At 61.7% G+C, this 57,438-nt stretch carries 50 protein-coding genes and 1 pseudogene; 23 read left to right on the forward strand and 28 right to left on the reverse strand.

The genetic code is table 11. The features are described from left to right. Positions 1-240: 240 nt before the first annotated feature. Positions 241-1,023: a pyruvate formate-lyase-activating protein gene (gene pflA, locus C8N35_RS22230; protein ID WP_210203650.1), complete on the forward strand. Its 783-nt coding sequence runs from the start codon at positions 241-243 to the stop codon at positions 1,021-1,023. 94 nt (positions 1,024-1,117) lie between these two features. On the opposite strand, the gene C8N35_RS22235 is transcribed toward pflA, so the two are convergent. Further along, entirely contained in the window at positions 1,118-2,488 is a 1,371-nt protein-coding gene (locus C8N35_RS22235) for an ATP-binding protein (RefSeq protein ID WP_107991947.1), read from the reverse strand. Next, positions 2,485-3,144 (reverse strand): response regulator transcription factor, encoded by a 660-nt coding sequence (locus tag C8N35_RS22240; RefSeq protein WP_107992010.1) that lies wholly within the window; start codon positions 3,142-3,144, stop codon positions 2,485-2,487. The genes C8N35_RS22235 and C8N35_RS22240 overlap by 4 nt, the downstream gene beginning before the upstream one ends. Positions 3,145-3,811: 667 nt before the next feature. On the opposite strand from C8N35_RS22240, the gene C8N35_RS22250 reads away from it, so the two are divergent. From C8N35_RS22250 to C8N35_RS22260, 3 genes are read left to right on the forward strand one after another with little or no spacing between them, the layout of a single operon-like run. Continuing rightward, positions 3,812-4,282, forward strand: coding sequence for a DUF2271 domain-containing protein (locus C8N35_RS22250; RefSeq protein ID WP_107991949.1), 471 nt, complete (start codon positions 3,812-3,814; stop codon positions 4,280-4,282). 10 nt (positions 4,283-4,292) lie between these two features. Then, positions 4,293-6,494 carry a PepSY domain-containing protein gene (locus tag C8N35_RS22255; protein WP_107991950.1) on the forward strand — a complete coding sequence of 734 codons (2,202 nt, stop codon included), beginning with the start codon at positions 4,293-4,295 and terminating at the stop codon, positions 6,492-6,494. Continuing rightward, positions 6,475-7,491 (forward strand): FAD:protein FMN transferase, encoded by a 1,017-nt coding sequence (locus tag C8N35_RS22260; RefSeq protein WP_107991951.1) that lies wholly within the window; start codon positions 6,475-6,477, stop codon positions 7,489-7,491. The genes C8N35_RS22255 and C8N35_RS22260 overlap by 20 nt, the downstream gene beginning before the upstream one ends. A gap of 42 nt (positions 7,492-7,533) precedes the next feature. On the opposite strand, the gene C8N35_RS22265 is transcribed toward C8N35_RS22260, so the two are convergent. Next, positions 7,534-7,944, reverse strand: a complete 411-nt coding sequence (locus tag C8N35_RS22265; RefSeq protein WP_107991952.1) for a DUF2177 family protein — start codon at positions 7,942-7,944, stop codon at positions 7,534-7,536. Between the two features lie 171 nt (positions 7,945-8,115). Between C8N35_RS22265 and C8N35_RS22270 the strand changes: the two genes are divergently transcribed. The 3 genes from C8N35_RS22270 to C8N35_RS22280 are packed head-to-tail and all read left to right on the forward strand — an operon-like array spanning position 8,116 to position 11,465. Further along, positions 8,116-9,444 (forward strand): NAD(P)/FAD-dependent oxidoreductase, encoded by a 1,329-nt coding sequence (locus C8N35_RS22270; RefSeq protein ID WP_107991953.1) that lies wholly within the window; start codon positions 8,116-8,118, stop codon positions 9,442-9,444. After that, positions 9,441-10,226 carry a DUF1365 domain-containing protein gene (locus C8N35_RS22275; RefSeq protein ID WP_210203651.1) on the forward strand — a complete coding sequence of 262 codons (786 nt, stop codon included), beginning with the start codon at positions 9,441-9,443 and terminating at the stop codon, positions 10,224-10,226. Before C8N35_RS22270 ends, C8N35_RS22275 begins: the two co-directional genes overlap by 4 nt. 3 nt (positions 10,227-10,229) lie before the next feature. Further along, on the forward strand, positions 10,230-11,465 hold the full coding sequence (locus C8N35_RS22280) for an SAM-dependent methyltransferase (RefSeq protein ID WP_107991955.1): 1,236 nt from the start codon (positions 10,230-10,232) through the stop codon (positions 11,463-11,465). Between the two features lie 15 nt (positions 11,466-11,480). Here C8N35_RS22280 and C8N35_RS22285 read toward each other — a convergent pair whose 3' ends face one another. From C8N35_RS22285 to C8N35_RS22295, 3 genes are read right to left on the reverse strand one after another with little or no spacing between them, the layout of a single operon-like run. Beyond that, the gene (locus C8N35_RS22285) at positions 11,481-12,245 is read right to left on the reverse strand and encodes an SDR family NAD(P)-dependent oxidoreductase (RefSeq protein WP_107991956.1); all 765 of its coding nucleotides are present in this window, start codon (positions 12,243-12,245) and stop codon (positions 11,481-11,483) included. A gap of 5 nt (positions 12,246-12,250) precedes the next feature. After that, the gene (locus C8N35_RS22290; protein ID WP_107991957.1) at positions 12,251-12,922 is read right to left on the reverse strand and encodes a ChrR family anti-sigma-E factor; all 672 of its coding nucleotides are present in this window, start codon (positions 12,920-12,922) and stop codon (positions 12,251-12,253) included. After that, positions 12,919-13,518: a sigma-70 family RNA polymerase sigma factor gene (locus C8N35_RS22295; RefSeq protein ID WP_210203652.1), complete on the reverse strand. Its 600-nt coding sequence runs from the start codon at positions 13,516-13,518 to the stop codon at positions 12,919-12,921. The genes C8N35_RS22290 and C8N35_RS22295 overlap by 4 nt, the downstream gene beginning before the upstream one ends. Positions 13,519-14,452: 934 nt before the next feature. Between C8N35_RS22295 and C8N35_RS22300 the strand changes: the two genes are divergently transcribed. From C8N35_RS22300 to C8N35_RS22310, 3 genes are read left to right on the forward strand one after another with little or no spacing between them, the layout of a single operon-like run. Then, positions 14,453-15,496 (forward strand): methionine ABC transporter ATP-binding protein, encoded by a 1,044-nt coding sequence (locus tag C8N35_RS22300; RefSeq protein WP_107992011.1) that lies wholly within the window; start codon positions 14,453-14,455, stop codon positions 15,494-15,496. Next, entirely contained in the window at positions 15,486-16,154 is a 669-nt protein-coding gene (locus tag C8N35_RS22305; protein ID WP_107991959.1) for a methionine ABC transporter permease, read from the forward strand. Before C8N35_RS22300 ends, C8N35_RS22305 begins: the two co-directional genes overlap by 11 nt. A gap of 25 nt (positions 16,155-16,179) precedes the next feature. Continuing rightward, a complete protein-coding gene (locus C8N35_RS22310) occupies positions 16,180-16,962 on the forward strand; it encodes a MetQ/NlpA family ABC transporter substrate-binding protein (protein ID WP_107991960.1) in 783 nt (260 codons plus the stop codon). Positions 16,963-17,141: 179 nt separating this feature from the next. Here C8N35_RS22310 and C8N35_RS22315 read toward each other — a convergent pair whose 3' ends face one another. Further along, positions 17,142-17,915, reverse strand: coding sequence for a phosphodiesterase (locus C8N35_RS22315; RefSeq protein ID WP_107991961.1), 774 nt, complete (start codon positions 17,913-17,915; stop codon positions 17,142-17,144). Positions 17,916-18,226: 311 nt separating this feature from the next. On the opposite strand from C8N35_RS22315, the gene C8N35_RS22320 reads away from it, so the two are divergent. The 5 genes from C8N35_RS22320 (at position 18,227) to C8N35_RS22340 (ending at position 23,295) form a co-directional block, all read left to right on the forward strand. Further along, positions 18,227-19,531, forward strand: a complete 1,305-nt coding sequence (locus tag C8N35_RS22320) for an ABC transporter substrate-binding protein (RefSeq protein ID WP_107991962.1) — start codon at positions 18,227-18,229, stop codon at positions 19,529-19,531. 80 nt (positions 19,532-19,611) lie between these two features. Continuing rightward, positions 19,612-20,514 carry a carbohydrate ABC transporter permease gene (locus tag C8N35_RS22325; protein ID WP_107991963.1) on the forward strand — a complete coding sequence of 301 codons (903 nt, stop codon included), beginning with the start codon at positions 19,612-19,614 and terminating at the stop codon, positions 20,512-20,514. Then, positions 20,511-21,410: a carbohydrate ABC transporter permease gene (locus C8N35_RS22330; protein WP_107991964.1), complete on the forward strand. Its 900-nt coding sequence runs from the start codon at positions 20,511-20,513 to the stop codon at positions 21,408-21,410. The genes C8N35_RS22325 and C8N35_RS22330 overlap by 4 nt, the downstream gene beginning before the upstream one ends. A 22-nt stretch (positions 21,411-21,432) precedes the next feature. After that, positions 21,433-22,506 carry an ABC transporter ATP-binding protein gene (locus tag C8N35_RS22335; RefSeq protein ID WP_107991965.1) on the forward strand — a complete coding sequence of 358 codons (1,074 nt, stop codon included), beginning with the start codon at positions 21,433-21,435 and terminating at the stop codon, positions 22,504-22,506. Positions 22,507-22,524: 18 nt separating this feature from the next. Continuing rightward, the gene (locus tag C8N35_RS22340) at positions 22,525-23,295 is read left to right on the forward strand and encodes a DeoR/GlpR family DNA-binding transcription regulator (RefSeq protein ID WP_107991966.1); all 771 of its coding nucleotides are present in this window, start codon (positions 22,525-22,527) and stop codon (positions 23,293-23,295) included. A gap of 523 nt (positions 23,296-23,818) precedes the next feature. On the opposite strand, the gene C8N35_RS24460 is transcribed toward C8N35_RS22340, so the two are convergent. Then, positions 23,819-23,995 (reverse strand): hypothetical protein, encoded by a 177-nt coding sequence (locus C8N35_RS24460; protein WP_210203653.1) that lies wholly within the window; start codon positions 23,993-23,995, stop codon positions 23,819-23,821. A 325-nt stretch (positions 23,996-24,320) separates the two neighbouring features. Here C8N35_RS24460 and dctP point away from each other — a divergent pair, with 325 nt between their 5' ends. From dctP to C8N35_RS22360, 3 genes are all read left to right on the forward strand, one after another. Then, positions 24,321-25,364, forward strand: a complete 1,044-nt coding sequence (gene dctP, locus C8N35_RS22350) for a TRAP transporter substrate-binding protein DctP (protein WP_107991967.1) — start codon at positions 24,321-24,323, stop codon at positions 25,362-25,364. A 125-nt stretch (positions 25,365-25,489) separates the two neighbouring features. Further along, positions 25,490-26,065 carry a TRAP transporter small permease subunit gene (locus tag C8N35_RS22355; RefSeq protein WP_107991968.1) on the forward strand — a complete coding sequence of 192 codons (576 nt, stop codon included), beginning with the start codon at positions 25,490-25,492 and terminating at the stop codon, positions 26,063-26,065. Continuing rightward, complete coding sequence (locus tag C8N35_RS22360) at positions 26,062-27,375, forward strand: TRAP transporter large permease (protein ID WP_107991969.1); 1,314 nt, start codon at positions 26,062-26,064, stop codon at positions 27,373-27,375. Before C8N35_RS22355 ends, C8N35_RS22360 begins: the two co-directional genes overlap by 4 nt. Positions 27,376-27,445: 70 nt before the next feature. Here C8N35_RS22360 and C8N35_RS22365 read toward each other — a convergent pair whose 3' ends face one another. The 10 genes and pseudogenes from C8N35_RS22365 to C8N35_RS22410 form a co-directional block, all read right to left on the reverse strand. Then, entirely contained in the window at positions 27,446-29,113 is a 1,668-nt protein-coding gene (locus C8N35_RS22365) for a long-chain-fatty-acid--CoA ligase (protein WP_107991970.1), read from the reverse strand. A 192-nt stretch (positions 29,114-29,305) separates the two neighbouring features. Next, on the reverse strand, positions 29,306-29,734 hold the full coding sequence (locus C8N35_RS22370; RefSeq protein ID WP_107991971.1) for a PaaI family thioesterase: 429 nt from the start codon (positions 29,732-29,734) through the stop codon (positions 29,306-29,308). Between the two features lie 41 nt (positions 29,735-29,775). Beyond that, entirely contained in the window at positions 29,776-30,849 is a 1,074-nt protein-coding gene (locus C8N35_RS22375) for an acyl-CoA dehydrogenase family protein (protein ID WP_107991972.1), read from the reverse strand. Between the two features lie 3 nt (positions 30,850-30,852). Beyond that, on the reverse strand, positions 30,853-32,040 hold the full coding sequence (locus C8N35_RS22380; RefSeq protein WP_107991973.1) for an acyl-CoA dehydrogenase family protein: 1,188 nt from the start codon (positions 32,038-32,040) through the stop codon (positions 30,853-30,855). Positions 32,041-32,106: 66 nt separating this feature from the next. Next, positions 32,107-33,309, reverse strand: a complete 1,203-nt coding sequence (locus C8N35_RS22385; protein ID WP_107991974.1) for an acetyl-CoA C-acyltransferase — start codon at positions 33,307-33,309, stop codon at positions 32,107-32,109. A gap of 44 nt (positions 33,310-33,353) precedes the next feature. After that, the gene (locus C8N35_RS22390) at positions 33,354-34,130 is read right to left on the reverse strand and encodes an SDR family NAD(P)-dependent oxidoreductase (RefSeq protein ID WP_107991975.1); all 777 of its coding nucleotides are present in this window, start codon (positions 34,128-34,130) and stop codon (positions 33,354-33,356) included. A 4-nt stretch (positions 34,131-34,134) separates the two neighbouring features. Continuing rightward, entirely contained in the window at positions 34,135-34,908 is a 774-nt protein-coding gene (locus C8N35_RS22395; RefSeq protein WP_107991976.1) for an SDR family NAD(P)-dependent oxidoreductase, read from the reverse strand. An 82-nt stretch (positions 34,909-34,990) separates the two neighbouring features. Then, a pseudogene (locus C8N35_RS22400) lies at positions 34,991-36,223 on the reverse strand (acyl-CoA dehydrogenase family protein); the annotation flags it as partial. Positions 36,224-36,314: 91 nt separating this feature from the next. Then, positions 36,315-37,091, reverse strand: a complete 777-nt coding sequence (locus C8N35_RS22405) for an enoyl-CoA hydratase-related protein (protein ID WP_107991977.1) — start codon at positions 37,089-37,091, stop codon at positions 36,315-36,317. Next, positions 37,091-38,401: a 3-hydroxyacyl-CoA dehydrogenase gene (locus C8N35_RS22410; RefSeq protein ID WP_107991978.1), complete on the reverse strand. Its 1,311-nt coding sequence runs from the start codon at positions 38,399-38,401 to the stop codon at positions 37,091-37,093. The genes C8N35_RS22405 and C8N35_RS22410 overlap by 1 nt, the downstream gene beginning before the upstream one ends. Positions 38,402-38,760: 359 nt before the next feature. On the opposite strand from C8N35_RS22410, the gene C8N35_RS22415 reads away from it, so the two are divergent. From C8N35_RS22415 to C8N35_RS22430, 4 genes are all read left to right on the forward strand, one after another. Then, complete coding sequence (locus C8N35_RS22415) at positions 38,761-39,603, forward strand: enoyl-CoA hydratase (protein ID WP_107991979.1); 843 nt, start codon at positions 38,761-38,763, stop codon at positions 39,601-39,603. Positions 39,604-39,620: 17 nt separating this feature from the next. Beyond that, positions 39,621-40,709 carry a phosphotransferase gene (locus tag C8N35_RS22420; protein ID WP_107991980.1) on the forward strand — a complete coding sequence of 363 codons (1,089 nt, stop codon included), beginning with the start codon at positions 39,621-39,623 and terminating at the stop codon, positions 40,707-40,709. Between the two features lie 199 nt (positions 40,710-40,908). After that, complete coding sequence (locus C8N35_RS22425) at positions 40,909-42,090, forward strand: TAXI family TRAP transporter solute-binding subunit (protein WP_107991981.1); 1,182 nt, start codon at positions 40,909-40,911, stop codon at positions 42,088-42,090. Between the two features lie 64 nt (positions 42,091-42,154). Then, positions 42,155-44,107 carry a TRAP transporter permease gene (locus C8N35_RS22430; RefSeq protein ID WP_107991982.1) on the forward strand — a complete coding sequence of 651 codons (1,953 nt, stop codon included), beginning with the start codon at positions 42,155-42,157 and terminating at the stop codon, positions 44,105-44,107. A 48-nt stretch (positions 44,108-44,155) separates the two neighbouring features. Here C8N35_RS22430 and C8N35_RS22435 read toward each other — a convergent pair whose 3' ends face one another. From C8N35_RS22435 to bcoG, 9 genes are all read right to left on the reverse strand, one after another. After that, positions 44,156-44,830: a TetR/AcrR family transcriptional regulator gene (locus C8N35_RS22435; RefSeq protein ID WP_107991983.1), complete on the reverse strand. Its 675-nt coding sequence runs from the start codon at positions 44,828-44,830 to the stop codon at positions 44,156-44,158. 272 nt (positions 44,831-45,102) lie between these two features. Then, positions 45,103-46,086 (reverse strand): NADPH:quinone reductase, encoded by a 984-nt coding sequence (locus tag C8N35_RS22440; RefSeq protein WP_107991984.1) that lies wholly within the window; start codon positions 46,084-46,086, stop codon positions 45,103-45,105. Between the two features lie 11 nt (positions 46,087-46,097). After that, the gene (locus tag C8N35_RS22445) at positions 46,098-46,895 is read right to left on the reverse strand and encodes an SDR family oxidoreductase (protein ID WP_107991985.1); all 798 of its coding nucleotides are present in this window, start codon (positions 46,893-46,895) and stop codon (positions 46,098-46,100) included. Between the two features lie 79 nt (positions 46,896-46,974). After that, positions 46,975-48,651 (reverse strand): ABC transporter ATP-binding protein, encoded by a 1,677-nt coding sequence (locus tag C8N35_RS22450; RefSeq protein ID WP_107991986.1) that lies wholly within the window; start codon positions 48,649-48,651, stop codon positions 46,975-46,977. Beyond that, positions 48,644-49,462, reverse strand: a complete 819-nt coding sequence (locus tag C8N35_RS22455) for an ABC transporter permease (protein WP_107991987.1) — start codon at positions 49,460-49,462, stop codon at positions 48,644-48,646. The genes C8N35_RS22450 and C8N35_RS22455 overlap by 8 nt, the downstream gene beginning before the upstream one ends. After that, positions 49,459-50,418, reverse strand: a complete 960-nt coding sequence (locus C8N35_RS22460; protein WP_107991988.1) for an ABC transporter permease — start codon at positions 50,416-50,418, stop codon at positions 49,459-49,461. The genes C8N35_RS22455 and C8N35_RS22460 overlap by 4 nt, the downstream gene beginning before the upstream one ends. Positions 50,419-50,427: 9 nt before the next feature. Beyond that, the gene (locus C8N35_RS22465) at positions 50,428-52,014 is read right to left on the reverse strand and encodes an ABC transporter substrate-binding protein (protein WP_107991989.1); all 1,587 of its coding nucleotides are present in this window, start codon (positions 52,012-52,014) and stop codon (positions 50,428-50,430) included. A gap of 113 nt (positions 52,015-52,127) precedes the next feature. After that, positions 52,128-53,612, reverse strand: a complete 1,485-nt coding sequence (locus C8N35_RS22470) for a carnitine 3-dehydrogenase (RefSeq protein ID WP_107991990.1) — start codon at positions 53,610-53,612, stop codon at positions 52,128-52,130. After that, positions 53,612-54,532, reverse strand: coding sequence for a 3-dehydrocarnitine:acetyl-CoA trimethylamine transferase BcoG (gene bcoG, locus C8N35_RS22475; protein ID WP_107992013.1), 921 nt, complete (start codon positions 54,530-54,532; stop codon positions 53,612-53,614). Before bcoG ends, C8N35_RS22470 begins: the two co-directional genes overlap by 1 nt. Before the next feature lie 548 nt (positions 54,533-55,080). On the opposite strand from bcoG, the gene C8N35_RS22480 reads away from it, so the two are divergent. Beyond that, positions 55,081-56,019, forward strand: coding sequence for a GlxA family transcriptional regulator (locus C8N35_RS22480; protein ID WP_170122220.1), 939 nt, complete (start codon positions 55,081-55,083; stop codon positions 56,017-56,019). A 33-nt stretch (positions 56,020-56,052) separates the two neighbouring features. On the opposite strand, the gene C8N35_RS22485 is transcribed toward C8N35_RS22480, so the two are convergent. Continuing rightward, positions 56,053-56,943: an alpha/beta hydrolase fold domain-containing protein gene (locus tag C8N35_RS22485; RefSeq protein ID WP_107992014.1), complete on the reverse strand. Its 891-nt coding sequence runs from the start codon at positions 56,941-56,943 to the stop codon at positions 56,053-56,055. Positions 56,944-57,438: the final 495 nt, after the last annotated feature.

The following is a 57,438-nucleotide window of genomic DNA, read 5'->3' on the forward strand; positions in this document are numbered from 1 at the left end:
CCGCGTCTCCGGTTATGCCGTGAACTTCGTCAAGCTGACACGAGAACAGCAACTCGACGTCGTAAACCGTACGTTCCACGCGTCCATGTAGACTGGCATCAGGGCAGCCGACCGGCTGCCCTGACCACCAACAGGAAAATACGCAAAGGCTGATCCTGGACGGACATAGAAGGCCCAGCCGGAGAGAACACCGGACGGGCCTTTTTTTGTCGTCCTTCCGTTGACGCAAGAGGGATAGACTTGACGACGAGCATTCACACGCCGCATCCCGTTGCCGGCGTCCATCGCGCCGCCGACCATGGATTCCTGCATTCGGTGGAGACCGGCGGCGCGGTCGACGGCCCAGGCATGCGCTTCGTCTTCTTCATGGCGGGCTGCCTGTTCCGCTGTCTGTATTGCCACAATCCGGATACCTGGAAACTGCACAACGGCCGCCGCGTCGATGTCGATGCCATGCTGAGCGAGTTGAAACCATATGTCGGTTTCTTGAAATTCGCCGGCGGCGTCACCTTTTCAGGCGGCGAACCGCTGATGCAGGCCACGTTCGTCGGCCGCGTGATGGAACGCATCAAGGCAGATCTCGATCTCCACATCGCGCTCGACACACAAGGTTTTCTGCATGCGAGCCTTGATGATGCCTGGTTCGACCCGGTCGATCTCGTGTTGCTCGACATCAAGCATATCGATCCGGTGCGTTACGAGCGGCTGACCGCGCAACCACTGCAACCGACCCTCGATTTCGCTGAACGCCTCGTCCAGTTGGGAAAACCGACCTGGATCCGTTACGTGCTCGTCCCCGGCCTTACCGACGATGCCGATGACGTTGCGAAAATGGCGGATTTTGTCTCCGGCCTTGGCAAGATCGTCGAGCGCGTGGAGGTGCTGCCCTTCCATCAGATGGGCGCTTCCAAGTGGAGTGAGCTGAACATGTCCTATGAACTGACCGACACGCCGACACCGACAAATGAAGATACGGAAGCCGCCCGCGACATCTTCCGTTCCCGTGGCCTCTTCACGGCCTGAGGTGAAAGATCGACGTTCTGGTGTGCCGGGTCCGGAAGACACATCACTCCCGGCGGTTTCCGGCCCCGGAACGCCGATGTCCAGTCGATCGAAATCAGTCCGACCTCGGAAACGACACCCGAACTTCAATCCCGTCGGTACGTCCCGGTGCCGGCGTATTGAACTCGAGCCGCGCGCCTGTGCGATCCGCAATGGTCTTCACGATGGCAAGGCCAAGTCCGCTGCCATCCGTCTTGTCGTTCGAGCGCGCGAAACGCGCTGTCAGCCGGTCGAGATCCTCGGGCAGGACCACGCACCCGGCATTCGCGACACTGAGCACGGCCGGTGCGCTTAGCTCCACTTTTACCGGTGTCTGCGCAGCACCGTGCTTGAGCGCGTTTTCGATAAGGTTCCGGCTGAGAATGCCAAAGGCATCAGGATCCAGATCGGAGAGGATCGGAGTTTCCGGCAAGCTCAGCTCGAGACGGCCGGCGCCACTGTAGCGCTCGAAATCTTCCACAACGATCCGCAAGATCGGGCGCAGGTCGGCGGAGGTTCCCGTACGCAGACGAGCGCCTTCGGCGCGCGCCAGTTGCATCAACTTCTCGCTCAGACGATTCAACCGCTTGAGCGTGTTTTCAATGTCGCGCGCACGGGCAATGACCCCGGCATCGTCCGTTTCCGCCTGAAGGCGTTGCGCCTGGGCGATGGCACCTGCCACAGGCGTACGCAGCTCATGTGCGGCATTCGCCGCAAAACTGCGTTCCGCCTCGAACGCTGCCCCAAGTCTCGCGAGCAACGCGTTGATGCTGCCAACGATCGGGGTCAATTCGCTGGGAAGGCCGTTATCGGCAAGCGGGGCAAGCTTGTGCGCGCCACGCTGACCAAGGTCGTCACGCAACTGTCTCATCGGCGCGAGACTGAAGCGCACGATAAGGAAGATCGCCGCGAACATCAGCGGGATCATCAGTAAAAGCGGCCGGCTCAGGCTCACAACAATCTCGCCAACCACCATGGCACGGCGTGAGCGCGGTTCGGCCACCACAATGGTCAGGACGCCATCATCGTTCTTCACCCGATCATAGAACAGAGTTCGGGTGTCGGTGCGCACGAAACCGGTGCTTTCAAAGGGCGGGAAATTACTGGCAACGGCATCCTCGGAAGCCAGAACCACATGCCCCTTATCATCGACGATCCTGTAGCTGTAGAAATCACCCAGAGCGTCCCGACGGCCCTCCTTCTTGCGACCTGAGCCGTGACCTTTGCGGCCGTGCCCGCGCAGCCGACCGGGGCGATCGGGGCGCTCCCCGCTATCGGCCAGATGCAGCAGCCTGTGAGCGGTATCGCGCAGCGCTCCATCAAATTCGATATCCAGCTCGTGGCGCAGCCGATACCCCGTCACTGACGCGGCAACCAGCCACAGCACGGTGACGGCGAGGCCGACCATCAACGCGATACGCAGCTGGAGCGAGCGCGGCCCCGTCATGGGTGCCCGAGGCGATAACCAAGCCCGCGCTCCGTCTCGATCGCCGAATGTCCGAGTTTCTTGCGCAGGCGGCTTACGTGCACTTCGATAGTGTTGCTCTCGATACTGTCGTCGAAGTTGTAGAGATGCTCCTCAAGCTGTCCCTTTGACAGGACCTGCCCGGGGGCCTGAACGAACGCTTCGAACAGGGCCCATTCGCGGGCGGTCAACGCAATGGATCGTCCGTCGCGCATGATCGTGCGGGCGGCAATGTCGATTTCAAGCGGGCCGATTTGAATTCGCGGGTTCGGATTGCCGGCATAGCGGCGAGCCACCGAGCCGATGCGCGCGGATAGTTCCGACAGATCGAACGGCTTGACCATGTAATCGTCGGCACCGGCGTTCAGCCCCTCGATCCTGTCGGAAACCTGATCAAGAGCTGTGAGAATGATCACCGGCGTCGCGTCGCCACGCGCGCGCATCGCCTTCAGGAAGGGAATGCCGCGCCCGTCCGGCAGCATAAGGTCGAGCAGAACGAGTTCGAAGGGACTTGTGGCGAGCGCTTCCTCAGCCATGTCCAGCCGCTTCACCCAGTCGGCGGAATGCCCGTCGCCCTTGAGCTGGTCATGCACCGCAATGCCCAGAACCGTGTCGTCCTCGATCAGCAGGATGCGCATCAGTTGCTCCGTCAATTGCCGACACCCTACTGCACCCCTTTCCTTACAGAAAGCTGAAGCGATTTCGTCATGTCCGTCAGGAAGCGATCAGGAGCAGGAGCGATGTCTTGGGTGTCGAATGCAAAAGGAGACACACATGCACATCCTCCCGAAACTGGTTCTGGCTGCGATTGTCGCGGCCGCTCTGATTGCGGCCGCCAAGGCGCAGTCTCCGATGACGGAGCCGGCGAAGGCCCCCGCGCAGAGCACGACCGGCAGTTCGGCCACGGATCTTCCTGCAAGACCGGACGCAGAGACCGTTCCCGTACGCCCCTGCCAGGCGACAGGCCAGAACAGACCTCAGAACTCTCGTGCACGACACGGACGATACGGTGAACAAGCGCGCGACATGCGGCGCGCTCACCATCGCCGAGACGGACATGACGGTCACGGCTGGTTTCATCGCTTCTGGGACAAGGATTCCGGCCGCGAGCGTGAACGGGGCGAAAGGCGCATGCGTCGCGGCCCCAGTGATCAGGGCCAGGGATGTGATCAGGGCCAGGGACCAGCTCCCGCCGGCATGGCACCCCCGCCCGCGAATGGCCTCTTCAAGGGCGGCTCCGCACCCAAGGTTCAGCAGAACTGACGGCTGCGCTGAGAATTTTCCAATCACAGGAGATATCGAAAGATGAAGAAATTTCTGACCGTCCTTGCCCTGACCACAGCGTTGACCGCCCCCGGCTTCGCACAGGCAAAGGACGTGACCTTTACCACCACACTGACCAACTACGGCGGCGACGGGGCCTATCTCGCCTACTATGTCACCGATGCCACAGGCGCCTATGTCGGCTCGCTCTGGATGGCCGGTCCGAAATCCAAATGGTACGACAACCTCACCGACTGGTATCGCGCGACCGGCGGCAACACGGCGGAGGTGAACGGCATCACCGGAGCCAGCGTCGGCGCAGGCAAGACCCTCAAGATCAGCTTCGATCTCGCTGATGCGCTGTTCGACGCAGGCTACGAACTCCATATCGACGCCTCCGCCGAAGACATGCGCAACAGCCCTTCCGAGATCGTGGTGCCGCTGACGAGCGAGGCCGCCGGCAAGCCGGTTCAGGGGCGGACCTATATCGCCAATTTCCAGTACGACATGTGAGGCCTGTCAGATGATCCGTCCACTGCATCGCTGGGTGGGATTGGCCGCCGCCCTGTTCGTCTGCGTAACGGCGTTGAGCGGGGGAGTCCTTGCGCTCTATCCCGCGGCCGAAGCAATCGGAACGATGGCGGCACCGCCCACCGATGTGGGAAGTTTCGCCGCGCTGGTCCAAGATACCGTACCGGGCCTGGAACAGATCAGGCGCGCACCGTCAGGCCAGATCACCGCCTTCGCCTATGACGGTGGCGTTGCGTCCAAATGGATCGTCGATCCGGAAACCGGCGTACCGACGTCCCCGGTCACCCAGTCACCGACGAAGATCTGGATCACCGACCTGCATCGCGCGTTTCTCGCCGGCGACGCAGGCCGTATCGCCACGGCCGTTGTCAGCCTCGCAATGCTGGTCCTGTCCGTGTCCGGGTTCATGCTCGCGGCCCGGCGGATCGGCGGTTGGCGTCGCCTGTTCGCTCCGCTCAAGGGCTCATTGCCACAACGCCTGCATCTGGAAGTGGCCCGTTTTGCCGGGATCGGACTTCTGTTGTCCTCTCTCACCGGCCTCTGGCTCTTCGCCGCCACTTTCGGGCTGTTGCCGGGTGGCGCGGCACTCCCAGCCTTGCCGCCTGTGAGCGGCAGCGGCAGCGCCTCGCCCGCAGCGCTCAGCGCACTGAAGGACATTCCGCTTTCGCACCTACGCGAGCTCAGCTTCCCGCGTATCGACAACCTGCGTGACGTCTACACGATCAAGACCGTTGACGGCATGGGCTATGTCGACCAGGGAACGGGGGCAATGCTTTCCTGGAGCGCACGCACACCTCTCCAACAACTGTCCGATTTCATCAAGATGCTGCACACTGGCAAGGGGGCGGCGGTATTGGGACTTATTCTCGGCTTGTGCGCGGCGTGCGTCCCCATCCTCGCGATGACGGGACTGCTGCAGCAATCCGGCCGCTTCTCTCCTTCCAGTTTCAACAAGCGCCGGACATCCCCCAAAGACGCCGATACGGTCATTCTGGTGGGATCGGAAGGCGGCACGACCTGGACGTTTGCCCAAACCCTCTCGAAGGCCCTGGCTCAAGCGGGCGGCAAGCCGGTTGTCGCTGCGATGTCGGACTTCACCCCCGAACGCTACGATCATGTCGCACGCTACCTGATCCTCGCCGCTACATCAGGCGACGGCGACGCTCCAAGCTCGGCGGACGGTTTCCTCGACCGGCTTGCAAGCATGCAGCACCCACCCACCGCTCCCTTTGCCGTCCTCGGCTTCGGCGACAGCACTTTCCCGCGCTATTGCGCCTATGCGGACAGCGTCGCGGCCGAAGCACGGAAGGCCGGCTGGCGGGAACTGATGCCGGCAGCCCACGTCGATCGCCAGTCGAGGCAGGATTTCACGAGCTGGGGGGAGGCTCTCGCGGAAAAGCTTGGTGTCGCGCTTTCGCTCGATAGCAAAAACACCGAGGCGCGCGCGGTCACATTGCCTCTCCTGTCCCGCCGGGACTACGGCGAGGAGGTGCAGGCACCGACCGCGATCCTGAGGTTCGCGCTTCCGCGCATTCCGCTGTGCTCGCGCCTCATGGGCCATGGCTTTGCGCGGTTCCAGGCCGGAGACCTGATTGGCATCATCCCCGAAGGCGACACGGTGCCGCGCTATTATTCGCTCGCTTCGGGCCGCCGCGACGGTTTCATCGAGATCTGTGTGCGCAAGCAGGCCGGCGGGCTCTGCTCCGGCCAATTGATGGAGCTCAGGCCGGGCGGGACCGTCAAGGCCTTCCTGCGCCGCAACCCGGGCTTTTACCCCGTCGACGATCGATCGCCGCTGATCCTGATCGGTGCAGGCACCGGGATCGGACCTCTGGCAGGCTTTGTCCGCGCCAACACCGCCCGCCGCCCGATGCACCTCTATTTCGGCGCGCGGTCGCAGACCAGTGATCTGCTCTATGGCGAGGATTTCGGACGCTGGCAGGCAGAGGGACGGCTGTCATCCCTTGTCACCGCCTTCTCCCGCAGCGCCGAGCATGCCTATGTGCAGGATCTCCTGCGCCGGGATGCCGACGTCATTCGCCAGCTGATCGGCACGGGCGCGCGCATCATGATCTGCGGCGGTCGGGGCATGGCGGCAGGCGTCGCCGCTGCCATGGAGGACATTCTCTCGCCCCTGTCGCTCAGCCCCATCACCCTGAAAGCAGAAGGCCGCTATGTCGAAGATGTCTACTGACCTTGTCCGCCATGCGCTGAACGGCCCGACGATGGGCACGCGTTGGTCGGCTATTGTCCATTGCGCTCCCGGCATCGATCCGCCCCCGATCCGAGCAGCGCTCGCCGCCGCGGTCGATGAGATCGACCGTCAGATGTCGCCCCGCAAGCCGGAAAGCGACCTGATGCGGGTGAACCGAGCCACGCCCGGCACCTGGGTCGATGTGCCTGCCCATATTCTGAATGTGCTGGAGGCGGGTCTGGAGATCGGGCGCGCATCGGATTGCGCATTCGACATCGGCATGGGCGACGCTGTCGCCGCGTGGGGCTTTTCGGCCGCAGACCCCGATCCGGATCAAATCCGCGCAGCCATTCGCGTCATACGGCACCCCGCGCACGAAGTGCTGGAGATCGACAGGGAGAGCGCCCGCGTGAGGAAGCACGCGCCCATCGCACTGGATCTTTGCGGCATTGCGAAGGGCTACGGTGTGGACCGCCTGGCCGAAACCGTACGTGACTTCGGGATCCGGCACGCCCTGCTTTCCATCGACGGCGAGGTCAGGGCTCTTGGCAGCCTTCCCGACGACAATCCTTGGGTCATCGGGGTGGAACGCCCCGATCCGGATTGCCGCGCAGCACATTCCATTCTCACCCTCACAGAGACGTCCGTGGCCACCTCGGGAGACTACAGGCACAGGGTGGAACTGGCGGGCAACCACTTCGCGCACATAATGGACCCGAACCGGGGCGCTCCGCTGGTGGCCTGCTCGGTATCCGCCACTGTCGTTGCCCCCAGTTGCATGCAGGCCGACGCCTGGGCCACGGCGATGATGGTGCTGGGACCAGACCGTGGCATGAGACTGGCGCGTGATCTCGGTCTGTCGGTCCTGTTCCTCGATCGCCGCGGAGGCACACTCGTCCCGTTAAAGACCGGCCCGGTCTTCGGGTGCGGGATGCGTCTGGATATGCAGGCGAAAGCACTCGGATCATCCATGCCGGAGGCAAAAGCGCAGAAATGACGACAAAAAGCCAGTTCCCGTACCCAAATGAGGCGATGTCTCCTAAGTGCCCTGCAAGACGGCGCGCGTCGCCCAGCAGCCGATCGCTGCCGATACGCCGGTAAGGCAGGCTCCCCAAGCAACGTCCACGATCACAACGGAGAAAGGCCAGCCCTTCAGCGTGGCATAGTTGGTCATGTCGTAGGTCGCGTAGGTGAACAAGCCGAACAGCGAGCCGTATAGCAATGCGGTGCCGACAGAGTCCGAGCGGAGTGCCGGAACGACCGCAAAGATAAGGATGCCGACGACATAGACCGCATAGAACGCGGCGGCCGCACCAAGACGCGGCGTATCAAGCAACATGTCTCCAAGGCGCGAGAAATAGAAGCTCTTGGCCACGCGCGTCAGCCACAGGAAGTCGATCGCCAGGAAAACAAACGCCGTCAGGACGTAAGCAGTGAAATATTGAAGCATGGTGATCCTGCCGTGATGAGACGGTCTGGATACGCGGCAACGAACGCTTCGGATCACTTGGCGGGCATAGCGCCACCGAGAGCGGCCCGTATTCGTCAGCGAAAATGATCGCGAAGTGATCCGTTTTCATCACGACTGCGTACCCCGTAAACATGCGAAGCGGGAAACGCCATGAGCACTCAGAAGATAGCCGTCATCGGATCGGGAATATCGGGGCTGTCCGCCGCCTGGCTCTTGTCCAAGCGCCATCAGGTGACGCTTTACGAGGCCGGGAGCCATCTTGGCGGCCACGCCAACACCGTCGATGTGGACACCCTTGACGGCAGGATCGCGGTCGATACGGGTTTCATCGTCTACAACGAACGCAACTATCCCAATCTTGTGGCGCTCTTCCGCCATCTCGGCGTCGCTTCCTGCGAGACGCAAATGAGCTTCGCCCTTTCATTGCAAGACGGGGCTTACGAATATGCCGGCGCCGGACTTGGCGGGTTTTTCGGTCAGCGCCGCAATCTAGCGCGCGCGTCGCACTGGCGCCTTTTGCGCGACATCTCCCGCTTTTTCGAAACCGCGCAGAAAAAAGTAGCCGCTTGCCCGCCCGACATGACGCTCGGCGCGTTCCTGACGCGCGAGGACTATTCGCAAACCTTTGTCGATGACCACATCGTGCCGATGGGCGCGGCCATATGGTCGACTTCGATGACAGAAATGCTCGATTTTCCGGCGCGCAGCTTTGTCGATTTCTACGCCAACCACGGAATGCTGCAGTTCAAGGACCGGCCCAACTGGCGAACGGTTACGGGGGGCAGCAGGAATTATGTCCATCGGCTGGTCCAGGACGGTGATTTCGAGATCTGTCACGACAATGCGATCAAACGGGTCGTGCGGCATCCAGGTTATGTGCATATCGTTGATGCGCAGGGGGCGATCCGGCCCTTCGATCATGTGGTGATGGCAACGCACGCTGATCAGGCACTGGCGATGATCGAGGCTCCGACACCTCGGGAGGAAAGGCTACTCGGCTCATTCTCCTATCAGGCCAATCGCGCCGTCCTGCACCGCGATCCCCGCTGGATGCCGCGCCGCAAGCGCCTGTGGTCGAGCTGGAACTACCTCAAACGCGACGAAGGCGCGGAAAGCGAGCTCTGCGTCACCTACTGGATGAACCGCTTGCAGGGGCTGCCGTCGCACACAAATCTGTTCGTGACGCTCAATCCCTATGATGAAATCCATCCCAAGGCGACGGAGCGCGAATTCCTCTACGAGCATCCGGTGTTCGACAGGTCCGCGATGGCAGCTCAAAAGGACCTGTGGGCCTTGCAGGGCGAGCGGCGAACGTGGTTTTGCGGCAGCTATTTCGGCTATGGTTTCCATGAAGACGGGATCCAGAGCGGACTGGCCGTGGCCGAGGAACTGGGCGGCGTGCGACGGCCCTGGCAGGTGGCTGACGCCTCCGCTCGCATCGCGGCGCTGCGCCCGGTCGCCATCGAAGCGGCGGAATGAGCATGATCACAGAAGCCCTCTACAGCGGAACGGTGGTCCACACCAGGCTGCGCCCGTGTTCGCACACGTTGCGATACAAGGTGTTCGCCCTGTTGTTCGATTGCGACGAGCTTGCGGGCCTCACCCGGCGACTCCGCCTGTTTTCTCACAACAGGTTCAACCTGTTCAGTTTTTACGATCGAGATCATGGCGACGGAACCCCGATCCGTTCCTACCTGCAGGGCCTCGCCGCGCAATCGGGGCATGGGCAGAACATCCGCCGCTTCGTGATGCTCTGCTACCCGCGCATTCTCGGGTACGCCTTCAATCCGCTGACGGTCTATTTCGGCCTCGATACCGAGGAACGCGCGCGCCTTGTCGTCTATGAGGTCAACAACACCTTCGGGCAACGAAAGACCTATGTGATCCCGGTCGCCGATGATGAGCGGGGCCTGATTTTCCAAAGCTGCCGGAAGGAATTCTATGTCTCTCCCTTCAACCCGGTCGAGGGCACCTACAGCTTCCGTGTCACGCCCCCCGGTGAGGCTCTGACCGTCGGCGTTGCGCTGAAGAACACATCGGGGCCGGTTCTCAAGACCCATTTCCGGGCCAAGCGGAACGCCTTGAGTGATCGCAATCTGCTGCGCGCCCTGGGGCGTACAGGCTGGATGACCGCAAAAGTGATGATCGCAATCCACTACGAAGCGGCCCGGCTCTGGCTCAAGGGTCTTCGCCTCGCTCCGCGCCCCCCGGCTCCCGACACTCCCGTGACCTTCGCCAAATCTCCAAGGGAAAGTTCCTGAGAAATGCTCGAAGACCTGACTGTCGACGCGGCGGTGCGCGCACGCGTACTGCGCAATCCGATCGAAAGCACCATCAAATGGGGAATCCGCAGGGTTCTGCGCTGGGTTCCAACCGGATCGATCGTTCTCGCATTTCCCTCGGGCGACACGATGAGGTTTGGCCGGCCGGGCAACGAGAGCGAGCCTTTCCTGAGGTTCCGCAATTATCGTTCGTTTGCGAAGATCATCCGTGGCGGCGCGATCGGCTTCGCCGAAGCCTACATGGATGGCGATATCGATTGCTCGGACCTCACCGGCCTGTTCCGGTTCTTTCTGCGCAACCGAGCCGATTTCGAACACAACATGCGCATGCTTTCCAGAGCGAGACGCATTGACCGTCTCGCGCATCAGATGCGGCGCAATTCGCGCCGCGGCAGCCGCCGCAACATTGCCGAGCACTACGACCTGGGCAATGCCTTCTATCGCTTGTGGCTTGATCCGACGATGCTCTATTCGAGCGGATTGTATGCCGATGGCATCGACACGCTGGAAGAAGCCCAAACCGCCAAGCTGCAACGTATTCTCGACCTGCTCGACCTCGCCGGCGGCGAGAAGATCCTGGAAGTGGGAAGCGGCTGGGGCGCATTTGCCATCGAGGCCGCCGCGACCCGCGCAGCGAGCGTGACGGGCCTTACCCTGTCGCACGAGCAACTCGCCCATGCGCGAGAGCGAACGCGCGACGCTGGTCTCGATGCGGCCTGCGACTTCCGGCTTCAGGATTATCGCGACGTCACCGGCACCTTCGACCGGATCGTCTCGATCGAGATGATCGAAGCCGTAGGCGAGGCCTACTGGCCACAATATTTCACCGTTCTGAGAGACCGTTTGAAGCCCGGCGGCACCGCCGTTATCCAGGCCATCACCATCAAGGAAGAGCGGTTCGGGCACTACCGCAATTCAACCGATTTCATTCAGCGCCACGTTTTCCCCGGCGGCATGTTGCCGACGCCCGGCATCATGGAAACACAGGCCAAAGCGGCCGGGCTGACACTCGATCTGAGCGAGCGGTTCGGGCTGTCCTATGCCAGGACGCTGCACGAATGGGCCCGACGTTTCGAAGCCGCATGGCCGGAAATTACGAAGCTCGGATTCGACGGCCATTTCCGCCGGCGCTGGCGCTACTATCTCGCCTATTGCGAGGCCGGCTTCCTGGAAGGCGCTGTCGACGTCGGCTTCTATCGATTGAGAAAGCCCTCGTGAACGCGACCGGACCTTTCAGCCTTTCAGGATGAAAGCCCCGATCGCCCGAAAATAGAGCCAGTTGGGCAGCAGGCGCAGCAGCTTCATCTGAGCGGCGAAGAAGCGCGGAAAGGCGATCTCGAACTTTCCGCGCTCAAGCCCCGACACAATGTATTCGGCGGCTTGCCTGGCTCCAATGAGACCCGGCATTGGAAACGGATTGTCACGCGTCATCGGCGTGTCGACAAAACCGGGATTGACCACCGAAACCATGATGCCGCGCGGGGCCAGTTCGGTATTCAACGTTTCCGCCAGATTGATCAACGCCGCCTTGGTCGGGCCATAGGCGAGCGAGCGCGGCAATCCGCGATACCCGGCGACGGACGCGACGATGGCGATATGGCCACGTCCACGCGCCAGCATGCGCGGCAGCAGTGCGTTCAAGGCGTTCATGACGCCCATGAAATTGACCTCCACGCCGGTGCGCACAGCCGCAAGATCGAATTCGTCGACACTCATCAGCGCCCAGGCGCCGGCATTCAGGACCGCCAGATCGATATTGCCGCCCCGGTCCTCGACCTCCGAAACGCAGGCGGAAACCGCCTCGGCGTCCGTCACATCCACCGCATAGCCATGGATGTTCGTCGCATTGGCCGCGAGATCAACCAGCTTGTCGCTCGAGCGGGCCGAGACCGCCACGTGATCCGCTCGGTCGTCGAACAGGCGCGCCAGCTCAAGGCCGATGCCGGAGCTCGCACCGGTGATCCACACGGTCTTCCACTGCGCTTGCGTCTGTTTCATCGCCCTCAGATCCCGACCAGCGGCTGCAACAACCGGCTGAAGATACCCTTGAACCGCGTCGGAGCTTCTGTCGCGACAAGACAGACACATGGCTCACCTGGCTCCACCCGCGGCTGGTGCTCGACATGTTCATCGAGGTCCGCAAGGTCGCCCGGTCCGAAGCGGCCCAAAGCATCGCGATAGGCGCCGGAGAGGATCAACGTCATTTCGGTGCCGCCGTGACCATGCTCCGGCACCGCTTTGCCTGGCTCGATCTTGAGCATGTAGAGCGCGGAGCGCGTCGGTGTGGAAAGCGCTATCTTGTGCCGGCGAACACCGGGCGCTACTGTTTTCCAGGAAATATCGGCAAGCCGCGTTCCGATGTAGCGCTGCAGCGTCGAGGGAACATCCTGTTTCCCGCCGCGGAGTGCAATGGGAGGCGCGGCAAGGATTGTCTCGCCCGATGCTTCCGCTTCATCGATGCGGCACATGATCCGGGAAAACGCGCCATCGGAAACGGTCGCCATCTCGCTTTCTTCCAGCAGCCGCCCGCCAATGTCCTCGGCAATGCGCAACTCGCGACGGCATTCATCGCACATGGCAAGATGCGCGGCGACGACAACCGAGAATGCCTCGTCAAGGTCGCCACTCGCGTAGCGAAGCAACGTCGTTTGATCAAGATGATGCAGGATGGTCATTTGAGGACCTCCAGCTTTCCCTTCAGCTTCGTGTAGGCAAGGCGCATGCGGGATTTCACCGTCCCAAGCGGCAGCTCGAGTTTCGCGGCGATCTCGCTTTGAGCCATGTCGTGGACATAGGCATATTCGATGATACGGCGTTGTTCGTCCGGTAGCTCATCAAGGGCCCTCGCGACGTGTTCGGCACGTTGACTGGCAAAGGCCCTATCCTCGCCATCAGCCATCCCGGAAGCCAGTTCGATCTCGTCCAGATCCAGATAAGGCTGGGACGAAGCACGGCGTAGACGGTCGATGCGGGCATTCCGCGCAATCGTGTAGATCCATGTGCTGACCGGCCCGCGCTCCGGCGCATAAAGCCGCGCCTTGCGCCACACCGTCATCATGACCTCCTGAACGAGGTCTTCCGCAAACTCATGGTCCGCACCGGCTCTCAACATGACGGACTTCACGCGCGGTCCGAAGTACTGAAACAGCGACTTGAACGCATCGCGGTCCTGCCGTAACGCGACCTGTGCGATGAGCATTTGGTGATCTTCCATCGTCAAGTCTGGCACCGCGCAGTCCGGATCATGAATTGCTCTTGAAGCCGCCTGCATGTCTGCACCTTTGTCTATTCGGCGCAAGTACGCAGTCGGTGGGGAATCGGATCACAAAAAACGAAGTTTTGTCATATCCAGGCAGCCGCGCCACCCGCCTGGAAGGACGTCAAGAACAAGCGGCTCTGGCTGACGCGTCGCCGCTCGAGCGGACCCCACACTGCAGATCGGAACCGGCAATATCGAAGACTTTGGGAGTTTCGTCTCGAAAATGAAGAGCCTCACCACCCAGTCGCCTTTTCACCAATCCACAACGGCACTTGAACATAACAAACGGCTATTCGCGACTCCGCGACCACGCGCCCCAGGTAATCTCCAGCTGGTTCGGAAAGTAATAAAGGCATTCTTGATCGCATCTTATTGCCTTCTCCCGACAACTTAATAGAAACACCCACTGCAAAGTTACGCATTATTTTCATTTAAAATTTCGAGTTTCACAAAATTTACATTCAATTCAACGAAGTATATACTTACGTAGCTTTCATTCTAATTTCATAGCCAAGAATAGAAAAACTATCCGCGGCTTGATTGGCGCCTTGAGATCGCTTATTCAACGACGTCAGAGCTTTTGAGAGCGGTTTCCGTTTCCTCCCACCTGCGGAACGGTTCTCAGGGCTGTCCGGGTCTGGAGCACGAAGCCGCGAGCCTCCTCTTGCAGCGCTTTTCCGTTCTGATCCGGAGCCAATTCCATATCGGGGCCGGGCTGATCCGTCCGGCACCATCACGACAGTCCGTTGTGCAGGACCGATTGCTGCAATGGGGGCAAAAGAGGACCGTCGTTCTCTTGCAGTCCCATCACCGCGCAGCGTCCGCGCTCAGGGGACGTGTGAGCGGAGTTGGCCATCGCCACCCATTCAAGTTCGGCGGGCCTCCACCGAACGTCACTGAAGAGTTCTTGATGGCAAACGAAAGCGCGTTGCCTGAAACCGACCCGATGCTCGTGTTCGAAGGTGTCACGAAGGAATTTCCTGCGACACACAAGGGCGAGAACGGCTTCAAGGCACTGAACGGCGTCGACTACACCGTGCCGCGCGGTACGATCACCGGCATTATCGGACGCTCTGGCGCCGGTAAATCCACGCTGGTGCGGCTGGTCAACGGACTGGAAAAGCCGACAAACGGCCGTGTGCTCGTTGACGGAACCGATGTCACGAAACTGAGCGGCGGCAGCCTCAGAACGCTGCGGCGCTCGGTCGGCATGATCTTCCAGCACTTCAACTTGTTGTCCTCGCGTACCGTGTTCGACAATGTCGCCATGCCGCTCGAAATCGCCGGCATGCCCGCAAAGGCGATCAAGGCCAAGATCGAGCCGCTGATCGATATGGTTGGCCTTTCCGACAAGCTGGACCGGTATCCCGCCGAGCTCTCCGGCGGTCAGAAACAGCGTGTCGGCATAGCGCGGGCGCTTGCCACCGATCCGAAGTTGCTTCTTTCCGACGAGGCGACCTCCGCCCTCGATCCCGAAACCACGCAGCACATTCTGGATCTGCTGAAGACGATCAACCGGGAACTCGGTCTGACCGTGCTCCTGATCACCCACGAGATGGAAGTGGTCAAGACGGCGACGTCCCGGGTTGCCGTCATGGACGGAGGCAAGATCGTCGAAAGCGGCCGTACCTTCGATGTCTTCCTCAGGCCGCAGCATGCCACGACGCAGACCCTGCTTGCCTCCATGCCCGGCACCGGACTTCCCGACTGGATCAAGCGCAAGGTGAAAGACAGCCCGGCACCGGGCGATGACGCCCTGGTGCGGCTCACATTCTTCGGCGATACGGCTGACCAGCCTCTGGTCGCACGGTTGACGAAGGAGCTCGGCCTCGATGTCCGCATCATGTCGGGCACCGTGGACGAGATCGCCGGCGATCCGTTCGGAAATCTCGTCATCGCCTATTCCGCCGAGCCCGGCGTCATGGAGCAGGCACGGGCGTTTTTTGCAAAGACCGGACTTGTGGCCGAGGAGGTTGGCTATGTCGATTGATATGCTTGTAAACCTGCTTGCCAAGGGCCTCTGGCAGACCGTCTACATGGTCTTCGTCTCCGGGCTGATAGGGACCGCCATCGGCCTGCCCATCGGCGTGTTTCTCGCGACCAGCGGCAAGGGGGAGCTGTTTGCGGCCCCCGGCTGGAACCGTGTCATCGGCCTGATCGTCAACGCGACGAGGTCCACGCCCTTCATCATTCTGGTGGTGGCAATCATCCCCTTCACCCGGATCATAGCCGGCACCTCCATCGGCACGCGCGCGGCGATCGTGCCGCTGACCATCGCCACCATCCCCTTTGTGGCCCGCCTGATCGAAGGCGCCATCCGTGAGGTCGACAAGGGCCTGGTGGAAGCTGCCAGGGCCATGGGCGCAACGCCGTTGCAGATCGTCACCAAGGTTCTGCTCGCCGAGGCCATGCCGTCGATCGCCCTCGGCATCACACTCACCATCGTCAGCCTCATCGGCTACTCGGCCATGGTCGGCGCCGTCGGCGGCGGCGGCCTTGGCGACCTCGGCATCCGCTACGGCTACCAGCGCTTCATGCCAGAGGTCATGCTGGCGGTGGTTGTCGTTCTCATCGTTCTCGTTCAGGCGGTGCAAAGCGCGGGCGATGCCCTGGCGCGTCGTTTCGACAAGCGCAACCGCAAGTCCTGACCCTCACCAATCAAGGGAGAAATTCATGAAAAGACTGACCACAGTCGTCTCCGTCGCCGCCGCGCTGCTAAGCGCGGGTTATGCCCATGCCGAAACCAAAAAGGTTGGCGTCACCACCGGGCCGCACGCTCAGATCGTGGAGAAGGTGAAGGAAGTGGCCGCCACCAAGGGGCTCGATCTCGACGTGATCGAGTTCACCGACTACGTCATGCCGAACCAGGCACTGGCCGACGGCGACCTGGACATCAACTCGTTCCAGCATCAGCCCTACCTGGACAATCAGGTTGCGGACCGCGGCTTCGATCTCGTCAGCGTTGCGAAATCGGTCAACTTCCCCATGGCCGGCTATTCCAACAAGGTGAAGTCCAAGGACGAAATCCCGGACGGCGCGACCTTCGCGCTGCCGAACGATCCGAGCAACGGCGGCCGCGCGCTTCTGATGCTGGAAGACCAGGGCCTGATCAAGCTGACCAAGGACATTGGCGTCAGGGCGACCGTCGCGAACGTGATCGACAATCCGCACGATTATCAGTTCATCGAGCTGGACGCCGCTCAGTTGCCGCGGTCTCTCGATGACGTCGACGTCGCGCTGATCAACACCAACTATGCGCTTGATGCCGGCCTGAACCCGGTCGAGGATTCTCTCTTCCGCGAAAGCACCAAGGCGCCGTATGTCGGCATCATTGCGGTTCGTTCAAAGGACAAGGACGCGGCGTGGGTGAAGACGTTCGTCGAAAGCTACCACAGCCCCGAGGTGAAAGCCTTCATCGAAAAGCAGTTCAAGGGCGCGATCACCCCGACGTGGTGATGTTTCCAGGTCCGGTTGTCGCACCGTGAAGCACCGCCGCAAGGGCTTGCAATGATGGATTGAGAAAACTCCCCGCCCGGGTTGGGCGGGGAGTTTTTTTTGTTGCCGACACCCGCATTGAAAACCGGACCAGGGGCGGTCGGCTTTTGAAAACCGCAAGCCGGACGCCTGCGCGCCCCTCACCCGTTAACGGGCACCACGTGGCTGACGAAACCCGAGCCCGGCTGCCAAAGATGCATCATGAATTGCGGCGGTTCATCGCTGAACCGATAGGGCTCGCCGTCCCGGATATCGAAGGCGATCTGATGGGAAACGGAGGGAGCCACACGAACGGGGACACCTCCAAGCTGTCCCTGGATAGCCCGGTGCATATGGCCACACAGAATTGCCTGCACACCCCCATGAGCACGGATAAAGCGTTCAAGCTCGGCGGCACCGCTGCGAAGTCCGATCCGGTCCATCGCCTCCAGCCCCGTTTGTAACGGCGGGTGGTGCATGAAGAGCAGAGCCGGCATCCCCCTCGCCTTCTCCAGTTGCGCTTCGAGCCACGCGAGCCGGGAGCGGCAGAGCTCTCCGTGAGGCTCACCCTCGACAAGAGTATCGAGACCGATCACGGCCATCGGAAACCGGTCATCGGAAACGCAAAGAAACCCGTCCTCCGTCCGTCCGAGCATATCGCCCAGTTCCGACCACATGGGCTCGCGCAGATCGTGGTTTCCCGGAACTGCCAGGACCGGAACCTCAAGGCGCCGCAACCCTTGCCCGATGGCAAAATACTCTTCGCGCGTCGCCAACTCGCCCAGATCCCCGGAAAACAGAATCAGATCAGGCCGCACAGCCAGATTGGCAAGGCTCCCCATCAGCCGCTCGAAAGCCGCCGCCGTTTCAAAGCGCCCGGCAAGACGCCCCGGTGGAACGAGGAAGTGGCTGTCACTGATCTGAGCAATCAACATCCTGGATGATCCCTTGCCTGCCGAATTGGATATCGGGCCGTACCGCCATACGCCACCGAAGTGGGCATTGTGGGAATATCACACCCAATGTCACAAAACTTTATTGTTGATGTGTCTTTTAGTGAACCAATTCATCAAAGCGGACAAGTCGGAAAGGGAGAGGCAGCTCAAACTGACAACATGAGATAGAGCCGACATCCGCCAGAATTATGCAGCTTTCCTGATTGATGAAGACCAGAAAGAAGCACGTCACCTGTTGAAACGGACCCGCCAAGTTTATTGAATTCCCACATGGAAACGGAGAGTCTGACATGAAATCCACAAAATCCAACATCTCGCGCAGGGCGCTTCTGAAGGTCGGCCTTGCCGCGCCGTTCGTCAGCGCGTTGCCGGGCGTCATCAGCATCGCCCGCGCGGCAGGCCCCACCAAGCTCCAGTTCATGTACCCGGTCGGTGTTTCCGGCGACATCAACAAGATCATTTCCGGAATGATCGCAGACTTCAATGCGCAGCACGAGGGCATTGAAGTCGAGGCCATCTATGCCGGCAGCTACGACAACACCGAACAGAAGGTCATCACCTCCATCGGCGTGGACACGCCGCCCGCGCTCTGGCTGCCGATCAATTCCGCGCTGCAGACGTTCCTGGGGCTCGATGCGTTGGAGGATATCACCGAGCAGGCCAAGGCGGACGACATATACGACGACTTCCTGCCGGGTTTCCTCAACACCTGCATCTCCGACGACCGCCTCTATGGCTTGCCCTACCAGCCGTCCACACCGGTGCTCTATTACAACAAGGACGCCTTTGCCCAGGCCGGCCTCGAGAAGGCCCCCGACACCTGGGACGAGCTGCTTGAAACCGCCAAGGCAACAACGCTTCGTGAAAATGGCGAGCTGAAGCGCTGGGGACTGACCATCGGCGGCGGCTGGCACGACTGGATGTTCGAAGGCTACTGCCGCCAGAACGGACTTGTGCCCTGGCAAAAGGACAAGGTCCTGTTTGATCGCCCGGAAGCCGTCGAGGCCCTGCAATTCTGGTTCAAGATGGTGCAGGAAGGCGTCATGCCGAAGGCCTCCACGTGGCAGGGTTCGGCCAACGACTTCATGGCTGGCTCCACGGCGATGCTCTATCACTCCACTGGCTCGCTGACCAACTTGCGCACCTCCTCTCCCTTTGAGGTCGGCGTCGCTTTCATGCCCAAGAAGAAGACCTATGGCGCGGCCCAGGGTGGAGGACCTCTGATGATCGCCAAGAAGCAGTCCGACGCCAAGAAAGAAGCGGCCTGGACCTTCGCCCGCTGGATGACCAACACCGAGAACCAGGCGAACTGGAGCCGTGCGACCGGTTACCTTGCGGTTCGCAAGTCCTCCTGGCAGTCGCCCGCGATGCAGAGCTATCTTGAGGACGTACCGCAGGCAAAGGTGGCGCTCGACCAGTCCGAGTTTGCGGGCGCGTTCCTCCAGGTTCCCGGCTACCACCGTGTACGTGAATTCCTCAAGAGCGCCCTCGACCGCACTCTGGCCGGTGAAATCGAAGCCGCCACAGCCCTTGGCGAAGCCAATTCCAACGCCAATCGCGAAATCGCGCGCGTCATGCGCCGCAGGAAGAGCTGACAAACGCAGACGCGGACCCGACACCGGGTCCGCGTCTTCCGTTCGAGCCCACGGCACATCCAGTCGAAGGTTGACCGATCATGTCTCAGCGCTTTGCAAGAGCGCGAAGGAAGGAAGCGCTCCTCGCCTATGCGTTCCTGTTTCCATCCTTCCTGTTCCTCGCCACCTTCACATACTGGCCGATCATCCGTTCCTTCTGGTTCAGCCTGCATGACGTCGTCCTCGGCGATCCGGAAATCTTCTGGATGGGGGCGGAAAACTACATGCGGGTGCTGGATGACGCCCTGTTCTGGAAAGTGCTCGCCAACACCGCCTTCTACACGCTGACGACCATCCCGATATCGATCTTGGCCGCACTGCTGCTTGCGGTCGCGCTCGACCGCAAGCTTCGCGGCATGGCCATCTATCGCTCCGCCTTCTTCTATCCGGTGATGATCCCGTCGGTCGCGGCGGGAATGGTCTGGGTATTCCTCTACGCGCCCGGTTACGGCCCGATCAACGCAGCCCTTGGCGCCATAGGCCTGCCCCACCTCGACTGGCTCTATGACAGCGACCTTGCCCTTTCCGCCATCGTCATCATGAGCGCCTGGAAATACTCCGGCTACTTCATGCTGATCCTGCTGGCCGCATTGAAGCTTGTCCCGTCGGACCTCTATGAAGCCGCCCGCCTTGATGGCGTCAGCGGAGTCCAGAGGCTGCTGCACATCACCATCCCGCTGATTTCGCCGACACTCTATTTCGTCGTCGTGATCGGAATTCTGCACAGCTACCAGGTCTTCGACTACGTCTATGTCATGACACAGGGCGGGCCTGCGGATTCCACAAACGTACTCACCTATTACATCTATCAGAACGGTTTCCAGTATCAGGACATCGGATACGCATCGACGGTGGCAAACACCTTGCTGGTCTTCATGCTCGGCCTGATCGGCCTCGTCGCGTTGACGCTCGGCCGCCGGGTTCACTATCTGGGAGAGAAATGATGGACGCCACCATCGCGGAGCGCCCGTCCGGGGCCGGCAGCCCGCCCGCAATCAAGCCGACAAGACGACGTTCACTGCGCAGCCGGATCGCCTCCTGCTGGCTTCACCTTGTGCTCATCCCCGTGGGGCTGCTCTGGATCAGCCCGCTCGCCTGGATCGTCCTGACCTCGCTGAAGACGAAGATCGAGGTGTTCGATCCCGAGGCGGGCTTCCTGCCCGCCGCCCTCAACTTCGCCAACTATCCCGCGACCCTGGCGGTCGCTCCCTTTGGCACCTACCTGATCAACTCGATCCTGGTGACAGGGTCCATTCTCATCGGCCAGCTCATCACGATCACCCTCGCCGCCTATGCCTTCGCGCGCATGGAATTTCCGTTCAAGAAGATCCTCTTCACGCTCTTCCTGCTTCAGGTGATGTTCCCGATCTACGCGATCTTTCTCACGAATTTCGTCACCCTGCACGAATTCGGCCTGATCAACACATTGCCCGCCATGATCGTCCCCTTCGTCGCCTCCGGCTACGGCACCTTCATGCTGCGCCAGTCGTTCCGGCAGGTCCCCGCGGAATTGTCAGATGCAGCGCGGCTCGATGGCTGCGGGCACCTTGAGATCCTGTGGCACGTCTTCCTGCCATTGGTGCAACCGACCCTGATCGCCTTCACCATCATCTCCGTCGTTACCCACTGGAACGATTACATGTGGCCGCTTCTCGTCACCAATTCCGACGACGTCCGCACTCTGCCGATCGGCCTCGGGCTTCTGGCGAAATCCGACAGCGGCGCGGACTGGACGCGCCTCATGGCCGGCACGACCATCGTGGTCTCCCCGCTGCTGTTGTTTTTCGTGATCTTTCAGCGCCGTTTCATCGACAGCTTCATGCATACCGGCGTCAAGTGACGTCAAACTCGGAACAGAGCCCATGGCCACAGTCACCCTGAGAGATATCTGCAAGTCCTACGGCAAGAGCGAGACGGTCACCAATGTCAACCTGACTGTCGAAGACCGGGAGTTCATGGTTCTCGTCGGTCCATCCGGCTGTGGCAAGTCAACCACGCTTCGCATGATCGCCGGCCTTGAGGAAATCACCTCGGGACAGCTTCTGATCGATGGCGTCGATGTGACGGACCTCCCGCCGCAAAGGCGGGACATCGCAATGGTCTTCCAGTCATATGCGCTCTATCCGCATATGACCGCTTATCACAACATGGCCTTCGGCCTTTTGAAGACCAGCAAACTCACAAAGACCCAGGTCGATGCGCGGATACGCGAAGCCGCCGAAATCCTGAATATTACCGACCTGCTCGGCCGGCGCCCCAAGGAACTGTCCGGCGGCGAAAGGCAACGTGTTGCCATCGGCCGCGCATTGGTGCGCCAGCCAAAGGTCTTTCTGTTCGATGAGCCGCTGTCCAATCTCGATGCCAAGCTGCGCAACCATATGCGGGGCGAACTGAAACGGCTGCACCGCGATCTTGGCCTGTCGATCATCTATGTGACACACGACCAGATCGAGGCAATGACACTGGGAACCCGGGTCGCCATGATGTCGAAAGGGCGCTTGCAGCAGGTGGACCGACCGATGGATATCTATCTCAATCCGGCCAACACCTTCGTCGCCGGTTTCATCGGATCTCCTGAAATGGCGCTGATCGCCTGTCGCTCCGATCAAAGGGGCACAATCCGCCACAACGCCTTCCGCTCCGCGGTTGAGTTGAAGGCGGACAACCTGCCAAACGACGTCCTGTTCGGTGTCAGACCGGAAGAAGTGAGCTTCTCGAGGACAGCCGGCATGGCACAGGGCAAGGTGGAGCAAAGCGAACTGATTGGCGCGGAGGCGCTCGTTCAGGTGAGACTGGGCGACGAGCTGATGATGGTCCGCTGCCAGGTGTCCGATGCCCCGCAACCGGGGAGCGATGTGGGACTTGATTTCGACCTTTCCCGGGCCCGGCTCTTTCACGCGGGTACCGGGCAGGCTATCAACTTGGTCAGAGAATAGATCTGGAACGAACCAACAGTGGCCCCGACACTTCGCCAACAGCAGATACTTTCGCATCTCCAGGTTCATGGGAAGGCGGCGATTTCCGAGCTTGCCGCGCATCTTGAAGTTTCCGACGAAACGATCCGGCGGGATATCAGGGGGCTTTCGGCAAACGGCCTGGTGGAGAAGTTCCACGGCGGCGTCCGCTTTTCGACACCACGCACTGAACCGCCCTTCGAACGCAGGCTGCGGGAGGCTGTCGAGGTCAAGACCGCGATTGCCCGACGAGCCGCTTCATATATCCGCGAGGGCGCGGCTGTCCTGCTGGACAACAGTTCCAGCGCCTGCTTTCTTGCGCGCGAGCTGGTCCACCGCGAGCCCATGACGATACTGACGATCTCACTGGAGATCGCGCAGATATTCTGGAGCGACGACAACAGGCACAGGGTCATCCTCCCCGGCGGCGAGATGCGGCCTTCCGACCGGACACTTTGCGGTGCTGGAACGATCGAGTTCCTCAAGCAATTCACACCCAGCTATTTCGTCATGTCCGTGGTCGCCGGATCCCCAAGAGGATGCTTCGACTTCGACCTGTTCGAAGCGGAATTCAAACGGGAAATGATCCCGCGCGCCGACGAGACGATCTTGCTGCTGGATTCGAGCAAGTTCGAGAAATCCGGCCTGGTCCATGTCTGCGACTGGTCGCAGATCGACGTCCTCGTTTCCGATCAGGTTCCTGCGGAAATCGTCTCTGAGGCCGAGCATTGCCATCTCCTGCTTGTGCCGCAAGAACCGGACAAGTCCTAGGACATGGCCGTTGCGTGAAAGGCTCCGACATACGAATAGCGGACACGAGAGGCGCCCTGGCCTCGAGAGACACTCTGGCCTGACGACATGGATCTGAACGCCAGACCCGTCCGGTCTTGAGGAGAGTTCCGGAGCTGTTGCTCATCGATCGCGAGACGCGAGGAAGCGCGCTGTTTCCGGAGATCCGGATAACGCTGTCGCCAATCGATATGGTCGAATCGAACGCGATCGCGCGAGCCGCGCCATCCCGCAATCTTCGGCCATCCAAGACTGTGATACGGATATTGAGGAGAACTGAGGTGGCCCCCGAAAATTGTCCAACCGATGGGGACTAGCTCACCCTTCAGCTTCGGACCGAACATCACGTTCCGCGCACTGTCAGCCAGGGAAACAGCGTGTAGCTTTGAAACACCATTCCGCGATCTTCGGAAGGACCGGAGATCGGCTCGCCATCGAGCATGAGCCTTCATTTCGTCGGCGTATCGAGACCGGAAACCAGACGAAGCAGCGTCGACTTCCCGCATCAGGATGGGCCGACGATCATTGAGAACGTGTTGTGGGCAACTGAAAGCGAAACGTCGTCAAGAGCCGGTACCGGTGACTTTCCCTTCGGCTCGAAACGCACGGGGATATCGCTGAGGGTGCAAAGGCTCATGAATGGGAAACTTAGAATCCGGCCGATCAGCGCATTGTCGCGCATTGGCGAGATTTTCCGAAGCTGCCTGCTGGAAATGCGCTGAACGTCGAGCACCCCGCCTCAATGGATACGGAACGTTGCTTTAGTCCCGCTCCGCCATGCGGTAACGGCTTCACCTCCGGGCGAAACCAGATCCTTCAACGAGCAACGTCGTGAAGCGCGCTCTTAGATATTGCCAGTCATCCTGACATGTGTCAGCTTTCAGCTGGTCGGCATCGTGCGAAGATCCGCAGACCGAAAAGGCGTGCCCGGAGAAGAAAACGGAACACGCAGAAGCGGCCAAAGACCAAGACAACAGGCCGACGATACAACGGAGGGAGGACGCGACATGACGGGAACCGGTAAGGGGATGAACAGGCGATCGGTGCTGCGCGGCGCTGGTATTGCCGCTTTGGCGGCACCGGCGCTGGTGGGAAAAGGCATGGCGAAAGGCGCCGTCACCTGGCGGGTGCAGTCCCATTGGCCGAAAGCCTCAAGCTCGTTCGAAGCCAGCCTCGGCGTGCTGGCTGCGGAGGTCAGCGAGCGCACGGACGGCGCTTTCAAGCTCGAACTTTACGGCGCCGGCGAGTTCGCCAAGGGCTCCGGGATCTACAATCTCGTGCGCAAGGGTGTCGTTCCCATGGGGACGATCAGCCCTTCCTATATCCAGGACGACGCACAAGCGGCTTCGTTCCTTTACGGGATCCCCGGCACATTGCGTGAAAGCTGGGAGATGCAGCATGTAGTGAAGAACCTTGGCATCGAGGATCTTGTGAACGAGGACCTTGAACCGAAGGGCGTGCGGATCCTCGCCGAGAAAGTGCTGCCGACCGAACTCACCGTCTCCAGAAAGATCGAGAGCGCGGCCGACTTCAAGGGTATGAAGCTGCGTTCGTCGGGCACGATGCTCGACTACCTCGCCAAGGCGGGTGCCGCGCCGCAATACATCCCCGGATCCGAGCTTTATCAGGCGCTCAGCTCCGGAACTGTGGACGGCGCCCACTGGGGGGCCGCGGTCGGGGCGAAGTCAATGTCGCTCTGGGAAGTCTGCAAGTACCACGTCAAGCCGCCGTTGGCACAGACGACCGACGCCCACATCATCAACCTCGATGCTCTCGAAAAGCTCGACGACGACATGCGCACCGCGCTACTCGACGCGATTGAGGTGCGCTTCTACGCACGCTCGGTGGAATACGTTCACGCCGAAGCCGTTGCCCTGTCGCAAGGCATCGCCGAAAACGGCATCGAAGTAATCCACCTGCCTCAGGATGTGCTGGACATTCTGGCTCAGGCCTCGACGTCGATCCTCGATGCGGAGGCAGAGAAGGGCGAACGCGCCAACAAGGCTGCAGGCATCTACAAGGGCCTGATGGCGGATCTGGGTTACGCGTGATCTGATCCCCCGCCAAGCCGGGCGGTGCGAAAACCACGACGCCCGGCGACTTTCCTCCCAACCGGATATGCCCGTGAGGAACCGGCACACCGGTTCCTCACGGTCGTGAAAAGGGGTGTCCTTGCATGCTGCCTGTCGCCAGGGCTGTCACACAACTGAATCTCTGGATCGGGAAATGGGCCTCCCTGGCCATTTTCGCCGTTTTCGCTTTGCTGCTGACCGATGTCGTGCTGCGCTATCTCGTGGGCCGGCCGGCCATATGGACAGCGGAACTCGCGGTGCTGATTTTCGGCGTCTATGCGGTGATTTCCGGCGGCAGCCTTCTGGCGCGGCGCGGACATGTCAACGTCGACATCATCTATGGCAGCCTGTCGCGCCGCCGCAAGGCACTCCTCGACATCCTCACATGGCCGCTCTTCTTTCTCTTCGTGACCATTCTGCTGTGGCAGGGATGGGAGATCGCGGCGGATTCCGTCGCGGATTTCGAACGCTCGAATTCGGTCTGGAAAGCGCCGCTGTGGCCAACCAAGATCTTCATTCCCGTGGCTGCTCTCTTGCTGCTGCTGCAAGGCGTCGTGCGGCTTTGGGGGGATGTCCGCATTCTCCTCGGCCTTCCCGTGGACGAGGATACATTCGGCAGACAGGAACCTGCCGCGCACGTCCCCGAAGCCCACGATAACGGGACGGGGGCCACGCAATGAGCGTTGAACTGCTAACCCTGCTCTTCTTCGGCTCGCTTCTCTTTTTCGTCCTTCTCGGCACCCCGCTCGCCTTTGTTCTCGGCGGCGTGTCGGTCGTCTTCCTGTGGTTCGAGATGGGGCCGATCGGCTTCTACCTCCTGTCTTCGAAGATGTGGGAGACCATGTCGAACCCCACACTGATGGCGATCCCGCTCTTCGTCTACATGGCGACGTTGCTGGAAAAATCCGGGGTGGCCGGCGACCTCTACGACATGATGCACCAGTGGTGGGGGGGCGTGCGCGGCGGCCTTGCCATCGGCACCGTGATGATCTGCGTCATCTTCGCGGCCATGTCGGGCATATCGGGCGCAGCGGTGGTGACGATGGGAACCATCGCCTTGCCCAAGATGCTGGAACGCGGTTACGACAAGAAGCTCGCGCTCGGAGCAATCAACGCCGGTGGCGGTTGGGGCATCCTCATTCCGCCGTCGATCCTGATGGTGCTCTATTCGCTTCTGACCGAGGTCTCGGTAGGCAGGTTGTTCGCCGCCGGTATCGGGCCGGGCGTTCTGCTCTTCGTGCTGGTGTGCGTCTATATTCTCGCGCGCTGCCTTGTTCAACCCGAACTCGCCCCGGCGCTGCCGCGCGAGCTTCGGTCCGATTGGGGCTCAAAACTGCGATCACTCAGGGCCGTGATCCTGCCGATCCTGATCGTTCTTTCCGTTTTGGGAGCTATCTTCGGCGGGTTTGCCACGCCGACCGAGGCGGCTGCGATCGGCGTCTTCGGGGCGATGGTCGCTACCGCCGTCAACCGGCAGCTCTCCCGCGCAGTTCTGATGGATTCGGCGGTTTCAACCCTTCAGTTGACGACGCTCATCATGTGGATCCTGTTCGCCGCGCACGCCTTCTCCACCGCCTATACCGCACTCGGCGCGCAGAGCCTGATCCAGGACCTGATGAGCAATCTTCCAGGCGGGAAATGGGGCGCGCTGCTGATGATGCTGGGCACCCTCTTCATCCTGGGCATGGTGCTCGATCCGGTGGGGATCATGCTGATCACGCTTCCGGTCTTCCTGCCCATCGTCAGGCTTCACGGCTTCGATCCGGTCTGGTTCGGAATCCTCTTCATCATCATGATGGAGGTCGGCTACATGACGCCGCCCTTCGGATTCAACCTGTTCTACCTGCGCGGCGTCGCACCTCCCGGCGTGACGATGGGAGACATCTACAGCTCGGTCGTGCCCTATGTCCTGGTCACGCTTCTGGGTGTGGCGTTGATTATCGTCTTCCCGGCGATCGCACTCTACCTGCCGGGGCTGTTCTTCCCCTGAGGCCCATCGGGCTGTGGCAAGCGAGCACTCTTGCTTGCCGCAGCCCTCCAAGGGAGCGCGGCGAGGCGGTTTAACCGACCTCGCCAAACGTCTCCTGCGCCTGTTCGGCAAGCTGCTTCCACTGCAGCTTGCCGCTGGCGTTGCGCGGTAGCGTGTCAACGAAGACCACTTTGCGCGGCACCTTGTAGACCGCCATTTCCTTGCGGCACCAGGCGATCAGGTCTTCTTCGCTCACCTCTTCGCGCAGCACCACATAGGCCATCACGCTTTCGCCCCGACGTATGTCGCGATAGCCGACGACGCAGATTTCGGCGATGGCGGGATGATCGTGGAGGATCGCTTCGACCTCAGTCGGCCAGACCTTGAAGCCGGACGCATTGATCATCCGCTTCATGCGATCCACGATATAGAAATAGCCCTCTTCGTCGTAACGGCCGATATCGCCGGTACGCAGAAACGGCTTGCCATCCAGCTCGATGAACGCGGCCTTTGTCGCCTCCGGCTTGTTCCAGTATCCCAGAAAGACCTGGGGAGCGGAGACGATGATCTCGCCGACGTCTCCAACCCCGAGTTCATCGCCCGTCTCGGGATCGATGATGCGGCTATCAACGTCGAAAACCGGAATTCCAAGGCACTGCCGGCGGGGCCGGTCGACCGGATTGATATGCGTGGCGGCGATTGTTTCCGACATGCCGTACCCCTCGATATAGTCGAGGCCCGTCAGTTCCTTGAGCCGCTTTGCGATCGGCGCGGGCATGGCTGCACCGCCACCACCGACGACACGCAGGCTGGAGAGATCCGAGGCATCTATCTCGGGATCGTTGAGAAGATCGATCACCATCGTAGTGATGCAGCGCCAGCGCGCAATACCGTGACGTTTAATCAGCTTCGCCGCTACCCGCCGGTCCCAGCGTGTCATCAGCACGATCGTATCGCCGGTAAGGATCGGGCAATTCATCGACGCCTGCATGCCAGTGACATGAAAGAGCGGCAGCACCGAAAGAGACGGAAATCCGGTCCCCTGCGGGTTCCATACAATCCCCCCGACACAGGTCGTCATGACCGTGCGATGGCTGTGCATGCACCCCTTCTGCTGTCCGGTCGTGCCTGACGAATAGGGTATGACGGCCAGATCGTCTGCCCCGGTCGCAAGCGGCCCCGGAGAAAGACGCATCGCTTCCGCAACCGGCCAGCCGATCGCCCCGGGCAGCCCGTAGTCGTCGCGGCCGCGGCATTCCAGTCCCGCAGGCAAGGGAATGTCCGGGGCCCGTCCCGCCTTGTCGGCATAAGCCGCGACCAGGACACGATCGAGCAGCTTTTCGCGGAGGAAATGCGCGATATGTTCCAGCAGCTCCTGCCCCGTCAGCGCGACTCTTGCCCCGGTATCGCGGATCAGGTGATCCAGCTCGTGCTCGCGGTTCATCGGGTTGACGGGAACGACCACCGCATTGGCGCGCAAGATGGCATAATAGCCAATGATGAAATGCGGGCTGTTCTGCATGAACAGCAGCACACGATCGCCCTTGGCGACGCCCGCCCCGTGTTGCAGCCAGCCCGCGATCCTCAATACGGCGGTGTGGAGTTCCGCAAAGGTGATGTCCACGCCATGGTAGTGGATCGCCACCTTGTCCGGTTGCGCCTCGGCCGTGAGGCGCAGGTTCTCGGATAGATTGCGTTCCGGCACCTCGATATGATGCGGGATGCCAGAGGGCCAGATCCCCATGTGGCGGTCAAACATCGGTATCCTCCCCTTTTTTTTATCTCGGCCTTTTTTATAAGCCGGCCTCCAGACGCCTCTCCGGCCAAGGCCGCACGCACCCCCACAAAAGGCTCCGTGCGGTTCGGGAAGGCGGCAACAGCCGCCCACCCCCACGCCATGTTGCCGCATCAGTCCTCCCCTGAAGCGGCCCGACGCCTTACACTGGAGGCCTCAACCTTGTGTGGCAGCTCCCTTGCGGTATCGGAAAACCGCATTTCCCTGAGCCAGAATCTCGCCCGTCTCATCGCTTATGCGGCCTTCGGCGAAATAGGTGGAGTTGCCACCTCCTGTCCGCCAGCCTTCGGCGATCAGGATGCTTCCCTTCGGACGAGACAGATAGTTCGTGGTCAGCGACAGCGTGATCGCAGTTCGCCGCTTCTCCAGATCGCCGGTGTAGCAACCGGCATACCCCATCACCGTATCCAGCATCGCCGCATAGATACCGCCATGCGGGATCCCGTGCCTGTTGTTGAAGGTTTCGCGCAAGGGCAACTCGAACCGTGCCCAGTTCTCTTTCCAGCCTGTCATCCCAAATCCCAGCAATTGCTGAAACGGATAGGCGGGTTCTTCGATAAGCGGGATATCCGTCAAACTGTCCATTACGTCTTGCAATCCATCATGTCTCGTTCTTCGTTTTTCTTTCAGGCGGCGGCATAGCGGCGGATGATTTCACCCTCGCACTGATCGGTGTCACCAAGCTGATGATCGATCATGACAAGACGCTTGGCATAATGCGAGGATGCATATTCCCAGGTCATGGCGATGCCACCCTGCATCTGGATCGTCTCCTCCGCGACCAGGCGCGCAACCCGGCCGATCAGGCCTTTGGCCATGGCCGAACGCGGCATCGCCTCGTCGGAGCCCAAAGCAGCGGCAAGGCTGATGGTGATCGAACGGGCCTGTTCTATTTCGGCCAGAAGATCCACCGCCCGATGCTGCAAGGCCTGAAACTTGCCGATCGCGGTGCCGAATTGCTTGCGCGTCCTGAGATAGTCCAGCAGCAGCGTATAGGCGACATCCATCGCCCCCACGGCTTCCGCGCAGAGCGCCAGCCGCCCGGCGGCGAACATGTCGTCGAGAGCCTTGCCCGCATCCTCGATCAGCAGCGTGGCCGGCGTCGCATCGAACACGACCTCCGCCGCGCCACCGCCGTCGATCATGCCATAGCTGGTGAGCGCCGCGCTCTTGGCCTCGACCGAGAATACGGCGGGCCGCCCATCCAACATGGCCGCCACGAGCAGGACGTCGGTGACATGCCCGCCATAGACCGCTGTCTTGCGGCCCTCCAGCGCATACCCCTCACCCGACCGCGTAGCAGATGCGATCATGAAGGCGGGGTCATAAGGCTCGTCCAGTTCCGATATAGCCACGGCATAACGCACCGAGCCATCGATGAGGTCCTGCTGGTCGGCGCCGGCGGCCAACAAAAGACGGCTGGCCAGCAGCGTGCCCAGGAACGGTTCCGGGCAAAGCGCCCGTCCCAGTTCCTCAAACACCACCGCGATATCGAAGCCAGTACCGCCGTAGCCACCATGTGCCTCGTCAACCAAAGCGCCGGGAATGCCGAGTTCAGCCATTTCCGACCAACATTGCGGGCTATGGAAGGGCGCTGAATAGGCGATCTCGTTGCGCTTCTCGATGACGCAATTGGCGGACAGATAGCGCCGCAGCGTATCCGACAGCATCTGCCGGTCTTCGGTCAGATCGAAATTCATGGCCTACAGCTCCAGCATCGTCTTGGTCAGAATGTTGCGTTGGATCTCGTTCGATCCGCCGAAGATCGAGGTCTTGCGATTGTTGAAATAGACAGCCGCGTTGGCGTCGGTATCCTTCGGCCCCATCACAAGATTGCCATCGATGACGTGACCGGGAAACGGAGCGGCCAACGGACCAAGCGCACGACGGGCGAGATCCCTGAGTTCCTGGTTGATCACAGTACCCTTGATCTTGAGGATCGAGGTTTCGGGGCCCGGCTGCCCGTGCTTCTGCGCCGTAAACAGCATACGCAGGTTGGTGATCTTCATCGCCTCCAGATCGCTCTCCACCCGGGCGATGCGGACCGCGAAGAGCGGATCCTCGATCAACGGCTTGCCGCGCCGCTTGAGGGAGCGCGCCAACGCCTTGACCTCTTCGAGCGCCTGCATCGAAATGCCGACGCCCGCGATGTTGGTGCGCTCGTGGGTCAGCAGGTACTTGGCGATGGTCCAGCCCTTGTTCTCCTCGCCGACGAGGTTCGACACGGGCACGCGCACATCCGAGAAGAAAACCTCGTTCACCTCGTGACCGCCCTCGATCAGCCGGATCGGACGGACCTCGATGCCGGGCGTGTCGATGTCCATCAGCAGGAAACTGATCCCCTCCTGCGGCTTGCCATCGAATTTCGTGCGCACGAGGCAGAAGATCCGGTTGGCGTGCTGGCCGAGCGTGGTCCACGTCTTCTGCCCGTTGACGACGTAATGATCTCCGTCGCGTTCGGCGCGGGTCTTGAGGCTGGCGAGGTCGGATCCCGCTCCGGGCTCCGAATAGCCCTGCGCCCACCAGTCCTCGCCCGACAGGATCCTCGGCAGGATGTCCTGCTTCTGTGCATCGCTACCGAATTTCTGAATGACAGGCCCGAGCATATGCGGACCAAAGGCGACGATGCGGGGCGCATAGGCGCGAGAACATTCGACATCGAAGATGTAGCGCTCCACCGGCGTCCATCCCGGCCCGCCATATTCCTTCGGCCAGGTGGTACCGAGCCATCCCTTGCGGCCCAGGATTTCATGCCATTCCTGGTAGATCTCGCGCGGCAGTTCCACCCCTGAGCGCACGGCGGCCGAGATGTGATCGGGCAGTTCGGCCTCGAGAAATGCCCGCACTTCCGCGCGAAACGTTTCCTCTTGCGGCGAATAGGTGAGATCCATGAACAGATCCTCGTGATTTCGTTTCTGAAGCGGCCACTTGCGGGCCGTTTGGCGACAATTTCCCGCTTAAAGGACCTCGAACAGGCCCGCAGCCCCCATGCCACCGCCCACACACATGGTCACGACGATGTATCTGGCGGCACGCCGCTTGCCCTCGATGAGCGCATGCCCGACCATCCGCGCGCCCGACATGCCATAGGGGTGGCCGATCGAGATCGCGCCGCCATTGACGTTGAGCCGATCATCGGGAATGCCAAGCGTCTTTGCCGAGTAGAGAACCTGACAGGCGAACGCCTCGTTGAGTTCCCACAGGCCGACATCGTCCATCGTCAGCCCATGCACCTTGAGAAGCTTCGGCACGGCATGAACCGGGCCGATGCCCATTTCGTCGGGATCGAGGCCAGCAGCCATGACTCCGACATAGCGGCCGAGCGGGGCGAGCCCGCGACGACTCGCTTCGCCGGCCTCCATGATCACGCACGCCGATGCGCCATCGGACAATTGCGAAGCATTGCCGGCAGTGACGAACCTTCCCTCCTGTATCCGGAGGCCGTCCTTGAACACCGGCTTCAGAGCAGCCAGATCCTCAAGCGTCGTCTGCGGGCGGTTTCCCTCGTCCTTTTCAAGCGTGACTTCGTGATAGGAGACGTCCTTCGTCGCCTTGTCGACCACCGCCTTGGTGACGGTCATCGGAACGATCTCGGCATCGAACCGGCGGGCCGCCTGCGCCTCGGCGGTACGCTGCTGAGAACGCAGGGCGTATTCGTCCTGCTCCGCACGGCTGACGCCATAGCGATCCGCGACGATCTCGGCGGTTTCCAGCATCGACATGTAGAGGTCCGGCCGGTGCGCCTCGATCCACGGATCGGCACGGTGATCGGTGCGATAATTCTGGTTCTGCACGAGCGAGATGGACTCGACACCGCCACCGACGGCGATCTGCATGCCGTCATGCACCACCTGCTTTGCGGCAGTGGCGATCGCCATCAGGCCACTTGCGCATTGCCGGTCGATCGACATTCCGGCGACGGACGTGGGCAAGCCCGCACGCACCGCCGCCTGACGGCCGATATTCCCCCCGGTCGAGCCCTGCTGGATCGCGCAGCCGATGATACAGTCCTCGATCTCAGGCCCTTCAAGCCCGGCCCGCGAAACCGCGTGGCCCACGGCGTGCCCGATCAGGGCCTGCGCCTGGGTGTTGTTGAAGGCGCCGCGATAGGCCTTGCCGATGGGCGTTCGTGCCGTCGATACGATCACTGAGTCGCGCAATTTCCGTTCTCCTCCCTGAAATCCTTCCCGGGCGTTCCTGATCTTCAGGCATCCGCCGGTGTGTTGTATGTCCGGTTGAGCTTCCGCATTCCGCCGATCCAGCGGTCGGTATCGTCAGCCCTGCGGCGCATGTAGTCGCGAACCTGCGGATGCGGCAGCACGAGAAAGCGGCCCTCCTCCACGGCGCGGATACCGGCTGCCGCGACCTCTTCCGCCGTCATCATGCCATCGACACTCGCCACGCTGTCCTCCCTGCCCGCGGTCATGTCGGTGCGCACGGCCTGCGGACACAGCAAACTCACCCTGATGCCATCGTCGCCATGGGTCAGTGCCATCCATTCGGCCACCGCAACCGCACCATGCTTGGTCACCGCATAGGGCGCAGAGCCGACCTGGCTCAACAATCCCGCGGCCGACGCCGTGATCAACACATGGCCTTCGCCGCGCGCCGCCATGCGGGGCACCAGATGCCGGGCCGTCCAGACATGAGCCATGACATTGATCTTCCAGATCCGCTCCCAGTCGGCATTGGCAATCTCGAAGCCGCCACGCAGGATGATCCCGGCATTGCCGCAAAAGAGGCCGATCGGCCCGATCTCGTCTTCGGTGCGGGCAATGAGCGCGGAGATCTCGTCCTCGCGAGCGACATCGACGCGCCAGCCCGTTCCGCCGACCTCGCTGGCCGTACGCCGTGCGCCTTCACCATCAATATCGGCGACGACGACATGGCTTGCCCCAGCCTCGGCTGCGGCGTGAGCCAGGGCGTGGCCGATACCGCCCGCACCTCCCGTCACCACAACGATGCGACCCGAAACCTCCATGGCGTCAGGTCCACATGGCCGTGCCGCCACAAACGGTCAGTGCCTGACCGGTCATGTAGCTGCTGGCGTCGGAGGCGAGATAGGTGGCAATGCCGGCGAAATCCTCAGGCTCGCCGAACCGGCGCAACGGGATCTGGCTTGTGGCGCGCTCGGCGGCTTCCGGATTGTCCCACAGCGCACGGGCGAAATCGGTGCGCACCACCCCCGGACAGATTGCGTTGGCGCGAATGCCGTGCGGGCCAAACTCCAGCGCGAGATTGCGCACGAGCCCCAGCAGGGTCAGTTTCGAAGTTCCATACCACCCGAGCGTCGGTGACGGCTTGAACGCGCCGATGGAAGACGTGAAGATCAGCGAGCCCCGGCCCTTCTCGATCATGTCCGGCACGACCAAGCGCGCGAGCCACAGATTGGCCTGCACATTGGTCGTCACGATCTTCTCAAACGCATCATCGGGAATTTCGGAGATCGGGCCGTAATGGGGGTTCACACCGGCATTGCCGATCACGATGTCGATCGGGCCGGCGAGGTCGTGCGTGCGTGCGATCAGGGTTTCAAGATCGCCCTTGCGACCCGCATTGGCGGCCACCGCGTGGACACGGCTGGCCCCGACCGCAGCATTGATATCGCTCGCAGCGGCATCAAGCTGGTCCTGCTTGCGCGACGAGATGACGACGGTCGCGCCATGGGCGGCCAGCGCATGCGCCATGACCTTGCCCATGCCCTTCGAGGCACCGGTCAAGACAGCCACCCGGCCCGTGAGATCGAACAGGTCTTTCATCTCAGGGTCCTTCGAAAACATGGTTCTGCGAGCGCTTGGCCACGATCTGCCGGCGGGTATTGGAAGCCTCGAAGGCCTTTCGCTCGGCACGCGCGACAACCGCGTGGTGCACCTCGTCCGGACCATCGGCCAGACGGATGGTACGCTGCTTCATGTACATGTCGGGCAGATCCGTCCATTGGCTGAGACCGGTCGCACCGTGCATCTGCATGGCCTCGTCGATGATCTTGCACGCCTTTTCGGGCACCATCGCCTTGATCATCGATACCCAGACGCGGGCTTCCTTGTTGCCGAGCACGTCCATCGCACGGGCTGCCTTCAAGACCATCAGCCGGCAGGCCTCGATCTCGATCCGCGCGCGGCTGATCGTTTCCATGTTCTTGCCGAGATCGATGATCTTGCGGCCGAAGGCCTCACGGGAAAGTCCGCGCGCGATCATCATGTCGAGCGCCTTTTCCGCCGAACCGATCGAGCGCATGCAATGATGGATGCGGCCGGGGCCCAGGCGCAGCTGACTGATCTCGAAACCGCGCCCCTCGCCCCACAGGATGTTCTCCTCCGGCACACGCACGTTGGTGAAGCGGATGTGCATGTGACCGTGCGGGGCGTGATCCTGACCGAAGACATGCATGGGACCGACGATCTCCACGCCCGGCGTGTCGATCGGCACCAGGATCTGGCTCTGCTGGCGGAAAGTCTCAGCCTCCGGCGACGTCTTGACCATGACGATCATGATCTTGCAACGCGGATCGCCGGCGCCTGAGATGTAATATTTCTCGCCGTTGATGACCCATTCGCCGCTTTCAAGAACGGCCGTGGTGGAGATATTGCGCGCATCCGAGGAGGCGACGTCCGGCTCGGTCATGGCGAAGGCAGAACGGATCTCGCCGTTGAGCAGGGGCTTCAGCCACCTCTCCTTCTGTTCCTGAGTGCCGACCCGTTCCAGTACCTCCATGTTGCCGGTGTCGGGCGCCGAGCAGTTGAGCGTTTCGGACGCCAGCGGGTTCTTGCCGAGCTCAAAGGCGATATAGGCATAATCCAGATTGGAAAGCCCCTCACCGGTGTCCGCGTTCGGCAGGAAGAAGTTCCACAAACCTTCCTTCTTCGCGCGCGCCTTGAGATCGCCCAGGATCTCGAGCTGTCCTGGAGCATAGGAAAACCGGTCGGTCCGGGTTTGGCCCAGCCTCTCGTATTCCTCATAGGCCGGATCGCAGAAATCGCGGACGTGGGCGATCACCTTGTCCAGCAGCGGGCGGGCCGCCTCAGACATGGCGAGATTGTTCAGTTCGGCGGGCAACTCTGCCGAGTTCATCATTGCTCCTCCCTCATGAACAGACCGAGAGGAATGGTAACCTTCCATCTCGACAAGTCTATCCATAGATTCAATGCATTAACTACCCGGCTTGCTACCGGTTCTTCCATTCCGGCGGGCGCTTCTCGACGAAGGCGCTGACACCCTCGCGAAAGTCCTCCGTCTCCCGCAAATCCGCCAGCACCTGCCGGCTGTAGAGCAGGCTGGTGCGCAGGTTTTCAATGTCATCCATATGCCGCAGCACACGCAGTGTGGCGCGGATCGAGGACGGCGAGACCGCCGCGATCTCGCGGGCCTTCTCCAGGGCGCGCTCCGTCACCGTGCCAGGCTCGGTGACCTCGTTCACGAAGCCCAGACGCAGGCCTTCCTCTGCCGAGACGCGGCGCCCGGTCAAAAGCATGTCGACCGCCGGTTTGCGGCCGATCTGGCGGGTAAGGCGCTGCACGCCACCCGTCGCGGCAAAGAAGCCGACCCTGGGCTCGGGCAACGCAAAGGTCGCGTCACGGGATGCAAGGATGATGTCACAGGCAAGCGCGGTCTCGAAGCCTCCCCCCATGGCCACGCCGTTGACGGCCGCAATGATCGGCTTTTCCAGATCGAGCCGCAAGGTCAGCCCGGCAAAACCACTGGCCGGCGGCTTCATCTTGCCGCCCTGGGCGGTGTATTTCAGATCGTTGCCGGCGGAAAAGGCCCGCTCCCCGGCGCCGGTCAATACCGCCACCCACAAATCCGGATCCGCTGCGAAATCGTCCCAGATCCGGGACATCTCGTGATGCATCGGCGCATGCACCGCGTTCATCACATCGGGCCGGTTCATAGTGACGATCAGGATGCGGCCGTCGCGCTCCACCTGACAGAATTCATATTCCATCACGCAGCCTTTCCCTGTTGGCCGATCGTCTTCAGACCGCCGAAATCGAGGTCGAGGAACGATCCGCCTTCATCCGAAAGCCGACGCAAACCCTCGGCAGGCGCGAACCCGGCATCTTCCGCGCCAAGCGCTTCCATCTTCGCCAGGATCGCCGCTGCTCCGACCTTATCGGCCCAGTACATCGGACCTCCCGTCTCGGCCGGCCAGCCATAGCCGTTGAGCCAGACGACGTCGATGTCGGAAGGCCGCTGTGCCTTGTTCTCCTGAAGGATCCTGACCCCCTCGTTGACCATTGGGTAAAGACAGGTCGTGACGATCTCATCCGCCGAAACCTGGCGCGGTCTAGCGCCCGTGATCTCGCGGATCACCCGGGCCGTGACCTCGGACGGCACGCCCTCGCGGCCCTCGTAGTCGTACCAGCCCGCCGCCGTTTTCTGGCCGCGACGCCCCATCTCGCAAAGTGCGTCGCGCACGGGATATTCGGTCGTCTTGCCCGGTGCCCAGCCGATGTCGAGCCCGGCCAGATCCGACATCTGGAACGGCCCCATGCGAAAGCCGAAATCGTTGATCGCCTTGTCGATGTCCCACGGCATCACGCCGGAGAACATCAGTTTTTCAGCCTGAAGGCGACGCGCCCTGAGCATTCGGTTGCCGACGAACCCCCAGCAGACGCCGACCAGAACGGCCACCTTGCCAATGGTTTTTGCCAGATCCATGCCGGTCGCGACCACATCGTCGGCCGTATGACGAGCGCGCACGATCTCCAGGAGCTTCATGACGTTGGCAGGAGAGAAGAAATGCAGTCCGATGACATCCTGCGGCCGAGACGTCACCGAGGCGATTTCGTCGATGTCGAGCGCAGAGGTATTCGTCGCCAGGATCGCGCCAGCCTTCGCGGCGGCGTCGAGATCGGCGAAGATCTTCTTCTTGAGGTCGATGTCCTCGAACACCGCCTCGATGATCAGGTCACACTCGGCCAGTGACGCCATGTCGAGAACGCCTTCGATCCGGCCCATGCGCGCCTCGAGTTCGTCTTGCGTGAACCGGCCCTTGTCGGCGCTGCGCTGATAGTTGCCGCGAATGATACCAAGTCCGCGATCAAGCGCTTGTTGCGTGGTCTCGAGGATCTTCACCGGGATGCCGGCCGTGGCGAAATTCATCGCGATGCCGCCGCCCATGGTGCCAGCTCCAAGAATGCCAACCGACCGCACGGGACGACGCGGCAGATCGCGCCCGATCCCCGGCACTTCCCATGCCCGCGCCCCGGCCCCGGCCACATAGTCGGCGGCGTTTTCGACTGTCTTCCTCATGGTGATCGCTCACTGAATTCGGGCAAAGACCGAAAACCGGCGAGCGCGCCGGCACATCGCCGAGCACAGGCGAAATCGCCCGCGGCTACGGCTGGACCGCAATGCAGCTCGCGCGGTTGGTTCCCTCCCGGGTTTCAACCTCCCGACTGAACAAATCGGCTGCGAACCTCCCGCTCGCCGTCCAGCCCTGACGCTTGTCAGGATTTGCAGATCACCCTTCGAAAGGCAAGCGGAAATTACGATCACTCTGTCATCACGCAACGTGAGACGCCGGATTGACCAATCGCCTGCGGACGTCTACGAATCTAATCCTGACATTTGTCAGGACAGTGCTAAGACCAGGACAAGAAGGGGAGATCATGGCCGGTTATCAGGAGATTCTCGTCGAAAAGGCGGCGCGCATCGCGACGATCACGCTCAATCGCCCCGACCGGTTGAACGCCTGGACGCCGCGTATGGCGGACGAGGTGCGTCACGCCACTGGTCAGGCGGGGCACGATCCCGACGTTCGCTGCATCATCGTGACCGGTGCCGGACGTGGCTTTTGCGCCGGCGCCGAAGTTCAGAACCTCGAGATCACCGCAAGCCGTGGCAAGAGCCGGGGCGAAGAGGTACTGCACCCGGACGACATTGCCTTCGAAAATGCTCCCGGGCCCGATCTCACAGGGCTGTTTCCCGGGCGCTTCGGCTATCTCTTTGACTGCCCCAAACCCGTCATTGCCGCCATCAACGGTGCCTGTGCCGGGATCGGGCTCGTTTTCACCCTCTATTGCGATTTCCGCTTTGCCGCCGAGGACGCCAAGTTAACCACCGCCTTCGCCGCCCGCGGCCTGATCGCCGAGCATGGCAGCGCCTGGCTCCTGCCGCGCCTTGTGGGCGAACAGACCGCGCTTGACCTGATGCTCACGTCTCGCAAGTTTCTCGGCGCCGAAGCCGCAGCCCTTGGCCTTGTGAATTCAGCGGTTCCAAGCGAGCGGCTGATGGAAACGGCACGCGAAGCCGCAGCCCACCTCGCAGTGATGTCCTCTCCACGCTCCATGGCCGTGATGAAGCGCCAGATCCGCGCGGCACGTCTGCAGGATTTCGGCACGGCCCTCGCAGTGGCTGATGCGGAAATGCATGAAAGCTTCGGCGCGGCGGATTTCCGGGAGGGCGTGACGAGCCTTGTCGAGCGCCGGACACCGGCCTTTCCAGACCTCTGACAACAGGCAGCTTCTGGATGACCGTATCCTTGTCCCACGACTTGCAGCCACCGCATCCCGCACACCGTTTCGACGCTCAGGCGTTACGCCGTTGGCTCGCGGACACATTTGGCGACGATCCCGGCCCTCTCGACGTGCGGCAATTCGAGGGTGGCATGTCGAACCCGACCTTCCTGATCACGACGGAAATCAGCGAGCGATGGGTGCTGCGCAAGAAGCCACCGGGCTCCTTGCTACCGAAAGCCCATGCCGTGGATCGCGAACATCGGATCATGTCCGCCCTCGCCGACACGCGTGTCCCGGTGCCACGGATGCGAGCCTATTGTGATGACAGGGAGGTAATCGGGGTTGAGTTCTTCCTGATGGAATATGTCGAAGGCCGAGTGGTATCCGATCCGGGAATGTCCGGCATCCAGCCCGCCCAGCGCCGCGAGATCGCCTTCGCTCTCGTCGATACGCTCGCCTGCCTGCACAATCTCGACTGGAGACACCTCGGTCTTGCCGACTACGGCCGACCGGAAGGCTTCATGGCCCGGCAGGTACGACGCTGGTCAGGACAGTACGATGCAGCCAAGACCGCGCTACCCGCATCGCTCGACCATTCCGACATGGACTGGCTGCGCGACTGGTTGGCTGAGCACGGCAGCGTCGCCGACAATGCCACCATCGTTCATGGCGACTTCCGGCTGGGAAACGTCATCCTTCATCCCCGCGACGCGCGCCCGCTGGCGGTACTCGACTGGGAGCTGTCTACGATAGGCCATCCACTGTCGGACCTCGCCTATCTGATGCTGCCCTACCACCTCCCGCGCAGGCTGCCTCAGTTCCCCGACCTGAGAGAAAACGGGCTGCCGACCGAACGGGAGATCCTCAACCGCTATGCTCAGGCGACGGGAAGAGCTGTCATGAACGATTGGCCGCTCTTCCTCGCCTTTTCGTGCTTTCGATACGCCGCCATCGTCCATGGCGTGGCCGCGCGAGCCGCACAGGGAAATGCGAGCAGCGCCCGTGCTGACCCTACGCGCGACGCGAACCGCGCTATGGCCGTAGCCTCGTTGGGACGGGAGATCGCTGCATCATGCAGGTTCGGCGGCACGGCGCATTAGCCCCACCGTACCGCCTGAGATCAAAGCGCGTGACAAGGTTGACGGCGATCGGGATTACACCAATCCTGATCATTGTCAGGCGGTCGGTTGGCAGCCCGCCACACCTGTGGAACTGGAACGCGCCGCACGGTTTCCGACCGCAGAAGTCGGTACCGGCACAAGCGTCGTAGAATGCCAACGGACCTGAGGGAGGACATTCATGAAAACGATCCGCATTCTTGCCGCAGCGCTTGTTACGACAATTTTCCAGATCTCGCCGTCAATTGCCCAGCAGACCTACGAATGGCCGCGACTTGTGGTGATCGGAACCCCGGGCACAACGACAGGCAGCTTCGCCTCGACCAACGGTTGGGCCCCGGTATTGCAGCGCGACAAGGGCATCTCCGTGCGCATCGTGCCGGAAGGCAACGAGATGGCCCGATACCAGCGCCTGACGACGAAGAAGACGATCCAGATCGCCTCGACTTCGGCGTCGGAAATTCGTAGCCAGATTGAGGGTATCGGCGCCTATGGCTCGGTTCCCGCCCATCCGATGCGGATCCTGTGGCACCACAACGACACACCCTGGGGTTATGTGACCTCGGCAACGTCCGACCTGAAAAGCCTCAAGGATCTCGCCAAGGGCGGCTACCGGGTATCCGTGGGCGTTTTCTCTCCTGCGCTGGTCACTGCGGTAAAGGAGGGGCTTCCCGCCTTCGCGGGCCTGAGCCCCGAAGAGGCGGAAGAACGATTTATCTTCGTGCCAGCCTCAAGCTACGCAGAAAACTGCCGCTCGGTCGTCGAAGGCAAGGCCGATGTCGCTTTATGCTCGCCGATCAGTTCGCTGCTGTCGGAAATGGAGGCAGCACCCGGCGGCATCAGATGGCTGGAGATGGACGAAGAAGACATCGAGGCCTGGAAGGGATATATCGCCGCCCGCCCGATGCTGATCCCGAACAAGATCTCGATGGGTGTCGAAAGCGCCAGAGGCGTGGAGGGCTCAACCTCGAACTTCCTGTATATGGTCGCCGCGGATGCCGATCCCGAGTTCGCCTACAACATGGCGAAATGGCTTGCGGGCTCCTATGACGGCTACAAGTCGACCCACCCGCTGGCCTCTCGCATGTCCGCAGACATATTCCGCGCCTATCTCGACCGGACGCCGCTTCCCGTCCACGAAGGCACTGTCCGCTATCTCAAGGAAGCAGGACTGTGGAGCCCGGCTGACGAGGCCCGGAACGCAGAAGCCATAACGAGAATGGATTCCTGGGTCGCCGCCCGTCAGGCGGCGCTGGTGGAAGCGCGTGAGGCAGGCATCGCCCCATCTCCCGACAATCCGGATTTCGTCACCATCCTGGATAAGCACACCTCGGAGCTATCGCGATTCCGTTCGCGCCTGTGACGCAACCGCTACGGCAGGCGCCTTAGCGCCCTGCGGCATCACCGCGAATTCAGGAGCATTCGAAATGGCTCACGACGAGACTATCGCGGCATTGACGACCCCCGGGCCATCCCGAGACGTTGATACCAGGCTTCCCACATCCGAGATTACCCGGCTCGGCACGCCATACTCCTTGTGGAGCATCGTTTTCACCGTCCTCTGCATCCTCGGCCTTGCGCTCGGCATCACCTATACTTTCGGCATCCGGATTTCCAGAACGGTAATGCTCGAAGGCCGGTATTACTGGATGTTCATCGGTCTCTTCACAGCGGCCGCCTTCATCGCCATTCCCGCCCATCGCGGCGCGATGCGGGTCCCCTTCTACGACATCGTGGCGGCGCTGACGGCACTCGGGCTTGCTTTCTGGATCTCGACGAACGCCTGGAACATCGCAATGTTCGGTTGGGCGAACGTTCCCGCCGGCATTGTCATGTGGCTTCTCTTGCTGGAGGTCGCGCGGCGATCCGGGGGGCCGGCCTTCTTCCTTGTCGTGTTGCTGCTTGGCCTGTTTCCGCTCGTGGCCGACAGGATGCCCGGGCTCCTGATGGGAATTCCCTACGATTTCCCGTCCATGATCGAGGCTCACGTGTTCCGGCCGGAAGGCCTCATGGGCATCACCACCAAGATCGTGGCGGAGATTGTCCTGGGCTTCCTTGTCTTCGCCGGCGTTCTCATCGCCACCGGCGCAGGTGAGTTCTTCATAGATCTCTCCAATGCCGGTTTCGGCAGATACCGTGGCGGGCCTGCCAAGGTCTCCGTCGTTGCCTCCGCATTCTTCGGCTCGCTATCCGGTTCGGTCTTTTCCAACATTGCCGGCACCGGCACCATCACCATCCAGACCATGAAGCGCGGCGGATACCCGGCTCACTATGCGGCCGCGATAGAGGCATGCGCGTCGATGGGGGGCGTGGTCATGCCGCCGGTCATGGGTGCGATCGCCTTTGTCATGGCCATTACCATCGGCGTTTCCTATTCCACCGTATTGCTCGCAGCGATCCTGCCGTCCTTTCTGTTCTATTTCGGGCTGCTGCTGCAGGTCGATGCCTACGCCGCCCGCAACGGACTGAAGGGACAGAAAGATCAGGGCGTCGCCGTCCGCAGCATTCTCTCACGCGGCTGGCCGTTTCTGCTCGTGCTCGGCTTTCTGATCTGGGGACTGCTGATCATGCGCTGGGAGTATTATACGCCGTGGTATGCCTCAGCCTTGATGCTGGGCCTGGGATTCTTCAGCGCGGCGACCCGCCCCTCCCCCGACCGCCTGTTCCGCATGGCGCGGCAGATCGGCGTGCTGGTCACCCAGACGTCCGCCATCATCCTGCCGATCGCCTTTGTCGTCAGCGGCCTCACCATAACGGGCGTGACCGGCTCGATGACATCGGGACTGATCGCGCTCGGCGGCGACAACCTGTTCCTCGTCATAGCGCTCGGCGTCCTCGCCTGCTTCATCATGGGGCTCGCAGGACTGGCGATCATCGCCTACATCTTCCTGGCGGTTACGCTCGCGCCCGCGATCATTCAGCTCGGCGGACTGAACGAAGTCGCCGTTCATTTCTTCATCGTCTACTACGCGATGCTGTCGGCGATTACCCCACCGGTTGGCGCTGCGGCGTTCCTTGCCGCAACCATTGCCGGAGCACCACCCATGAAGACATCCTTCACGGCGATGCGGCTCGGGGTCGTCATCTATTTCGTGCCATTGTTCTTCCTGTTTCAGCCGGCGCTGGTGCTGCAGGGCGATCTCCTGCCGCTGGTCCACATACTTCCCTCGATCATCATCGGAATCATGCTGATTTCAGCCGGGCTGGAGAGCTACCTGATCGGCATTGGCCGGGTCCGGCCTATCTTGCGCCTTCCGCTTGCCGCAGCCGGCTTCGCCGTGAGCTTTCCCGGCCTTTGGACAACGCTTGCGGGAGGAATGGCGTCAGCGCTGCTTGTGCTGCTGGTCTGGACGGACAATCGCAGGCCTGCAACGACATGACCCGGGCGGCCAGCCGAAGCTGGCTCCGGCCAAACACCGTGCCCGGCGTCAACCCTGCGGCTGATCCACCACCTGGCGGATCATCGCCGCGGCGGCCGCCGAGGTCGCGTGAACAATGACGTCTACGGGAAGTTCCGTTTGCAACCAGCTCCGCATCGGACCGAATGTTGCCAGGTAGACCAGAAGATTGGCCAGGATCTCGAAACGGGGGTCCCCCTCCCCAAGAGAAAAGCGTTTGCGCAATTCTCCCGCAGCATCCTCGATCAGCGTCCGTTCGCGCTCCCGCATCGCCTGGCGATCGACTTTCTGCATGTGCGGGACAGTGCGATAGACAAGCAGCGCGCCCATGCCCTTCTTGTCCCAGGTTTCGCGGTAATATTCACGAAGGACGTCCTCCAGATCGCGATCGGTCTGGCCCAGCAACGACGGCAAGGTCGGAACATCCGTGCGAAACCAGAGCTGGTTCAGCAAACGTCGCAGAATATCGTTCTTGTTGGCGATGTAGTCATAGATGCTGGCCTGGTTGACGCCCGAGCGCGCACAGATATCGCGGATGGTAGTGGACGCGAAACCTTTTTCCAGAAACAGTTCCAGCGCGGCATCGCAGATCTGCTCGCGCCGCCTCTGCTTCAGCGTCTCGTTCTGGACGACCCGGATATCGGCCTCGTTGAGGGCGGCGCTCTTCTCGTCGCCATTGATGCCTGGTTCGTCCTTGTCTGCCACGTCGTCGCTCCGATTGCTTCACCGGCAATGTCAGGTTGAATACCCGCTCGATGCTGGCCTTGCAATGAGGAGAAACCAGCGCGAACGCCTTCGTGGGCTCCATTCCTGCCACCCCTCGCAAACAACCGGCACAAGTATGATCTCCTGCACCCGAATGGCAGGAAGGAAGTTACCTGCAAGCCCCACCGCTAGAGCATGTTCCGGGACGTTCATTTGTCCCGTGAGGTTCCTTTACAGCGATGCAAGCCGGCAACCACGGGTAGTGGCGCCCCTCAAACCGTCAACACCACGGAGCCGCGAACCTTGCCTTCCTCTATGAGTCGGTGCGCTTCCGCGCATTCGTCCAGCAGCAATGTCCTGGCGACGCGGTGGGTCAGCCGCCCGGAGACGAGTGCGGCCTCGATATCGGCGATGGCCAACTCTCTCGCCTCCTCCGGCATGGCATACATGATGACCATGCGGATCGTCAGATCGAGATACATCATGCGAAAGAACGGGAGCGTCGGTGTCGGAACCTGGGTGGAGGAATAGGTGGCGATGACGCCGCCGGTGCGGACGACCTCGAGCACCTTTTCCAGATTGGCGCCGAATTCGACGTCGATCACTCGATCGACCTTTCCCCCGCCGGTTGCGGCAAGCAGCGTCTGTGGCCAATCCTGTTGCCGATGATTGACGACAAGCGCAGCCCCCGCCTCACGGCAGGCAGCCTCATCCTCGCCATTGCTGGCCGTGGCAATGATCCGCGCGCCTGCCTGGGAAGCCCACTGGATGGCATAAAAGCCCACCCGGCCCGCGCCGCCCGTGATGAGGATCGTCCTGCCCGCGACGCTGCCATCGGCAAAGACGCACCGATGCGCCGTCATCGCCGGAATCCCAAGGCATGCGCCGGCCTCGAAGCTCGTCTGGTCCGGCAAGCGCGGCGCATGTGCAGACGGCAGGGAAACATACTCCGCCGCCGTCCCGAAACGTCGCCCGTACTGGGCGTTGAACACCCACACGCGCTCACCGGTCCGATTCGGGGAAACGCCCTCGCCTACCGCTTCGATCACGCCCGCCCCGTCGCTGTGCGGGATCACGAAGCCCTCGTCCAGCAGGTTCGGGAAGGACGCCATCCGTTTCTTGACGTCGGACGGGTTGGGCGCGCTCGTGCGAAGGCGGACGAGCACCTCGCCCGCGGCAGGCTCCGGCTTTTCGCGCTCGCCATATCGCAGAACGTCACCCGCCTTGCCGAAGGTCTCGAACCAGACAGCTTTCATGATGCATTTCCTCAAAGGGGGACGGAAAGGGACTCGGTGTGCCCGTCGACGGCGACGATCTGACCGGAGACCAGTCGCGCCTCCTCGGAAGCGAGAAAGGCGCACATCCTGGCGATATCGTCGGCGCTCACGAAGCTGCGCATGGATACCTGGCTTTCATAGATATGCCGGACCGCTTCCGGCGTCGTGCCCCGTTTTGCCGCATCGCGCGCGATAACCCCCTCGATGCGCGGACCTTCGACGGAACCGGGGCAAATGGCGTTGACGCGGATGCCGAACGGACCGAGCTCCATGGCGAGCGTCTTCGTCAGTCCGACGATGGCCCATTTCGACGCCGCGTAGGGTGTGCGGTTCGGGTAGCCGAAAAGTGCGGCGGTCGATGCGATATTGAGGATAACGCCGCGTCCGGCGCGTTTCATCGCGGGCACGATTTCATGCAGGAAATAGAAAGTGCCGTTCACATTGACGTCGAGGGTGCGCCGCCAGTCATCGGGATCGATATCCTCCACCGGTCCGGTCATGCCGGCGATGCCCGCATTGTTGACCAGAAGCTCGATACGGCCTCCGGTCTTCTCCAACACCGCTGCCACCGCCGCCTTGGCGTTTTCCGGATCGGCGATGTTGCAAACCACGGCTTCGATACCGGGAAGATCTGCCTGAAAGCGACGAACCGCCTCCGGATCGGCATCGCATATGAAGACTTGCCACCCCCTCTCGTGTAGCAGAGCGGCGATCGCCCGGCCGATCCCGGAAGCCGCACCGGTTACAAGAGCGGCGGAGGGCGGACTTTCGTTCACAGCCTGAGCCACGTAGCCATCCTTCTGTTCGAAAAGCGAAAAGAAGACCGGCGGCGGCGCGCCGCCGGCCTGTGTACGGTTGAGCGACGGGTCAGTCTGTGGCCGACATCTCCGGCGCGGCGCCTTCCGGGGCCTGGCAGGGCAAATGCGCCTCCAGCGCGGAAAGCGTATCTTCCAGCCAGCCGATGCGCATCTCCGGCACCGAGCGCAGCAGCAGCTCGGTATAATCGTCATAGGGCGGAGCAAGCACCTCCGCCTTGCCGCCGTAGCGCACGAGTTCCCCCTGGTACAGGACCGCGATGGTGTCCGCGACTTCGCGCACCGCGGCAATATCGTGGGTGATGAAGATGTAGGAGACGCCCTCGCGCTTCTGCAGATCGCGCAGCAGCTTCAGGATGCCCTTGGCGACCAGCGGATCGAGCGCGCTCGTCACCTCGTCGCAGATGATCAGCTTCGGGCTTGCCGCAAGCGCCCGTGCGATGCACACGCGCTGCTTCTGGCCACCCGACAGTTCCGCTGGATAACGGTCGATGAATTCCTCACCAAGTTCGATCTTGTCGAGCAATTCGATGACACGCAGGCGCCGTTCCTTGCCCTTGTGCCCGAAATAGAATTCAAGCGGGCGACCGATGATGGTGCCCACCGTCTGGCGCGGATTCATGGCGACGTCGGCCATCTGGTAGATCATCTGCAATTCCTGCAGATCCTGTTTCGACCGCCCCTTGAGCGCGGGAGACAGCGTGCTCCCGTCGAAGATTACCTCGCCCGTATGCGGCGGCAGCAGGCCGGTGATCACGCGGGCCAGCGTGGATTTGCCCGAGCCGCTTTCACCGACGACCGCAAGTGTTGTTCCCGGCGGCACTTCCAGGTTGATGTCCTTGACCACGTCTTCCGCCAGCCCCCGGTAACGGGCACAGACATTCCTGATCGTCAGGACCGGCTCGCCTTCGGGATGAATTTCGGGATCTTCGCCATTGGTGGCGCTGACCAGATCACGTGTGTATTGCTCGCGCGGATTGTTGATGATCTGATCGCAGGTGCCGTATTCCACCATCTCCCCACCGCGCAGCACCATGATGTCGTCGGCGATCTGCGCGACCACCGCGAGATCGTGTGTGATGTAGATCGCGGCAACCTCGAAATCGCGAATTGCCCGCTTGATGGCGGAGAGCACGCCGAGCTGGGTCGTCACGTCGAGCGCCGTGGTCGGTTCGTCGAAGACCACCAGATCCGGCTTCGGGCACAAGGCCATGGCGGTCATTGCGCGCTGGAGCTGACCACCGGATACCTGATGCGGATACCGCTGGCCGAAGGTTTCCGAATCGGGCAGATCGAGCCGGCGAAAGAGATCGATGGCGCGTTCGATGGCTTCCGGCCGGCTCATGCGGCCATGCTCCAGCGTCGCCTCGATCACCTGTTCGATCAGTTTGCGCGATGGGTTGAATCCGGCGGCGGCCGATTGCGCGACATACGTCACCTGAGAACCGCGCACGCCGCGCAGCACGCGTGACGGCGCCCGGCGCAACTCCTGGCCATTGAGCCGGATCGATCCGCCGACAAGTTTCACTCCGCCGCGTCCATACCCCATGGCCGAAAGACCTATGGTGGACTTGCCCGCCCCCGATTCACCGATCAGACCGATGACCTTGCCCTTTTCGAGGCGCAGCGAAACGCCATCTACGATGGTGATGCGTTGCGGTCGTTCTCCCGGCGGATAGCTCGTTGCCTGGATCTTCAGATCCTCGATTTCGAGCAGCATCTCATCCATTGCGGCCTCCTTTCAGCGATGTGGTCCGCTCCAGGATCCAGTCGGCGACGAGATTGACCGAGATGGCCAGAGCGGCAATCGCGACGGCCGGCAACAGAGCGGCGGGAATGCCGTACACGATGCCGTCCTTGTTCTCCTTCACGATCCCGCCCCAGTCGGCGTTGGGCGGCTGGATGCCGATGCCCAGGAACGACAGCGTGGAGATGAACAGGACCACGAAGATGAAGCGCATGCCCATTTCTGCAATCAGCGGCGACAGGGCGTTTGGCAGGATTTCGCGCACGATCACCCAGCGCAGCCCCTCGCCTCGAAGACGCGCGGCCTCGACAAAATCCATCACCGCCAGGTCGACAGCGACGGCACGCGAAAGCCGGTACATGCGGGTCGATTCCAGCAACCCGATCACCATGATCAGCACCGGCGTCGTCACCGGCATGACCGACAGCACGACAAGCGCGAAGATCAGCGAGGGGATCGACATCACCAGATCGACGAACCGGGAGAGCAGAAGGTCGACCCAGCCCCCCACGACAGCCGCGAAAAGTCCGAAAGCGGCACCAACAGCAAAGGCCACCGCGGTCGCCACCAGCGCGACGAAAATGGTCGTTCGCCCGCCGAAGATCAGGCGCGAGAGCAGATCGCGGCCGATATTGTCGGTGCCGAGCCAATGGGCGGCCGACGCTGGCTCCCAGACATCACCGACGATCTCGCTCATGCCGTAGGGCGCGATCAGCGGGGCAAGGAGGGCTGTCAGGAAGAACGCCGCAGCGACGACAAGCCCGATGAGAGTTGGAAGCGGTGTGCGCCTCATCTTGGGTGCCTCAACCTTGGATTGGCCAGGATGGAGAAGATGTCGGCCAGCATGTTGAGCGTGATGTAGACGGCGGCGAAGATGATGCCGCAGTCCTGCACCACCGGCACGTCGCGCTTTGCCACGTGATCGACCAGGTACTGCCCCATGCCGGGATAGACGAACACCACCTCCACCACGACGACACCCACCACCAGATAGGCCATATTCAGCATGACCACGTTGACGATGGGGGCGACCGCATTCGGCATGGCATAGCGCCAGATGACCTTGAAGCGCCCGAGACCGTTGAGTTCGGCGGTTTCGATATAGGCCGACTGCATCACGTTGAGCAGCGCCGCGCGGGTCATCCGCATCATGTGCGCAAGCACCACCATCACCAGCACGATGACAGGGAGCGTGATCGCCTGAAACCTCTCCAGAACCGACATCGACGGACTGATCATCGCCACCGACGGTGCCCAGCCAAGCTGTACGGCGAAATAGAACACCAGAATGTAGCTCAGCATGAATTCAGGCACGGAAATCGACGCAAGGGTGACGGCGGATATCAGCTTGTCGGGCCAGCGATTGCGATAAAGCACCGACACGAGGCCAAGGATGATCGCCAGCGGCACCGATATGATCGCCGCGGAGGCGGCAAGAAACAGCGTGTTGGCGAGGCGCCGGCCGATGGCGGTCGCGATGTCCTGCCCGTTTGTCAGCGACGTTCCCATATCGCCATGCAGGAGACCAACGAGCCAGGACACGTAACGCTGATAGACCGGCACGTTGAGACCCAGTTCCGCACGCAGGTTGGCCAGCGCCTCAGGCGTTGCGGACTGGCCGAGAATGGCCTGCGCGACATCGCCGGGTAGCAATTGCGTTCCGGCGAAAATCAACGCGGAGGAAAGAAAGATCAGCAGGAGGCCCAGCAATATACGCTGGGCCACCAGTGTCCATATGGAGGCGTTCATGCGCCGCCCTCAACCGAACCAGCACTTGACCGGCACCAGCCCATTCATGAGCTGAAGGACACCATTCTTCTCCCAGCCCTGAACCTTATCCGATACGCCTTCGATGAAGTCGTTGAACATCGGGCAGATGAGGCCGCCCTCGTCACGCACCAGATAGGCCATCTCGCTGTAGAGCTTCTTGCGCTTGTCCTGGTCCAGCTCGCCCTTGGCCTGGAACAGCATCTTGTCGAATTTTTCGTTCTTGAAATGCGTGTCGTTCCAGTCGGCGCTCGACAGGTACGCGGTCGAATACATCTGGTCCTGAACCGGCCGGCCATCCCAGTAGGAGGCACAGAACGGCTTCTTGTTCCACACGTCCGACCAGTAGCCGTCATCCGGTTCGCGCTTGATCTGAAGCGGAATGCCGGCCGCCTTGGCGCTCTGCTGGAAGAGCTGGGCGGCATCGATGGCGCCGGGGAAGGCGGCGTCGGCGACGCGCAGCACGATCGGGCTGCCGTCATGTCCCGACTTCTTGTAAAGCTCAGCCGCCTTTTCCGGATCATAGGTGCGCTGCGGGATGCTCTCATCGAACAGCGGATAGGTCTTGTTGATCGGGAAGTCATTGCCGACAGAGCCGTAGCCGCGCAGGATCTTGTCCACCATCTCCTCGCGGTTGACGGCGTATTTCAGCGCGTTGCGCAGCTCGCGAGACTCGAACGGTGCGGCATCGCACTGCATGATGAAGACGTAGTGGCCGCGGCCGGCGACATGCTCGACCGAGATGCCCGGCGCCCGCGCGAGCAGACCGGCGACCTTGGGCGAGACGCGGTTGACGATATGAACCTGCCCCGACTGAAGCGTGGAATTGCGCGCGGTATCGTCATTGATCACCGCCATCTCGATCGTCTCGAAATGACCACGCTCGGCATCCCAGTAGTTCGGGTTGCGCTCGAAGGCGTAGCGCACCCCGGCCTCATGATCGACAAGCTTGTAGGCGTTGGTGCCGATGGCTGCGGTGGGATCTTCACGACCGCCGCCCGGCTGGATCATCAGGTGGAAGTCCGACATCAGGTAGGGCAGATCGGCGTTCGCGTCCTTGAGCGTGACGATCACCTCGTCACCATCGACCTTGATCGCGTCGATACCGCGCATGACACCCAGCGCGCCCGACTTGGAATCCGCATCCGAATGGCGCAGCAGCGTCTCGCGCACGTCGTCGGCGCTCAGCGTCTTGCCGTTGTGAAACTCCACCCCCTTGCGGATCTTGAAGGTCCAGGTCTTCGCGTCCTTGGAGGAGCCGAAGGATTCCGCCAGTCGCGGCAACAGCGTACCATCGGGATTGACCTCCAGCAGCGCCTCGCCCCAGGTGCGCTGGACCTGAAAGGTGACCGTGTTGGCGGCCAGAGCCGGATCAAGGGAATCCGTGCTCTGCCCGGCAGCAAGGCCCATCTTCAGTGTCCCGCCCTTGACCGGACCAGCCGCCTGAACGGCGCGGCCCAGCAGGGAATTGGCGGCCACGGCACCGAAACCCAGCGCTGAGGCTCGCCCCAGGAACGCACGGCGAGAAAGTCGGCCGGAAGCAGCGTATTCGGCCAGATGTTTGATATAGTTATTCATTCTGTGTCCCGTATTGTTCTGGGTTGATCCGCAATTGAGGTGGCTCGCTGTCCTCGAAACGCGCGGAATGACAATCGATGGACGAGCCAGGCATGGTTCGTGCGCCCGGGCTGTTACCCCTCCCCGGACATGGCTCGAACCGAAGGCGGCGGCGCGATGTCCGCCTTGCGTTCGCCGACGAAGCGGCCGCTCCCCTCTGCCTTGAGGCCGGCATGTTCGACAGCATAGCCCGAGAGCTTTTGCGCCACCGCAAGCTCCGGCAGGCAGGTCGCCCGTGTATTCAGGTTCATGTGCAAAAGGAGGGTCTCCACTGTGGCGGCAAGTTCGCCGTCACCACGGTGGAGTCGATGGAAGAGATGCATCTTCTTGCCCTGACCGGTCAGGACCTGGGTGGTCACCGTCAGCATGTCGCCTGAATGCACCTCGTTGAGATGACGCACGTGGCTCTCAACGGTAAAATAGCTGAGCCCCCCCGCGATGTAATCGCTGTCGGCACCGATGAGTTCCATGAACCCGTCCGTCGCCTTGGACCCCGCCTCCAGATAAAAAGTCTCGTTCATGTGACCGTTGTAATCGGTCCAGGTGGAAGGCACGCGCCGCCGCGCGGTGACCGGCAGACCCTCGAGCATACTCTCGAGCGGAAACATCTTCTCGTGTTCGCCGATCACCTTGCCCGCCGCATCGCCGTTCACCCTCAAGGCGCGCAGGATCGCCACGAGATTGTCATCGCGGCGGCGTTCCAGCTGACGGATCGGCAGGTCGCCCGATTGGACATCGGACTGACCGGAGATGAGGTCCACCAACGCGTCGTCATAGTCGGGCACATCGGTCAGTTTCGTCCAGGGCCAGGCGAGAGCCGGACCGAACTGGGCGAGGAAATGCTTCATGCCCGCCTCGCCGCCAGCGATCCGGTAGGTCTCGAAGAGCCCCATCTGCGCGAAGCGCAAGCCGAAGCCCATGCGGATCGCCTCGTCGATGTCTTTCGTGGAGGCGATGCCATCCTTTACGAGCCAGAGGCTCTCGCGCCATATCGCCTCCAGAAGGCGGTCGGCGATATGGGCGTCGATCTCCTTGCGAACGATCAAAGGATACATGCCGATTTCTTGCAGAATATCGGCGGCCCTTGCGCAAGCCCCCGCCGCACCGACAAGCTCGACCAGAGGCAGCAGGTAAACAGGATTGAACGGATGCGCGACGATGGCGCCCGCGCCTCGTGAATTGAGTTCGCTTGGCTTGAAGCCCGAGGTGGACGATCCGATCACAGCGTTTTCCGGAGCGGCGGCGGCGATTGCGGCATGCACGGAATGCTTCAACTCCAGCCGTTCCGGGACGCTTTCCTGTACCCACTCTGCACCGCTGACGGCGTCTTCCAACGTGTCACAAAACCTCAAGAGCCCTTCCTCGGGCAGCGCACGGTCGTAGATGGCGGGCAGCGCGCGGCGTGCGTTGTCGAGAACTTCACCGATCTGTCGCGGGGCTTGCGGTGCGGGATCGTAGACGGCGACGTCGAAACCATTGAGCAGGAAACGCGCAGCCCAACCGCCACCGATGACGCCGCCACCGATGATGGCGACCTTGCGGGGCTTAGGGTCTCCCATCAGCCCCGCCCCTTCGGTGCGCGCTTGGCGAGACCCAACTGCTCACGCACCGCCTGCGGCCCGATGACCCGCGCGCCCATGTTTTCCGCGATCGTAACCGCCTTTTCCACGAGCTGCGCGTTGGTGGCGAGCACGCCCTTCTCCAGATAGAGATTGTCCTCCAGACCCACCCGGATGTTACCGCCGGCGAGAATGGCGGCCGCCGCATAGGGCATCTGATCGCGCCCGAGGCTGAAGGCCGACCAGTGCCAATTATCCGGTACATTGTTGACCATCGCCATGAAGGTGTTGAGATCGTTTGGCGCCCCCCAGGGAACACCCATGCAGAACTGCACAAGCGCCGGCGCCTTCAGGACCCCGTCCTTGACCAGTTGGGTGGCGTACCAGAGATGGCCTGTGTCGAAGGCCTCGATCTCCGGCAGCACGCCGAGTTCGCTCATCATGGACCCCATGGCCGTCAGCATGCCGGGCGTGTTCGTCATGACGTAGTCGGCTTCGGCGAAATTCATCGTACCGCAATCAAGCGTGGCGATTTCCGGCAGGCATTCCGCGATGTGGGCGATACGTTCGGGTGCCCCCGCCATGTCGGTGCCAACCGGGTTGAGCGGCAACGGCGTCTCAGCGGACCCGAAGGTGATGTCGCCGCCCATGCCCGCGGTCAGGTTGAGGACGACATCGACCTCGGCATCGCGAATGCGGTCGGTGACTTCGCGATAAAGGCTGCGAAGTCTGGACGGCGCTCCGGTTTGAGGGTCACGCACATGGCAATGAACGATGGCAGCCCCCGCCTTCGCCGCATCGATTGCGCTTTCCGCAATCTGCTGCGGCGAGCGCGGCACGTGCGACGAGCGGTCCTGAGTGCCTCCCGAGCCGGTCACGGCACAGGTAATGAAGACATTCCGGTTCATTGTCAGCGGCATGAGTTCTCCAGTATCGACGATACATCCGACACGATCCGGACATTCGCCAAGGTCACTTGTCAGTCGCATAGCCTTGCTCGGTTCGGCATCACGGATATCCGACGCCGTCCAGGGCGGCCTGCGCGCAGGCAGCAAGATCCTGATCAAGGTCATGCGCCTACATCGTTTCGGTTTTTCGGTACCCGGAGCGGCTGTCGCGCCGCCCTCAAGGCATCTCGTTTTCGCAGCTTTGCGCGCTGCGCAGCGCCAGTTCATGCTGATCGACGTGATTGGACCGCAGCCGAAGGCGCGCATCCGGAACCCGTCCGACACGCCGTTTGGCGAGACGGGTCCGGGAGATCCGGTGGCAGGGCAGTCATACGCGCACCGCTTGGCGCGCCCTCTCCCGAGGAGGACATCATCACCGGATCGTCCAATTCCCCGACAGGACGCCGGGAGGGGGCGACCGCGGAGACATGACGGTTTCTACGGAGGGATGATAAGCTGGCGAAGAGTAGATGAATTGTCCTAGATTGCCAGAATATTGTTGGAAACGGACATATCTCGGCATGAAGGCGACATTCTTTCTCCTGGACGGCTTTTCGAACCTCGTCCTGTCCTGCCTCCTGGAACCTCTTCGAATGCTCCATGACCTCTACCAGGAGGAGATCGAGTGGCGCGTGGTCACCGCCGACGACCAGCCCGTTGCCAGTTCCTCCAACCTCCTGCTTGCCCCGACCGGACGGCTTGACGAAATCGATGGCTCCGACCTGCTCGTGATCATCTCCAGCAATGGCTACCGCCAGCACCCGACCCCCGAAAACCAGCGGCTCGTAATGAGCCTCGTCCGCCAGAGCAGTATCGTGATTGGCGCGGATGCCGGCGCCTGGCTCCTCGCGGCCACCGGCCTTCTCGATGACACGCGCGCGACGTTGCACTGGGCCGTGCTTGCCGAATTCGCGGAGACGTTCCCGCAAGTGCAGGTATGTCACGACAACTACGTGATGGAGGGACGTTTCTGGAGCTGTGGCGGTGCTTCGACGGCTCTGGAGCTGGTTCTCGCCTTCATTACCGAACGCTTCGGAGCGGCCAAGTCATTCATGGCGTCATCCATGTTCATGTCCGACACCAGCTTGCAAAAGGAAGGCGACAGGGCGCCCACGGCCCTCACCATGCCCCACCGCAGCCGCCTCGACGCCATCAAGAACATCATGGTGGAGACGATCGAGCATCCGCTGACCCTGATCGCACTGGCGCAGCGCGCGCACCTGTCGCCGCGTACGGTGAACCGCCTGTTCAAGGCGGAGCTTGGCACGTCGCCGGGTCATTATTACCAGCAACTCAGGCTGTCCTTCGCGCGCGAGCTGGCTGACAACACCTCGCTGGGCTTGCGCGAGATCGCCCTGCGCAGCGGATATAGCGACGCCGCCGCGCTGAGCAAGGCGTTCAAGCGGGTTTACGGATACCCGGTTCGAAAATTGCAGAAATCCGCACAAAACACCGGTTGAGCCCAGCGTCCCGCGTGGAGTGACACACTATTTTCACAGTGCGTTTTCTTCAGCCAGGGAACCAAGCCGGGCGCAGATGCGGGAGAACGCCCGAGCAGCTCTTGCGCTGTGATGACGCGCTCTCAGCCACCCATGCACAAGCCCCTCACCTGTCTCGACCAGAACTTCGGTTCCCGCCGCCGACGCCTGATCGCGGTAACGCAGGCAATCGTCGTGCAGCGGATCGCATTCGGCGGGATAGAGGAATGTCGGCGGAAGACAGGAAAGATCGCCGGCGCTCGGCGTTGCCGTGGCATCGCGGAAACTGGCGCCCCGGGCACTGCCGTAACTCCGGATATCATCGCGGCTCAAGAGCGGCGCGTTGGCATGGACCTCATAACTGCCCCCCTCCGGCGCGTAGCCCAACGCCGGATAGATCAGCACCTGTCCGGCAAGTGCCGGCGAAACCCACGTACCGACAAGGGACGCCATCAGCGTTGCCCCTGCACTGTCACCGCAAAGAGTGATCCGACGATCGCCGGAAATATCGCGGACAACCGCCAAGAGATCCTCATAGCCAGCAGGGTGAGGATGTTCGGGCGCCAGGCGGTAGTCGACTGCGATAACCTGGATACCGGTCGCCGCCGCGATTTCGGCACAGATGTCGTCGTGGCTCTCAAGCCCGCCCAGGACATGTCCGCCACCGTGGGCATAGACGATCGCCGTAGCCCCATCATCCCCGTAAAGGCGGACCGGCACACCTGCGATACGCCGGTCGCACACAACAAGATCGCCAGGACGTGCCGCGCGAAAATAAGCCGCCATCCGGTCATAGACCGCACGTTGCGCCACCCAGTCATCCGCGCGCAAATCCGCAGGATAAAAGGAAAGCGTATCGTCGATGAACGCGAGGATCTCGCGGTCCAGCTTGCTCGAATAATCCAAGAAACGGATCTCCATTGAGTTGCGTAGCGGGCCCACTGCGGTCGGCAGTCAAGAGTGCGCGGCTGCTGCAATGCCTGAAAGAAAGTCGCCACCGTCGGACGTCTGACGGCGCGGTTACAGGCGAAAGAGTGCTCCCGCCCCATGTTTGATGCGCGGCGCTTGGCCGCTGCCACGACGAGCAGGAAAGGCCAGTGCGATGCGCGATAATGCAGGCGGTTCAGCATCCTGGCTCCTACTTGAGAACCGCCGACCGCACTCGTCCTCTGCGCGGCCCCGGGTCGCCCAAATTGCATTCAATAGGTGGTGATGACAATCATGGATCAGATCAGGCGGGGCTGAAACGCAATAACCCTGCGGCTCTTGCTATGCGACCACAGGCTCTGCACGAGCGACGATGCGACTTCGATCCCTGCGGCTGGCTCTGCCCGGTGATTGTCATGTTTGCCGGCCTGCGAGGCGCCGGCCGAAACGAGGAGTTTTAAAGACACAAGCCCA

It is taken from the genome of Breoghania corrubedonensis (assembly GCF_003053845.1).
Classification (GTDB): domain Bacteria; phylum Pseudomonadota; class Alphaproteobacteria; order Rhizobiales; family Stappiaceae; genus Breoghania; species Breoghania corrubedonensis.

Excerpts from the sequence above, each read along its gene's own strand:
- C8N35_RS22285 (WP_107991956.1), bottom strand. The coding sequence starts at position 12,245 with ATGAAACAGACGCAAGCGCAGTGGAAGACCGTGTGGATCACCGGTGCG.
- C8N35_RS22330 (WP_107991964.1), top strand. The coding sequence starts at position 20,511 with ATGATGGACGCCACCATCGCGGAGCGCCCGTCCGGGGCCGGCAGCCCG.
- C8N35_RS22365 (WP_107991970.1), bottom strand. The coding sequence starts at position 29,113 with ATGTTTGACCGCCACATGGGGATCTGGCCCTCTGGCATCCCGCATCAT.
- C8N35_RS22410 (WP_107991978.1), bottom strand. The coding sequence starts at position 38,401 with ATGAGGAAGACAGTCGAAAACGCCGCCGACTATGTGGCCGGGGCCGGG.
- C8N35_RS22405 (WP_107991977.1), bottom strand. The coding sequence starts at position 37,091 with ATGGAATATGAATTCTGTCAGGTGGAGCGCGACGGCCGCATCCTGATC.
- C8N35_RS22270 (WP_107991953.1), top strand. The coding sequence starts at position 8,116 with ATGAGCACTCAGAAGATAGCCGTCATCGGATCGGGAATATCGGGGCTG.
- C8N35_RS22325 (WP_107991963.1), top strand. The coding sequence starts at position 19,612 with ATGTCTCAGCGCTTTGCAAGAGCGCGAAGGAAGGAAGCGCTCCTCGCC.
- C8N35_RS22315 (WP_107991961.1), bottom strand. The coding sequence starts at position 17,915 with ATGTTGATTGCTCAGATCAGTGACAGCCACTTCCTCGTTCCACCGGGG.
- C8N35_RS22290 (WP_107991957.1), bottom strand. The coding sequence starts at position 12,922 with ATGACCATCCTGCATCATCTTGATCAAACGACGTTGCTTCGCTACGCG.
- C8N35_RS22360 (WP_107991969.1), top strand. The coding sequence starts at position 26,062 with ATGAGCGTTGAACTGCTAACCCTGCTCTTCTTCGGCTCGCTTCTCTTT.
- C8N35_RS22320 (WP_107991962.1), top strand. The coding sequence starts at position 18,227 with ATGAAATCCACAAAATCCAACATCTCGCGCAGGGCGCTTCTGAAGGTC.
- C8N35_RS22415 (WP_107991979.1), top strand. The coding sequence starts at position 38,761 with ATGGCCGGTTATCAGGAGATTCTCGTCGAAAAGGCGGCGCGCATCGCG.
- C8N35_RS22370 (WP_107991971.1), bottom strand. The coding sequence starts at position 29,734 with ATGGACAGTTTGACGGATATCCCGCTTATCGAAGAACCCGCCTATCCG.
- C8N35_RS22425 (WP_107991981.1), top strand. The coding sequence starts at position 40,909 with ATGAAAACGATCCGCATTCTTGCCGCAGCGCTTGTTACGACAATTTTC.
- C8N35_RS22280 (WP_107991955.1), top strand. The coding sequence starts at position 10,230 with ATGCTCGAAGACCTGACTGTCGACGCGGCGGTGCGCGCACGCGTACTG.
- C8N35_RS22265 (WP_107991952.1), bottom strand. The coding sequence starts at position 7,944 with ATGCTTCAATATTTCACTGCTTACGTCCTGACGGCGTTTGTTTTCCTG.
- C8N35_RS22390 (WP_107991975.1), bottom strand. The coding sequence starts at position 34,130 with ATGGAGGTTTCGGGTCGCATCGTTGTGGTGACGGGAGGTGCGGGCGGT.
- C8N35_RS22450 (WP_107991986.1), bottom strand. The coding sequence starts at position 48,651 with ATGGATGAGATGCTGCTCGAAATCGAGGATCTGAAGATCCAGGCAACG.
- C8N35_RS22305 (WP_107991959.1), top strand. The coding sequence starts at position 15,486 with ATGTCGATTGATATGCTTGTAAACCTGCTTGCCAAGGGCCTCTGGCAG.
- C8N35_RS22260 (WP_107991951.1), top strand. The coding sequence starts at position 6,475 with ATGTCGAAGATGTCTACTGACCTTGTCCGCCATGCGCTGAACGGCCCG.
- C8N35_RS22395 (WP_107991976.1), bottom strand. The coding sequence starts at position 34,908 with ATGAAAGACCTGTTCGATCTCACGGGCCGGGTGGCTGTCTTGACCGGT.
- C8N35_RS22430 (WP_107991982.1), top strand. The coding sequence starts at position 42,155 with ATGGCTCACGACGAGACTATCGCGGCATTGACGACCCCCGGGCCATCC.
- C8N35_RS22240 (WP_107992010.1), bottom strand. The coding sequence starts at position 3,144 with ATGCGCATCCTGCTGATCGAGGACGACACGGTTCTGGGCATTGCGGTG.
- C8N35_RS22480 (WP_170122220.1), top strand. The coding sequence starts at position 55,081 with ATGAAGGCGACATTCTTTCTCCTGGACGGCTTTTCGAACCTCGTCCTG.
- C8N35_RS22275 (WP_210203651.1), top strand. The coding sequence starts at position 9,441 with ATGAGCATGATCACAGAAGCCCTCTACAGCGGAACGGTGGTCCACACC.
- C8N35_RS22250 (WP_107991949.1), top strand. The coding sequence starts at position 3,812 with ATGAAGAAATTTCTGACCGTCCTTGCCCTGACCACAGCGTTGACCGCC.
- C8N35_RS22295 (WP_210203652.1), bottom strand. The coding sequence starts at position 13,518 with ATGCAGGCGGCTTCAAGAGCAATTCATGATCCGGACTGCGCGGTGCCA.
- bcoG (WP_107992013.1), bottom strand. The coding sequence starts at position 54,532 with ATGCCGCTGACAATGAACCGGAATGTCTTCATTACCTGTGCCGTGACC.
- C8N35_RS22420 (WP_107991980.1), top strand. The coding sequence starts at position 39,621 with ATGACCGTATCCTTGTCCCACGACTTGCAGCCACCGCATCCCGCACAC.
- C8N35_RS22300 (WP_107992011.1), top strand. The coding sequence starts at position 14,453 with ATGCTCGTGTTCGAAGGTGTCACGAAGGAATTTCCTGCGACACACAAG.
- C8N35_RS22375 (WP_107991972.1), bottom strand. The coding sequence starts at position 30,849 with ATGAATTTCGATCTGACCGAAGACCGGCAGATGCTGTCGGATACGCTG.
- C8N35_RS22335 (WP_107991965.1), top strand. The coding sequence starts at position 21,433 with ATGGCCACAGTCACCCTGAGAGATATCTGCAAGTCCTACGGCAAGAGC.
- C8N35_RS22355 (WP_107991968.1), top strand. The coding sequence starts at position 25,490 with ATGCTGCCTGTCGCCAGGGCTGTCACACAACTGAATCTCTGGATCGGG.
- C8N35_RS22380 (WP_107991973.1), bottom strand. The coding sequence starts at position 32,040 with ATGGATCTCACCTATTCGCCGCAAGAGGAAACGTTTCGCGCGGAAGTG.
- C8N35_RS24460 (WP_210203653.1), bottom strand. The coding sequence starts at position 23,995 with ATGCGCGACAATGCGCTGATCGGCCGGATTCTAAGTTTCCCATTCATG.
- C8N35_RS22470 (WP_107991990.1), bottom strand. The coding sequence starts at position 53,612 with ATGGGAGACCCTAAGCCCCGCAAGGTCGCCATCATCGGTGGCGGCGTC.
- C8N35_RS22465 (WP_107991989.1), bottom strand. The coding sequence starts at position 52,014 with ATGAATAACTATATCAAACATCTGGCCGAATACGCTGCTTCCGGCCGA.
- C8N35_RS22440 (WP_107991984.1), bottom strand. The coding sequence starts at position 46,086 with ATGAAAGCTGTCTGGTTCGAGACCTTCGGCAAGGCGGGTGACGTTCTG.
- dctP (WP_107991967.1), top strand. The coding sequence starts at position 24,321 with ATGACGGGAACCGGTAAGGGGATGAACAGGCGATCGGTGCTGCGCGGC.
- C8N35_RS22455 (WP_107991987.1), bottom strand. The coding sequence starts at position 49,462 with ATGAGGCGCACACCGCTTCCAACTCTCATCGGGCTTGTCGTCGCTGCG.
- C8N35_RS22255 (WP_107991950.1), top strand. The coding sequence starts at position 4,293 with ATGATCCGTCCACTGCATCGCTGGGTGGGATTGGCCGCCGCCCTGTTC.
- C8N35_RS22235 (WP_107991947.1), bottom strand. The coding sequence starts at position 2,488 with ATGACGGGGCCGCGCTCGCTCCAGCTGCGTATCGCGTTGATGGTCGGC.
- C8N35_RS22460 (WP_107991988.1), bottom strand. The coding sequence starts at position 50,418 with ATGAACGCCTCCATATGGACACTGGTGGCCCAGCGTATATTGCTGGGC.
- C8N35_RS22310 (WP_107991960.1), top strand. The coding sequence starts at position 16,180 with ATGAAAAGACTGACCACAGTCGTCTCCGTCGCCGCCGCGCTGCTAAGC.